Genomic DNA, 56,942 nt, shown 5'->3' with positions numbered 1-56,942 from the left:
CAGAACGACCTGTTCGACGTGGGCGCGGACCTGTCGACGCCGGTGAAGGAGAACCCGGAGTTCCCGCCGCTGCGGGTCGAGCAGTTCTACGTCGACCGGCTGGAGGCGGACTGCGACCGGTTCAACGAGCGGCTGGAGAAGCTGCGCTCCTTCATCCTGCCGGGCGGCACCCCCGGCGCCGCCCTGCTGCACCAGGCGTGCACGGTGGTCCGCCGGGCCGAGCGCTCCACCTGGGCGGCGCTGGAGGCGCACGGCGATGTGATGAACCCGCTGACCGCGACCTACCTCAACCGCCTGTCCGACCTGCTGTTCATCCTGGCCCGGACGGCGAACAACGAGACCGGGGACGTGCTGTGGGTGCCGGGCGGGGAACGCTAGCGCTCCCGCTTGGGAAAGAGCGTGTAGCTCGCGGCGATCACCACGTTGACGGCGATCAGCAGCAGCATCCGCGACTGCCAGGCCCGCAGCGAACCGGTCTCGCCGTGGCCGCCGACGTACCAGACCGCCGCCTGCAGCAGGGCCAGCGCGACCAGCGAGGCGAGGATCCAGCGGCCCGCGACCTTCCACTCGTGGACGGCGCGGGCTCTGCCGTACCTCGGGGGCCGCTCGGGCGGCGGGCCTCCGGCGAAGCGGTGGGCGGCGCGGGCGTCGGCCCACCTGACCGTCGAGTGGCCGAGGCCGACGGTGAAGCCGATGTAGACGGCGGCGAGGCCGTGCCGCCAGTCGGGCTCGGCCCCGTTCCTCAGGTCGACGGCGGTCACCGCGAACAGCACGACCTCCAGCAGCGGCTCGCAGAGCAGCAGCGCGAGCCCGGTGCGTGGCATCCGCAGCGCGTACCGGAACGCCAGCCCGGCGGCCAGCAGTACCCAGAAGGCCGCCTCGCAGGCGACGATCAGTCCCACGACCACGGATCCGCTCCCTTCGTCCGGCCTCCAGCCTCGCGGACCGCGGCGCCCGGATCATCGTCGGCGGCGACGAACCGGGGGTAATCGAAAGTCGCAGTCCGGGACCGTTCCAGGGGAGCAGGCGCGGCGCCCGCGGGCCGTGTTGGATGGGGTCATGCCCCTCGCCCCGCCCCGCCCGCACCGCGACGACTGGCGCATCGCGGTGGGCGGGCTGCTCGGCGGGGTGCTGCTGTGGGCGCTCGGGATGCACCCGCGGGTGGCCTCGGACGGCCTGGTGCTCTGGGGCGCCCCCTGGGCCCCGCTGGCGCCGCTCGCGGTGACGGCCGCCTGTGAGCCGCTGCGCCGCGTCCGGCCCCGTACCGCGCTGCTGATCGGCACGGCCGCGCTGACGCTGGACACGGTGACCGAAGGCAGCATCGTCACCGTCGTGCTCTACACCGACCTGGTGTACGCGGCAGTCCTGTACGGCACACCGGCCTCCGCGCGCCGCATCCCCTGGGTCACCGGCATGCTGACGGTGGTCGGCGGAGTCGTCCCGGCGGCCCTGTGGCGCGACCCGCAGGGCCTGCTGATCGGCGTCGGCGTCGGCGTGGTCGCGTTCGCGCCCGCCTCCACCGGCTGGGTGGTGCGCAACCACCGCGACGCCGCCGAGGCGGCCCGGCTGCGCGCCGAGCAGACCGCGCTGCTGGCCGAGACGGACCGCGCCCAGGCGGTCACTGCGGAACGGGCGCGGGTGGCCCGGGAGTTGCACGACCTGATCGCCAACCACCTGTCCGCGATCGCCATCCACTCCACCGCCGCGCTCTCCCTGGACGACCCGGCGATCTCCAAGGACGCCCTGGCCGTCATCCGGGAGAACAGCGTGGCCGGACTGGAGGAGATGCGGCGGCTGATCGGCATCCTGCGGGCCGGCAGCGGCGCGCCGGGGCCCGCCGCCACCCCGACCCTGGACGGCCTCGCCGCCCTGGTCGAGGGCGCCCGCGCCAACGGCCTGGAGGTGACCCTCGACGCCGGTCACGGCGGGGTGCCCGCGCCGGTGGAACTCGCCGCGTACCGGATCGTGCAGGAGTCGCTGACCAACGCCCTCAAGCACGCGGCGCGGGGGCGGGTGCACGTCGCGCTGCGGCAGCGCGACGGCGCCCTGGACGTCCGGGTGACCAGCCCCTACCGGCCCGGCGACTCGCCCCGGGCACCCGGTTCGGGCGCCGGTCTGGCGGGGATGCGGGAGCGGGCGGCCCTGCTCGGCGGCGTGTTCGCGGCCGGTCCCGACAACGGCGTGTGGACCGTGCGCGCCGCCTTCCCGCTGAACGGAGGAGACCCCGCGTGATCCGAGTGCTGGTCGCCGAGGACCAGGCCGCCGTCCGCGCCGGACTGGTCCTGATCCTCGGCAGCGCGCCCGACATCGAGGTGGCCGGCGAGGCCGCGGACGGCGAGCGGGCGGTGGAACTGGCCCGGGAACTGCGCCCCGACGTGGTCCTGATGGACGTTCAGATGCCGCGCCTGGACGGGGTGACGGCGACCCGCCGGATCACCGCCGAGCGGCTGGCGGACGTGCTGGTGCTGACCACGTTCGATCTGGACGAGTACGTCTTCGGGGCGCTGCGGGCGGGAGCGGCCGGGTTCCTGCTGAAGCACACCGAGGCAGGCGACCTGCTGGCGGCGGTGCGGACGGTGGCGCGCGGGGAGGGGATCGTCGCGCCCGCCGTCACCCGGCGGCTGATCGCGGAGTTCGCCGCGGCCCCGGCGCGGGAGCCGGCGGCCGGCCCGGCGGTGCTGGACGGGCTCACCCGGCGCGAGCGCGAGGTGCTGTCCTGTGTCGGCGAGGGGCTGTCCAACGCGGAGATCGCCCGGCGCCTGGAGATGGCGGAGGGCACGGTGAAGACGCACGTCAGTCGCCTGCTGGCGAAGCTGGAGCTGCGCAGCAGGGTGCAAGCCGCCGTCCTTGCACAGGAGTTGGGGATCTAGCCGCACCGATGGCAAGTGGTCCAGACCTATTGACCACGTGGTCCAGACCTTTCTATCCTCGCGGCACCGTGGGCGTGAAGGCTCAGTCATGCCCGTGACACCCCCAACGAAGAGGGAGGCGCAGCATGCGCTTCAGACACAGAGCCGCGGCAGGGTTCGCGACCCTGTTGCTCCCCCTGGCCGGCCTCGTCGGTCTCGCGAGCCCCGCCCAGGCCGCGGCCAACGCGACGGCGAGCTTCACCAAGAGCAGCGACTGGGGCACCGGCTTCGGCGGTCAGTGGACCGTGAAGAACACCGGTACCAGCGCCATCAGTTCCTGGACCGTCGAGTGGGACTTCCCCTCCGGCACGTCCGTCACCTCCGCGTGGGACGCGGACGTCACGAACTCCGGCAACCACTGGACCGCCAAGAACAAGTCCTACAACGGCAGCATCGCCCCCGGCGCCTCCGTCTCCTTCGGCTTCAACGGCGCGGGCCCCGGCTCCCCGTCCAACTGCAAGCTGAACGGCGACAGCTGCGACGGCACCACGGTCCCCGGTGACGCGGCGCCCTCCGCCCCGGGCACGCCGACCGCCTCCGGCATCACCGACACCTCGGTCAAGCTGAGCTGGAGCGCGGCCACCGACGACAAGGGCGTCAAGAACTACGACGTCCTGCGCGACGGCAAGGTCGTCTCCACGGTGACGGCCACCTCGTACACCGACACCGGGCTGACCGCCGGCACGGACTACTCCTACACCGTGCGGGCCCGCGACACCGCCGACCAGACCGGACCGGTCAGCGGCGCGGTCGCCGTGCACACCACCGGTGGCGGCACCACTCCCCCGCCCACCGGCGACAAGGTCAAGCTCGGCTACTTCACCGAGTGGGGCATCTACGGACGCAACTACAACGTCAAGAACCTGGTGACGTCCGGCTCCGCGTCGAAGATCACGCACATCAACTACGCCTTCGGCAACGTCACCGGCGGCAAGTGCGCGATCGGCGACTCCTACGCCGACTACGACAAGGCGTTCACCGCCGACCAGTCCGTCAGCGGCGTCGCCGACACCTGGGACCAGCCGCTGCGCGGCAACTTCAACCAGCTCCGCCAGCTCAAGGCCAAGTACCCGAACATCAAGGTCCTGTGGTCCTTCGGCGGCTGGACCTGGTCCGGCGGCTTCGCCGACGCCGCGAAGAACCCGGCCGCCTTCGCGCAGTCCTGTTACGACCTGGTCGAGGACCCGCGCTGGGCGGACGTGTTCGACGGCATCGACATCGACTGGGAGTACCCGAACGCCTGCGGGCTGACCTGTGACACCAGCGGGCCGGCGGCCTTCAAGAACCTGATGGCCGCGCTGCGCGCCAAGTTCGGCTCCAACAACCTGGTCACCGCGGCCACCACCGCCGACGGCTCGGCCGGCGGCAAGATCGAGGCCGCCGACTACGCCGGCGCCGCGAGCTCCGTCGACTGGTACAACGTGATGACGTACGACTTCTTCGGCGCGTGGGACGCCAAGGGCCCGACGGCCCCGCACTCCCCGCTCACCTCGTACTCCGGCATCCCGAAGGACGGTTTCACCACCGCCGACGCGATGGCCAAGTTCAAGGCCGCCGGCGTTCCCGCGAAGAAGCTGCTCATCGGCATCGGCTTCTACGGCCGCGGCTGGACCGGCGTCACCCAGGACGCCCCGGGCGGCACGGCCACGGGCCCGGCGACGGGCACCTACGAGCAGGGCATCGAGGACTACAAGGTGCTCAAGACGTCCTGCCCGGCCACCGGCACGGTCGCCGGCACGGCGTACGCGCACTGCGGCAGCAACTGGTGGTCCTACGACACCCCCGCCACCATCGCCGGCAAGATGGCGTGGGCCAAGAACCAGGGCCTCGGCGGCGCGTTCTTCTGGGAGTTCAGCGGTGACACCAGCAACGGCGAGCTGGTGAGCGCCATCAACAGCAACCTGTAAGACCCTCCCGAACGACGTTCACCCTCCACCGGACTTCGTCCGGTGGAGGGTGAACGTCGTCATGCCACGTTGACCCGCTGCCCGGGCGGGGCTGCTTCCAGCCACGCCAGGAATCCGGTCAGCGCGTCTTCGCTCATCGCCAGTTCGAGCCGGGTGCCGCGGTGAGTACAGGCGAGGACCACCGCGTCGGAGAGCAGCGCCAGCTCCTCCTCGCCCTCGGGAAGCCGGCGGCCGGCCACCTCGATGGCCGCGCGCTCCAGCACGCGGCGGGGGCGCAGGGCGTAGGAGAAGACCCGGTACCACTCGATCCGGTCGCCGTTGTAGCGGGCGACGCCGTAGCTCCAGCCCTTGCCGCCGGCGTCCGGTTTCTCGGGCACGTCCCAGCGCAGGGAACAGTCGAAGGTCCCGCCGGAGCGCTGGATCAGCCTGCGGCGCAGCCCGAACAGGAACAGTCCCGCCACCACGAGCGCGACCACGATCCCGCACACAGTCAGAGCGAGGACCATCGGCACCGACCTCCTCGTCTCCCAGACAGTGTCACTGCGCTAACAACTGAGTAATGAAACCGAAAAAACACCCACATCTGCCTCAGCCGCGGTCGGTACCGGATTGCTCCGGACCGACCGCGGCTGAGTGACGTCATCACACCGCGCGCTGGATCAACGCGCCGCCGTCGCCGCCCGCAGACGGACGTCGGCGCGGCGCTGTGCCTCCGCGTCGTCCTCCGCCTTCGCGCGCTCGAGCTCGCGCTCCGTGCGCTGGACATCGATCTCGTCCGACAGTTCGGCGATCTCGGCCAGCAGCGAGAGCTTGTTGTCGGCGAACGAGACGAAACCGCCGTGCACCGCGGCGACGACCGTTCCGCCATCACTCGTACGGATGGTCACCGGGCCCGACTCCAGCACACCGAGCAGCGGCTGGTGACCGGGCATGACGCCGATGTCGCCGGACGTGGTGCGCGCGACGACCAGGGTGGCCTCGCCGGACCAGACCTGGCGGTCGGCGGCGACCAGCTCGACGTGCAGCTCAGCAGCCAAGGTTGGCTCCTCGGGTCACCACCCGGCGGTAGTGCCGGGTGTTGGGGTCAATTCTAGTAGGCGTGACAGAGGGGGCGGGACGCGCCCGCCCCCTCAGACGAGCACGGGGCTCAGGAGACGCCCAGCTCCTTCGCGTTCTTCTTCAGGTCCTCGAGACCACCGCACATGAAGAACGCCTGCTCCGGGAAGTGGTCGAACTCGCCGTCGCAGATCGCGTTGAACGCGGCGATCGTCTCGTCCAGCGGCACGTCCGAACCGTCCACGCCGGTGAACTGCTTGGCGACGTGGGTGTTCTGGGACAGGAAGCGCTCCACGCGACGGGCACGGTGGACGACGAGCTTGTCCTCCTCGCCGAGCTCGTCGATACCGAGGATCGCGATGATGTCCTGGAGGTCCTTGTACTTCTGCAGGATCGTCTTCACGCGCATGGCCGCGTTGTAGTGATCCGCGGCGATGTAGCGCGGGTCCAGGATCCGGGACGTGGAGTCCAGCGGGTCCACGGCCGGGTAGATGCCCTTCTCGGAGATCGGACGGGACAGAACCGTCGTCGCGTCGAGGTGGGCGAACGTGGTCGCCGGGGCCGGGTCGGTCAGGTCGTCGGCGGGGACGTAGATCGCCTGCATCGAGGTGATCGAGTGACCGCGGGTCGAGGTGATGCGCTCCTGGAGGAGGCCCATCTCGTCGGCCAGGTTCGGCTGGTAACCCACCGCGGACGGCATACGGCCGAGCAGGGTGGAGACCTCGGAGCCGGCCTGCGTGAAGCGGAAGATGTTGTCGATGAAGAACAGCACGTCCTGCTTCTGGACGTCACGGAAGTACTCGGCCATGGTGAGGCCGGCCAGCGCGACGCGCAGACGGGTGCCCGGGGGCTCGTCCATCTGACCGAAGACCAGCGCGGTCTTGTCGATGACGCCCGAGTCGGTCATCTCCTCGATGAGGTCGTTGCCCTCACGGGTGCGCTCACCGACACCGGCGAACACGGAGACACCGTCGTGGTTGTTGGCGACACGGTAGATCATCTCCTGGATGAGCACCGTCTTGCCGACGCCGGCGCCGCCGAACAGGCCGATCTTGCCGCCCTTGACGTACGGGGTGAGCAGGTCGATGACCTTGACGCCCGTCTCGAACATCTCGGTCTTCGACTCGAGCTCGTCGAAGTTCGGGGCCTTGCGGTGGATGCCCCAGCGCTCGCCGTCGTACTGCTCGTCGGCGTTCAGCACCTCACCGAGGGTGTTGAACACCTTGCCCTTGGTGAAGTCGCCGACGGGCACCGTGATGGAGTTGCCGGTGTCGGCGACCGGGGCCTGGCGGACCAGACCGTCGGTGGGCTGCATGGAGATGGTGCGGACCACGCCGTCACCCAGGTGCTGGGCGACCTCCAGGGTCAGCGTCTTCTTCTCGCCGGCGTTGGCCGGGTCGGCCACCTCGACGTGAAGGGCGTTGTAGATGTCCGGCATCGCGTCGACGGGGAACTCCACGTCGACGACCGGGCCGATGACCCGGGCGACGCGGCCCGTAGCCGTCGCGGTCTCAACAGTGGTGGTCATTTATCGGTCACTCCCCGCGGTCGCGTCGGCCAGGGCGCTCGCGCCACCGACGATCTCGCTGATTTCCTGGGTGATTTCGGCCTGGCGGGCCGCGTTGGCAAGACGGGAGAGCGTGTTGATCAGCTCGCCCGCGTTGTCGGTGGCCGACTTCATCGCGCGCCGCGTGGCGGCGTGCTTCGAAGCGGCCGACTGGAGCAGCGCGTTGTAGATCCGGCTCTCCACGTAGCGCGGCAGCAGGGCGTCGAGGACGTCCTCCGCCGACGGCTCGAAGTCGTACAGCGGGAGGATCTCGCCCTTGGGGGCGGTCTCCTCCGCGACCTCTTCGAGACGCAGCGGCAGCAGCCTGGTGTCGAGCGCGGTCTGCGTCATCATCGAGACGAACTCGGTGTAGACGATGTGGAGCTCGTCCACGCCGCCGTCCGCCGTCTCCTTCTCGATGGCCTCGATCAGCGGCGCCGCGACCTTCTTGGCGTCCGCGTACGAGGGCTCGTCGGTGAAGCCCGTGAACGACTCCGCGATCTTGCGCTCACGGAAGTTGTAGTGGGCGACACCACGGCGGCCGACGATGTACGTGTCGACCTGCTTGCCCTCGCGCTCCAGGCGCTCGGTCAGCTGCTCCGCCGCCTTGATGGCGTTGGAGTTGAAGGCGCCGGCCAGACCGCGGTCGCTCGTGAGGAGCAGAACCGCGGCACGGACCGGGTTCTCCGCCTCCGTGGTGAGCGGGTGCTTGGTGTTCGAACCCGTACCGACCGCCGTGACCGCGCGCGTCAGCTCGGTCGCGTACGGCGTGGAGGCCGCCACCTTGCGCTGCGCCTTGACGACGCGCGAGGCGGCAATCATCTCCATCGCCTTGGTGATCTTCTTGGTCGCGCTGACGGATCGGATGCGACGCTTGTAGACCCGGAGCTGGGCTCCCATGAGTCAGGTCCCTTCCTTACGTCACTTGGCGGCAGCGGCAGGAGTGTCCTCGCCGAGCAGCTTGCCGTCCGAGGTCTCGAACTGCTTCTTGAACTCCGCGATGGCGTCGTCGATCGCCTGGATCGTGTCGTCCGACATCTTGGCGCCCTCACGGATGGAGGTGAGCAGGCCCGACTCCTTGCGGTGCAGGTAGTCCAGCAGCTCCCGCTCGAAGCGGCGGATGTCGGCGACCGGGACGTCGTCCATACGGCCGTTGGTGCCGGCCCAGATGGAGACGACCTGGTCCTCGGTCGACATCGGCTGGTACTGGTCCTGCTTCAGCAGCTCGACCATGCGCTGACCGCGCTCCAGCTGGGCCTTGGAGGCCGCGTCCAGGTCGGAGCCGAAGGCGGCGAACGCCTCCAGCTCACGGAACTGGGCGAGGTCCACGCGGAGGCGGCCGGAGACCTGGCGCATCGCCTTGTGCTGGGCGGAACCACCGACTCGGGAGACGGAGATACCGACGTTCAGCGCGGGACGCTGACCGGCGTTGAACAGGTCCGACTCCAGGAAGCACTGGCCGTCGGTGATGGAGATGACGTTGGTCGGGATGAACGCCGAGACGTCGTTGGCCTTGGTCTCGACGATCGGCAGACCCGTCATCGAACCGGCGCCCATGTCGTCGGAGAGCTTGGCGCAGCGCTCCAGCAGACGGGAGTGCAGGTAGAAGACGTCACCCGGGTAGGCCTCACGGCCCGGCGGGCGGCGCAGCAGCAGCGACACGGCGCGGTAGGCGTCGGCCTGCTTCGACAGGTCGTCGAAGATGATCAGGACGTGCTTGCCCTCGTACATCCACTGCTGACCGATGGCCGAACCGGTGTACGGCGCCAGGTACTTGAAGCCGGCCGGGTCGGACGCCGGGGCGGCGACGATGGTCGTGTACTCCAGGGCGCCGTTCTCCTCCAGCGCGCGGCGCACGCCGGCGATGGTGGAGCCCTTCTGGCCGATGGCGACGTAGATGCAGCGGACCTGCTTCTTCGGGTCGCCGGTGCGCCAGTTGTCGCGCTGGTTGATGATCGTGTCGACGGCCAGGGCGGTCTTGCCGGTCTGACGGTCACCGATGATCAGCTGACGCTGACCACGGCCGATCGGGGTCATCGCGTCGACGGCCTTGTAGCCGGTCTCCATCGGCTCGTGCACCGACTTGCGCTGCATGACCGTGGGGGCCTGCAGCTCGAGGGCGCGGCGGCCGGACGTCTCGATCTCGCCGAGACCGTCGATCGGGTTGCCGAGCGGGTCGACGACGCGGCCGAGGTAGCCCTCGCCGACCGCGACGGAGAGGACCTCACCGGTGCGGTGCACCGGCTGCCCCTCCTCGATGCCGCTGAACTCACCGAGTACGACGGCGCCGATCTCGCGCTCTTCCAGGTTCAGCGCGAGACCGAGGGAGCCGTCCTCGAACTTCAGCAGCTCGTTCGCCATGGCCGAGGGCAGGCCCTCGATCTTGGCGATACCGTCGCCGGCGACGGTGACCGTACCGACCTCCTCGCGCGAGGCCGCGTCCGGCTTGTACGACTGGACGAAGTTCTCCAGCGCGTCCCGGATCTCCTCCGGCCGGATCGTGAGCTCCGCCATCTGGGTTCCCTGCTCTCCTTGTTGGGCCCGACGTTTCACTGCGGGGGGATGGGGACTCCCCCCTGAACGAGGTGAATCCTCTGCACGGCCCAACCAGGGCCGTAAGCACGTCTTGCGTTTTCTCGATTGCCGGGGTTGCGCTAGCTCGCCATGCGGCGGGCCGCGTCCTCCAGCCGGTCCGCGATGGAGCCGTTGATGACCTCGTCACCGATCTGCACCCGCATCCCGCCGACGACCTCGGGGTCGACGTCCAGGTTGAGGTGCATCCGGCGACCGTAGAGCTTGGTCAGGGCGGCGCCGAGGCGCTGCTTCTGCCCGTCGCTCAGCGGCACCGCCGACGTGACGACGGCGACCATGCGGTCCCGGCGCTCGGCGGCGAGCCTGGACAGGGACTCCAGTCCCGCTTCCAGGCTACGTCCACGCGGCGCGGACACCAGGCGCGCGACCAGACGCTCGGTGGTGGGCTTGGCCCGGCCGCCGAGGAGCCGGTGCAGCAGCTCGACCTTGGCCGAGGCGCTCGCCGCGCGGTCGGTGAGCGCGGCCCGCAGCTCGGTGTTGGAGGAGACGATCCGGCCGAACCGGAACAGCTCGTCCTCGACGTCGTCGAGCGTGCCCGCCTTTTCCGCCGCGGTGAGGTCGGCGACGTTCGCCAGCTCCTCCAGGGCGTCCACCAGGTCGCGCGGCTGCGACCAGCGGGAACGGACCATGCCCGACACCAGGTCGACGGTGGCCGTGCCGACCTGAGCGCCGATCAGCCGCCGGACCAGCTCGGCCTTGGCCTCACCGGGCTGCGCCGGGTCGGTGAGGACCCGACGCAGGCTGGCCTCGCGGTCGAGCAGCGCGGTGACGGCCGCCAGCTCGTCCGCGAGCTTCGTCGCGTCGACGGACGTGGAGTCCGTCAGCGCGTCGAGACGCTCACGTGCGGCTGCGAGGGCCTCGCGGCTCGCTCCGTTCATCGCGTGGCCTCGGCCTTCTCCTCGAGGTCCTCGAGGAAGCGGTCGATCACACGGCTCTGGCGGGCGTAATCCTCGAGGGACTCGCCGACGAGCTTGCCGGCCAGTTCGGTGGCGAGCTTGCCGACGTCCTGGCGGAGGGCGGCCGCGGCGGCCTTGCGGTCGGCCTCGATCTGGGCGTGACCGGCGGCGACGATCTCCTCGCGCTGCCGCTGGCCCTCGGCCCGCATCTCGGCGATGAGCGCGGCACCCTGCTCCTGCGCCTCCTGGCGCAGACGCGCGGCCTCGTGCCGGGCCTCGGCGAGCTGGGCCTTGTACTGCTCAAGGACGCTCTGGGCCTCGACCTTCATGGCGTCGGCCTCTTCGATGCCGCCTTCGATCGCCGCGCGACGCTCCTCCAGAACCTTGTTGATGTTCGGAAGCAGCTTCTTCCAGAAGAAGAAGAACACGATGGCGAAGGCGATGGTGCCGACGAGCAGCTCGGGGCCGGCCGGGATGAGCGGGTTCTGCTCGGTCTCCTCGGCCGCCAGCTGTGCCAGGTTGGCGATCACATCAGTGCCTTTCGTCGATACGTGTCGGTACGGATGTCTTACTTGGTACCGAACACGAACGGCATGACGATGCCGATGAGGGCGAGCGCCTCGCAGAAGGCGAAGCCCAGGATCTGGTTGGCGCGGATCAGGCCGGCCGCCTCGGGCTGACGGGCGAGGGCCTGGGTGCCGTTGCCGAAGATGATGCCGACGCCGATGCCGGGGCCGATGGCGGAGAGGCCGTAACCGACGGAACCGATGGAACCGGAGACAGCGGCGAGGGTCTCAGTGGCAGCCATGGTGAATCTTCCTTCTCTTTACGGACCGGTGGGGGTTGGCCACCGGACGACCGGGGGTGGTGGTGAGGCTCAGTGGTGCTCGGCGAGAGCGCCCTGAATGTAGGAGCAGGCCAGCAGTACGAAGACGTACGCCTGGACGGCCTGCACGAAAAGTTCGAAGCAGATCATGGCCACGGTCATCACGAAGGAGACACCGGCGGCCGGGATCATCCAGCTGTTCAGCAGGTACCAGGAGGCGACGGTGAACATCACCAGCATCAGGTGACCGGCGAACATGTTGGCGAAGAGTCGCACCGCGTGCGTGAACGGGCGGACGAGCAGGTTCGAGAAGAACTCGATGAGCATGACGAGCGGCAGCACCGGGCCGAGCGACTTGTCGTAGCCCGTCACGTTCTTGAAGAAGCCGACGAAGCCGTGGCGCTTGAAGGTCAGTCCGACCCACAGGACCCAGACGAGCAGGGCCAGCACGACGGGGAAGGCGAAGACCGAGGCGACCGGGAACTGGGCCAGCGGGATCACCGACCAGATGTTCATCAGCCAGATGAAGAAGAAGAGGGAGACCATGAGCGGCACCCACTTCTCGCCCTCGCGCTTGCCGAGCGTCTCGTAGACGATGCCGCGGCGCACGAAGTCGTAGCCGGCCTCGCCGACCATCTGCAGCTTGCCGGGGATGACCTTGGCCTTGCCGAAGGCGGCCCAGAAGAACGCGACGACGACGACCGTGGTGAGGAGCGCGAGCAGCATCACCTTGTTGAACTCGAAGCCGCCGATCGTGGCCATCGGCTTGAACAGGAACGAGTGCAGGCCCGGAGCCGGGAAGCCGCACCCGTTGTCGGACATGATCCGGCAACTCCAGTCAAAGGCGAGCTGGGTCTGGTCAGCACTCACCGCGGGCTCCTTCGGCGTGACGCATGGGTACGGCAACCTCGTTGTGTCGGCGCGGCGCAGGGCCGCTGATCGGCACCGGACTGGTCTTACGGATGTGGGGGCGGCTGGGAAGCATCGAGCCTCGCGATCGAGCAGGCGTCAGCTCAAGTGCCCGCGCCCGCGATGCCGCAGTTGGCACCGGACGATAGCAGGAGATCTCACAGGCCTTTATCCCGCCCCTACCCCTCACGACGACGGCCCCGTCTTCTCGTGCTTCTCACTCTTCGCGGAGTCGGGATCGACGTAGAAGATCTTGGCCTTCATGTGTGCTCGAGCCTGCGCGGCCATCCACACGACGGTCGTGACGACGAGCGACACCGCGAAGGCCTTCGCGTTGAAGAGAGAGGTGCCCTTGAAGACGGCGACGAAGATGAGGAGGAGCAGGAGCTGGGCCATGTAGAGCATCAGCCCCATGGCCTGGAACAACTGCGGAAGCGTTTTCGCCGTCCACTGCAGCACGTAGAGGCCGATTCCCATGAACAGGATGGCCAGCACCGTGCCGACGGCCGCGCCGAGCGCACCCTTGCCCCCCGCGACCGCGGCGCTCACGGCGACGGCGATCACGCCGGCGGCCGCTGAGGGCACAGCGATCTGCAGTAGGTTCCGGGCGTCATTGGACGGCATGGCGGCAACTCCGCTTTCACAGGGGGGCAGGTGTCGTCATGGACGAGCGTAGTCCCGGGCTGAGTATTCGAGACCTCACACCGGCGGACCGTCGCACTACGGTCCTTCGGTTCTATCCGGGGTTCTCGTGAACCGTATCACAAACTATTTGATGAGGTCTTTACCTGCCGGGTGTGCTGGCTGTCACACATGAGTGTGACGGCGCGCGTCTGTGCAAAAACCCGGCCCTTTTGTCTGGTATTGGGGAGCTTTGCTCCCCCACGAGATGGCAATGCTCTAGTCAGATTCTTACCTTGTGGCCTTGCCGACACGCGAACGGGTGCCGAGGGCTGTGGCCCCATTGACCCCTGTCGTACCGGCGGTGACGGGCGTCCGTTCCTCGGCCGCCGGCGGCTCCTGGGCCGTCGCCCGGGCGGTCTCCGCGGACGGCGCCGGGTCGTCCGCCGCGCGCCGGCGCCTGCGGTAGCGGGGCGGCACGACGTTCTGCGCCCAGGCGGGCACCCGGGGCCTGAAGCGGGGCAGCAGGAGCAGGACCAGGCCGATGGCGCTCAGGAAGACCACACCGAGCACGATCCACATCGACGCCGAGTTCACCGAGTAGGCGAGCGCCCCGAAGCCGATCAGCGCGGACCAGAAGTACATGATCAGCACGGCCCTGCTGTGCGAGTGGCCGATCTCCAGCAGGCGGTGGTGCAGATGGCCGCGGTCCGCGGCGAACGGCGACTGGCCGCGCCAGGTGCGGCGCACGATGGCCAGCACCAGGTCGGCGGCGGGCACGGCGATGATGGTCAGGGGCAGCAGCAGCGGGATGTAGACGGGCACCGTCTGGTGCACCGCCGCCTTCTCCGAACCCGTGAACAGGGCCAGCGCGTCCGGGTCCACCTGGCCGGTGATGGAGATCGCACCGGCGGCCAGCACCAGCCCGATCAGCATCGAACCGGAGTCGCCCATGAAGATCCGCGCCGGGTGCATGTTGTGCGGCAGGAAGCCCAGGCACATGCCCATCAGAATGGCCGAGAACAGCGTCGCCGGGGCGGCGGCCTCGATGCCGTACGAGTACCAGATCCGGTAGGCGTACAGGAAGAACGCCGCCGCCGCGATGCACACCATGCCGGAGGCCAGGCCGTCGAGGCCGTCCACGAAGTTCACCGCGTTGATCGTGATGACGACCAGCGCCACCGTCAGCAGGGTGCCCTGCCACTGGGTCAGCGCCACGTTGCCGACACCCGGGACGGGCAGCCACAGGATCGTCAGACCCTGCATGACCATGACGCCGGCGGCGATCATCTGGCCGCCGAGCTTGATCAGCGCGTCGATCTCGAACTTGTCGTCGAGGACACCGATCAGCCAGATCAGCGCGGCCCCGGACAGCAGCGCCCGCGGCTCGTTGGACTTGGCGAAGACCTCGTTGAGGTTGGTCAGGTGGTCCGCGACCAGCAGGCCCGCGCACAGCCCGAAGAACATCGCGATCCCGCCGAGCCGCGGAGTGGGTTCCCGGTGCACGTCACGCGCCCGGATCTCCGGCATCGCGCCTGCCACGATCGCGAACTTCCGTACCGGCCCTGTCAGCAGGTAGGTCACCGCGGCCGTGATGCAGAGCGTCAGCAGGTATTCACGCACGGGCTTCCCCACAGGTCTCGCTGGCCATCACAGCCCCACACCCTAGCGACGCAGGCATATGGATGAGGACTTCCGGGTAGCGACGATGGTTGCACGGGTGGCTGTGCGCCACCGCGCGCGGCCGGACGCGCTGACTTTCCGCCTGCCCGTTTCATCCGGGATACGGCGGGAACCGGCCGGTCAGCTCACGCACCTCCGCCCGCGTCGCGGCCGCTTCCGCCCCGTCCCGCAGGACGGCGGCCAGGAGCGCGGCGATCCGGACCATCTCCGGCTCTCCCATGCCCTGCGTGGTCACCGCGGCCGTGCCCAGGCGCAGCCCCCGGCCGTCGCCGTGCGGAAGAACACAGCAGTCCAGCACGATCCCGGCGGCCGCGAGCCGGCCGCGCGCGGTGCGTCCGTCGACGTCGAGCGGGGCCGGATCGGCGACGATCATGTGGGTGTCGGTGCCGCCGGTGATCACGTTGAACCCCTCGGCGGCCAGATGGCCGGCGAGGACCCTGGCGTTGGCGACCACCTGGTGGGCGTAGGCGCCGAAGGCCGGGGCCGCCGCCTCGCCGAAGGCGACCGCCTTGGCGGCGATCGCGTGCATCTGCGCGCCGCCCTGGGTGAAGGGGAAGACGGCCCGGTCGACCCGCTCCGCGAGCTCGGCCCCACACAGGAGCATCCCGCCGCGCGGGCCGCGCAGCACCTTGTGCGTGGTGGCGCACACGATGTCGGCGTACGGCACCGGGCTGGGCGCCGCTCCGCCGGCGACCAGGCCGATCGGGTGCGCCGCGTCGGCGATCAGGTACGCGCCCACCTCGTCGGCGACTTCCCGGAAGAAGGCGTAGTCGAGGTGGCGGGGGTAGGCGATGGAGCCGCAGACGACGGCTTTGGGCCGGTGGCCCAGGGCCAGGTGGCGGACCTGGTCGCGGTCGACCAGCCCGGTCTCGGCGTCGACGCCGTAGCCGACGAAGTCGAACCAGCGGCCGGAGAAGTTCGCGGGCGAGCCGTGGGTGAGGTGGCCGCCGTGGGGCAGCCCCAGGGCGAGGACGGTGTCGCCGGGGCGCAGCAGGGCGGCGTAGGCGGCCAGCACGGCCGAGGAGCCCGAGTGGGGCTGCACGTTGGCGTGCTCGGCGCCGAACAGGGCCATGGCCCGCTCGACGGCCAGCCGTTCGGCGACGTCGACGATCTCGCAGCCGCCGTGGTGCCGGGCGCCCGGGTAGCCCTCGGCGTACTTGTTGGCGAGCGGCGAGCCGAGGGCGGCCAGCACGGCCGGCGAGGTGAAGTTCTCGGCGGCGACGAGCTGGAGCGTCGTCGACTGCCGGTCGAGCTCCGCGGACAGGATGTCGGCGAGCTGGGGGTCCTGTTCCCGCAGGACGTCGGTCTCGAGGGTGCGGGTGACCGACATGGCGGGCTCCGGGCGATCGACGGTGACGTGAGTCCAATGTAGGCCCGGTGTGTCCGATGTGCGTGTGTTGCCCCGCCTGTCGCCCGCGCGGGTCCTCCGGGCGCCGGCCGGGCCGGCCGCGGCGGCGCCCGCTCGCGCGGCGGCGCCCGTCCGCCTCACGCGCGGGCGGGAACCCCCGTCAGAGCGGTCACCACCGGATCCAGCGCCTCGTGTATCTCGTCGCCGATGGAGCGGAAGAACGTCAGCGGCGCCCCGTACGGGTCGTACACCTCGTCCGCCTCCGCGGTCGGCGCCAGCAGCCAGCCGCGCAGCGCGGCCGCGGCGCGCACCAGGGCGCGGGCCCGCACCACCACGCCGTCCTCCAGCGGCGGCAGCGTGGCGGGGTCTATGGCGCGCACCAGGCGGGTGAACTCCTTCAGGGTGAAGGTGCGCAGGCCCGCCGAGTGGCCCATGGAGATGACCTGGGCGCGGTGGTCGCGGGTGGCCGTGAGGACGAGGTCGGCCATGATGACGTGCTCGTCCAGCAGCTCGCGGCCGGTGAAGCCGGAGGCGTCCGCGCCGAACTCGGCCAGCACGGTCTCCGCGTTGGCCTCCATGGGCGCGCCCTCGTGCCCCCAGGTGCCGGCGCTCTCCACGATCAGGCCGCCGCCGAGCACCCCCAGCCGCTCCGACACGAAATGGCGGGTCAGCCGCTCGGTGATGGGCGAGCGGCACACGTTGCCGGTGCTGACGTGGAGAATGCGGAAGCAGTCGCGCGGGAGCCCGACGAACGTCGTCGTGATCTCCGCGGCGCTCTCCCTGCCTATGCCACGCCCCGCGTCAGGGGCCGTCAATTCGCCACCTCGAGGTCGGGTACGACCTTCCGCAGCTCCTCCGGGGAGAGCGCGCCCTCCCGCAGCAGCACCGGGACCTCGCCGGAGACGTCCACGATGGACGACGGCACGTTGCCGGGTGTCGGGCCGCCGTCGAGGTACACGGAGACGGAGTCGCCGAGCATCCGCTGTGCGGCGTCGCAGTCCTCCGGCGCCGGGTGGCCGGTGAGGTTGGCCGAGGTCACGGCCATCGGGCCGACCTCGGTGAGCAGCTCGATGGCGACCGGGTGCAGCGGCATGCGCACGGCGACCGTGCCCCGGGTGTCGCCCAGGTCCCACTGCAGGGACGGCTGGTGCCGGGCGACGAGCGTCAGCGCGCCCGGCCAGAAGGCGTCGACCAGTTCCCAGGCCAGCTCGGAGAAGTCCGTGACGAGGCCGTGCAGGGTGTTCGGGGAGCCGATCAGGACGGGGCTGGGCATGTTGCGGCCCCGGCCCTTGGCGGCCAGCAGATCGGCGACCGCCTCGGCGGAGAACGCGTCGGCGCCGATGCCGTAGACCGTGTCGGTCGGCAGCACCACCAGCTCGCCCCGGCGGACGGCGGACGCGGCCTCGCGCAGACCCGTCACACGGTCGGTCGCGTCGTTGGTGTCGTATCGCCGTGCCATGTCTAGCGAGCCTCCTCGTGCGGGTACTGCGGGCTGGAAGTCGTCGGGGTGCTCACGGCAGCGCCTTGCGGGCGGTCGCGAAGCGGGGGCGGTTGTTGAGGTCCGGGTGGTCGGCCGCGTCGGCCCAGCCCCGCTCCTCGGTGAAGATCCACGGCACCTGGCCGCCCTGGGTGTCGGCGTGCTCGATGACGACGACTCCGCCGGGGCGCAGCAGCCGGTGCGCGGTGCGCTCGATGCCGCGGATCAGGTCGAGGCCGTCCTCGCCGGAGAACAACGCCATCTCCGGGTCGTAGTCACGGGCCTCAGGCGCGACGTACTCCCATTCGGTGAGCGGGATGTACGGCGGGTTGGAGATCACCAGGTCGACCTGGCCGTCGAGGTCCGGGAAGGCGGTCAGGGCGTCGCCCTGGCGCAGGTCGACCCTGGACCCCTCGACGTTCTTGCGGGTCCACTGGAGCGCTTCCTCGCTCAGCTCCACGGCGTGCACGCGCGAGCGCGGCACCTCCTGGGCGAGCGCGAGCGCGATGGCGCCGGAGCCGGTGCACAGGTCGACGATGCACGGCTCGACCACGTCCATGGCGCGCACGGCGTCTATGGCCCAGCCGACCACGGACTCGGTCTCCGGCCGGGGCACGAACACTCCGGGCCCGACCTGGAGCTCCAGGTACCGGAAGTAGGCCCGCCCGGTGATGTGCTGCAGCGGCTCGCGCTGCTCACGCCGGGCGATGACCTCCCAGTAGCGGGCGTCGAAGTCGGAGTCCTCGACGGAGTGCAGCTGGCCCCGCTTCACGCCGTGCACGAACGCGGCGAGCTCCTCCGCGTCGGTGCGCGGCGAGGGCACGCCGGCGTCGGCCAGCCGCTGGGTGGCCTGGGCCACCTCGGCGAGCAGCAGACTGCGGGGGCTCGGGGGTCGCCTCCCAGGTGGTGACTGCACGCAAGTCCTCCGTGTAACTCGTACGTGCCTCTTACGCGGCCGCCAGCTTCGCGGCCGAGTCGGCGTCGACGCAGGCCTGGATCACCGGGTCGAGGTCGCCGTCCAGGACCTGGTCCAGGTTGTAGGCCTTGAAGCCGACCCGGTGGTCCGAGATGCGGTTCTCCGGGAAGTTGTAGGTACGGATCTTCTCGGAGCGGTCCACGGTGCGGACCTGGCTGCGGCGGGCGTCGGCGGCCTCCCGCTCGGCTTCCTCCTGCGCCGCGGCGAGCAGCCTGGAGCGCAGGATACGCAGCGCCTGCTCCTTGTTCTGGAGCTGGCTCTTCTCGTTCTGGCAGGAGGCGACGACTCCGGTGGGCAGGTGCGTGATGCGCACCGCGGAGTCGGTGGTGTTGACCGACTGGCCGCCGGGCCCGGAGGACCGGTAGACGTCGATCCGCAGGTCGTTCGGGTTGATCTCGACGTCGACCTCCTCGGCCTCGGGGGTCACGAGGACACCGGCGGCGGAGGTGTGGATGCGGCCCTGGGACTCGGTGGCCGGCACACGCTGCACGCGGTGCACGCCGCCCTCGTACTTCAGCCGGGCCCACACGCCCTGGCCGGGCTCGATCTGCCCGCGGGCCTTCACCGCGACCTGCACGTCCTTGTAGCCGCCCAGCTCGGACTCGGTGGCGTCGATGATCTCGGTCTTCCAGCCGATCCGCTCCGCGTAGCGCAGGTACATGCGCAGCAGGTCACCGGCGAACAGCGCGGACTCGTCGCCGCCGGCGCCGGCCTTGATCTCGAGGATGACGTCCTTGTCGTCGCTGGGGTCGCGCGGGACGAGCAGCAGGCGCAGCTTCTCGGTGAGCTGCTCGCGCTGCTTCTCCAGCTCCTTGACCTCGGCGGCGAAGTCGGGGTCGTCGGCGGCGAATTCGCGTGCGGTCTCGACGTCGTCGCCGTTCTGCTTCCAGGAGCGGTACGTGGCGACGATCGGGGTGAGCTCGGCGTAGCGCTTGTTCAGCTTGCGCGCGTTCGCCTGGTCGGCGTGGACCGACGGGTCGGCGAGCTTCTTCTCCAGGTCGGCGTGCTCGGCGACGAGTTCATCGACGGCCTCGAACATCTTTCGGCTCCTGATACTGCGGTGAGGACGAGGGCGGGCGACCAAAAACGCCGGTCCCGGGCACGCCCCACGAGAGGGCGCGACCGTGGACCGGCGATATGGGGCTCGCTACTTCTTGGAGCCGGCAGCCTTGCCGAAGCGGGCCTCGAAGCGGGCCACACGGCCACCGGTGTCGAGGATCTTCTGCTTGCCCGTGTAGAACGGGTGGCACTCGGAGCAGACCTCGGCCCGGATGGTGCCGGACTCGATGGTGCTACGGGTGGTGAACGACGCGCCACAGGTGCAGCTGACCTGCGTCTCGACGTACTCGGGGTGGATGTCGCGCTTCAAGGTGTCTCCTAGGTTCCGGGAGGGCGCCGGGTCGCAGCCGCGGGATGCGAAAGCGTGAACCGGAGCCGACGTACCAGTCTGCCAGGACTGGCGCCATCCCCCAAAACCGGGGGGCGCGGCCGTGTATTCCCGGGGCTTTCCCCGGCGGTTTCCCGGGGCCCCCGCGGGTCCGGGAACGGGGGTCCGGTGCGGCGGTCCCGTGCGGCGGTCCGGTGCGGCGGTCCCGGTCCGGGTCAGCCGCTGACGACGCCCGCGGCCCCGCCCGCCGCCGTGTCCTTGGTGGCCGAAGCGGGGATGGGCCTGTCGTTCCTCAGGGCCTGCCAGATCCGCTCGGCCTTGGCCTTCTCCAACAGGACCCGGTTGGGGTCGGCCGGGTCGTACCGGACCGGCATCGTGACCATCCGGAGGTGGGAGGAGCCGATGCCCTTCAGGCCGCCCGCGAAGTCCGCGAGGGCGTTGACCGAGCCGAGGTCGGAGTCGGTGGTGACGGCCTTGGTGGCGGTGTCGGCGAGGTCGTACAGCCGCTGGGGGTCGCTGAACACGCCGACGTGTGCGACCTGGTCGAGCAGTGCCTTGACGAAGGCCTGCTGGAGCTGGATGCGGCCCAGGTCGGAGCCGTCGCCGACGCCGTGCCGGGTGCGGACCAGGGCGAGCGCCCGCTGACCGTCGAGGGTGTGGGTGCCGGCCTTGAGATTCAGGTGGCTCTGCGGGTCGGAGATGGACCTGGTCGTGGTGACCGGTACCCCGCCGAGGTCGTCGATGAGCTTCTGGAAGCCGGCGAAGTCGACCTCCAGGTAGTGGTCCATGCGGATGCCGGTGAGGGACTCGACGGTCTTCACGGCGCAGGCGGCGCCGCCGGTGGAGTAGGCGGAGTTGAACATCACGCCGGTCGCGGCGGGGTGGCTGCCGCCCTTTGCGTCGGTGCAGGCGGGGCGGTCGATGAGGGTGTCACGCGGGACGGAGACCACGCCGGCTCTCCTGTGCCCCTTGTACACGTGGACGATCATCGCGGTGTCGGAGCGGGCGCTGCCGTCGTCCGTGCCGCCGCCCAGCTTCCGGTTCGTGCCCGCGCGGGTGTCCGAGCCGAGGACCAGGATGTTCTCGGAACCGTTGTCGACCTTCGTGGGCCGCCCGTCGCCGAGGGCCTGGTTGATGTCGACGCTCTTCAGGTTGCCGTTGAGCTTGAAGTAGACGTATCCGAACCCGGTACCGGCCAGCACGACCACGCCGGCGGCCGCCCACGCGGTGGCGAGCAGGGCCTTGCGGCGCTTGCCGGGGGCGGCGGCCGTGCGGCGCTTGCCCCCGCCTCGCTGCTGTGGGCCGGTGGTGACCGGCTCCGTTATGCCGGGCTCCGGCGTGCTCTCGGCGGACACGTCACTCCTAGGTCTCGTCCGGTCGGTTACCCCCTGCTTTCAGGGTCAGGCGCGGTCTTCACCACTCCATCGTCGCTCTGCCTGGTCAGACGGAGAAACTCGGGCCAGCGTCGCACGGCGCACGGTGCCCGCCGCGTGCGGCGGCGGGCACCGTGCGTGACGGCGTGACCCGGAGCGGACCACGCTCACCTGCGGTTTCAGCCCCAGATGTCGTACGCCTGGAAGCCGGTGCCGACCGAGATCCTTGTGGCGAAGATCTCGCTCGTGCCCTTTCCGGTGCCCTTGTACAGGTACAGGGTGCCGCCGGGGGTGCGGGCCAGGAAGTCGGCCTTGCCGTCGCCGCTCACGTCGCCGACCGCGTCGAAGGCGTTGTAGCCGGTCCAGCCGCTGCGCACCTTGACCCGGGCGGAGAAGGCGCCGGAGCCGGACTTGCCGGTGCCCTTGTACAGGTACAGGTCGCCGGTGCTCGACTTCCGGGCGAGCAGGTCGGCCTTGCCGTCGCCGTTGAAGTCCCCGTGGCCGCGCACCGAGTTGTACTGGCCCCAGCCGGTGCTCACCTTCACCTTGGCGGCGAAGGTCCCGTTGCCCTTGCCCGCGTACAGCCACATCGTGCCGCCCGAGTCGACGGAGACCACGTCGGGCAGGTAGTCGCCGGTGACGTCGCCCGGGGTGACGATCCGGGCGCGGGTCTTCCAGCCGGTGAAGATCTTCGTGTCGGTCCAGCTCCCCGCGGTGCGGGCGCTGTTGAGGACGAAGTGCTCCCAGTAGACGTCTCCGGTGGAGGCCACCCGGTAGACGACGTCCTGGTAGCCGTCCCGGTTCAGGTCGGTCTGCAGGGCGAGGTTGACCCCGCTCCAGTCGCCCCAGGAGACGCGGGAGCCGAACGAGGTGCCCTTGGAGTCCTTCTCGTAGCCGGTCTTCGTGGACGAGGCGCGCACGAAGATGTCGGCCTTGTTGTCGTGGTAGCTCAGGTTGCTGTCGTCGATCTGCGGATACGCCGAGCCGACGTAGGCGCCGAGCCTGGTGAAGACGCTGTAATAGCCCTTGTCCACGCAGTCCTTGATGCCCCAGGAGACCACTCCGGCGATCCGGCCGCCGACCACGAGCGGGCCGCCGGAGTCACCGTTGCAGGTGGCGCTGGTACCGGTGTCGGTGCCGCTCTGGGTGCCCGCGCAGACCATGTGCCCCGCGACGTAGGCGGTGTCGTAGGCGCCGGCGCAGGTGCTGTCGGAGCGCAGGGTCAGCGTGGTCGTCCGCAGCGTCTGGGAGAGGTCCTGGCCGGTGGAGCTGGTACGGCCCCAGCCGTAGACCCTGGCGGCGGTGCCGGTGGCGTAGGAGGCGGTGTCGCCGGAGGCGACCATGCGGATCGGCGTGGCCTTGACCGGGACGGCCAGGGTGAGCATGCCGAGGTCGCTCTCGTACTTCCCCGTCTCCTTGTCCACCGGGTCGTACCCCGGCTGCCACCACTGGCGCAGCACGCCGGTCGCCTGGCCGCCGTGCAGGTCGGTGGTGCCGGCGTCGTCGGTGGTGGGGAGCTGGTCGGTGCCCGTGACGACGGCGCCGTGGGCGGCCCAGTCGTAGTTCCTGTTGTCCTCCCTGAGGCAGTGGGCGGCGGTCAGGATCTTCGTCGGCGAGACGACCGAGCCGCCGCAGAAGAAGCTGATGTCGTCGGCGGTGTCGGTGGTGTTCCTGTCGTCGAAGTACCAGAGCTGGGCCATCCAGGGCGCCGAGGAGACGGTGGTCTCGGAGCCGCCGATGACCTTCGGCGAGACGGCCGAGGGGCTGCTGGTCCCCGCCGGCTGCGCGGTGCCCCGCTCGGCGCCGGCGGCGCCGGCGATGCGGTCGTCCAGCTGGGCCTGGGAGGGCTGGGTGACGGCGGGGGCGGTGCCGGGCTCGGGCTGCGCGGTGGCGGCGCCGGCGGAGGACGTCAGCAGCGCGGCGGCCACGGCGGCGGCGGCAGCGGCCGCGGCAAGGGGGACGGCAAGACGTATCCGGCGTCTGTGCCGCCCGGACTCGGGCGTGGGCAAGGCGGTTCCCCTTAGGGGAGAGGTGTGGTGAAGGGGGCGCCTGATGCGCTCCCCATCCCCTCTCAGCGCCGAAAGGCCGCCCCCCGTCACCAGGTGACGGGGGGCGGCCTGCGTTTCTTACCCAGTACCTACCGACCGACTAGTCGCCGTTGCCGGGCGTCGGCGTCGTCTTCTGGATCTGCATCAGGAACTCGACGTTCGACTTGGTCTGCTTCATCTTGTCCAGCAGCAGCTCGATCGCCTGCTGCTGGTCGAGCGCGTGCAGCACCCGGCGCAGCTTCCAGACGACGGCGAGCTCCTCGTTGCCGAGCAGGATCTCTTCCTTACGGGTACCGGACGCGTCGACGTCCACCGCCGGGAAGATGCGCTTGTCGGCGAGCTTCCGGTCGAGCTTGAGCTCCATGTTGCCGGTGCCCTTGAACTCCTCGAAGATCACCTCGTCCATGCGGGACCCGGTGTCCACCAGGGCGGTGGCGAGGATGGTGAGCGAGCCGCCGTCCTCGATGTTGCGGGCCGCACCGAAGAACCGCTTCGGCGGGTACAGGGCGGTCGAGTCGACACCACCGGACAGGATGCGGCCGGAAGCCGGGGCGGCGAGGTTGTACGCACGGCCCAGACGCGTGATCGAGTCGAGCAGCACGACCACGTCGTGCCCCAGCTCCACCAGGCGCTTGGCGCGCTCGATCGCCAGCTCGGCGACCGTGGTGTGGTCCTCGGCCGGACGGTCGAAGGTCGAGGAGATGACCTCGCCCTTCACCGACCGCTGCATGTCGGTGACCTCTTCCGGACGCTCGTCGACGAGGACGACCATCAGGTGGCACTCGGGGTTGTTGTGCGTGATCGCGTTGGCGATCGCCTGCATGATCATGGTCTTGCCGGTCTTCGGCGGGGCCACGATCAGACCGCGCTGGCCCTTGCCGATCGGCGACACGAGGTCGATGATGCGGGTCGTCAGCACGCCCGGGTCCGTCTCCAGGCGGAGGCGGTCCTGCGGGTACAGCGGGGTCAGCTTGTTGAACTCCGGGCGGCCGCGGCCGTGTTCGGGCGCCATGCCGTTGACGGAGTCGAGGCGGACCAGCGCGTTGAACTTCTCGCGGCGCTCGCCCTCCTTGGGCTGGCGGACCGCGCCGGTGATGTGGTCGCCCTTGCGCAGGCCGTTCTTGCGGACCTGGGCGAGGGAGACGTACACGTCGTTCGGGCCCGGCAGGTAGCCGGAGGTCCGGATGAAGGCGTAGTTGTCGAGGATGTCCAGGATGCCCGCGACGGGGATCAGGACGTCGTCCTCGGCGAGCTGCGGCTCGGCGACCTCGTCGCGGCCACGGCGGCCACGGCGGTCGCGGTAGCGGCCGCGACGGCCACGGCGGCCGCCCTCGAAGTCGTCGTCGTCCTGCGGGCCGCTGTTGCGGTCCTGGCGGCCGCCCTGCTGCTGACCCTGCTGCTGGCGGTCCTGACGGCCGCCGCCCTGCTGGTCGTCGCCCTTGCCACGGCGGTCGCGGTCACGGCCGCGCTCGCGGCGGTCGCGCCGGCCGCGGCCCTCGCCGTCACCGGCGTCGCCGCGGGCCTCGCCCTGCTGCTGCGCGGGCGCCTCGCCCTTGTCGCCCTTCGCCTCACCGGCGACGGTCTCGGCGGCGGGGCTGCCCGCCTCGGCGGTGGCACGACGGCGGCGGCGCTCGGCCGGGGCGTCGTCTCCCCCGCGCTCGGCCTCGCCCGCGCGGGCTGCGCCGCCCGCCGGCTGGCCGGGGATCTCGATCTGCTGCTGGGCCACGGCCTTCTCGGCGGGGGCCTCGGCCGCGTCGTCCGCCTTCTTCTCGGCGGCGTCCTCACCGGTACGGGCCTTGGAGGTGGCCCGCCGCTTGGGCTTGGTCTCGGTGGCGGCCTCCGCCTTGGGAGCGGCGCCCCCGGCCTGGGCCTCCTTGATGACCTCGATCAGCTGGCTCTTGCGCATGCGCGCGGTGCCCCTGATGCCGAGGCCGGATGCGACCTGCTGCAGCTCGGCCAGCACCATGCCCTCGAGGCCGGTACCGCGGCGCCGCCGGGAGCCCGCACCGCTGGCAGGCGCGGAGGCGTCCGTGGCGGGCGCGGCAGCGGTCTCCTCGACACGTGCGCCCATCAGATCGGTGGTGTCGCTCACGAAGGGTCCTTCCCTGGAGCGGACGTCGGCCTGTCTGGCTCGGCGACCGGTTGTGCTGTCCGGCTACGGTCCTGTCTTCGGTGAACCGTGCCGGGGCGGTGGTCCGCCAAAGCGGCGGAAGAGAATTTCTGGTGATGGCGCTTCCGCGAGCCGTGGCACCCAGTGTCACGTGGCGTGGTAGCACCTGTTCCGGAGCTCCCCCGGAGGGGGTGCCCCCACTGGCGTCCCGCTCAATGTCCGCATACGACGTACTGCCCAGGTACGGCGCACGGAACACGGAGTGGTGTGGGAGGCTCCCGGAAGGATGTCTGTCCCGGACGGGGACACGAAGCACCTCGCCATGGTGGGGTCGGGTGCTGACTTGAGATTAACACTACCGGATCCAACAAACATTCCCCCTCTCCAAATCCGGCAACCGTGTCTCAGGTCGCAAGCGGCAGCACGCTCGCTCCCTGGACATCGAGGTCCAGCCGGTTGGCGGCCCAGCCCTCACCCGCGAGGTGGGACACCTTGTCCGCGCTGTCGGCGTCGGCCAGCGCCATGACGGTGGGTCCGGCGCCGGAGATGACGGCCGGGATCCCGTCGGCGCGCAGCCGCTCCACCAGCGCGGCGCTCTCCGGCATCGCCGGGGCGCGGTACTCCTGGTGCAGACGGTCCACGGTGGCGGGCAGCAGCAGCTCGGGGCGCCTGGTGAGGGCCTCGACGAGCAGGGCGGCACGGCCCGCGTTGACGGCGGCGTCGACGTGCGGCACGGTGCGCGGCAGCAGGCCGCGCGCGGTCTCGGTGAGAACCGGCTTCCCGGGCACGAAAACCACCGGAACGATGGAATCGTCGGGCTCCATCCTGATGGCCCGGGCCGCGCCGGCCTCCATCCAGGAGAGGGTGAAACCGCCGAGCAGACAGGCGGCCACGTTGTCGGGGTGGCCCTCGATCTCGGTGGCCAGCTCGAGCAGCGCCGCGTCGTCGAGCCGGGCCTCGCCGCCTATGGTCACCGCGCGGGCGGCGACGATGCCGGCGCAGATGGCGGCGGAGGAGGAGCCGAGGCCGCGGCCGTGCGGGATGCGGTTGGCGCAGACGATCTCCAGACCGCGGGGCTGTCCGCCCAGCAGGTCGAAGGCGGTGCGCAGGGAGCGGACGAGCAGGTGGCTCTCGTCACGGGGCAGGGTCTCGCCGCCCTCGCCCGCGATGTCGATGTGCAGTCCGGAGTCGGCCACCCGGACGACGACGTCGTCGTACAGCCCCAGCGCGAGGCCCAGGGCGTCGAAGCCCGGACCGAGGTTGGCGCTGGTGGCGGGGACGCGCACCCGGACGGCGGCGGCGCGGAACGCTGGACCGGCCATCGCTCGAAGACTCTCCTTGAGCTGCGTGAGTGTCGAAGGACATCCGATGGGTCGAATGCCGCTCGATCGATTCGATGGACATTCGATGACGTACGAAGACCCGTCGGGTCGCGGAGACGGCGCGGCCCGTGCCCACACGCGGGGGCATATGCGGTAGGCGGGTTCAGTACAGCCTATCGAAGGAAGGTTCCGCGGCGACATAGGGCGCACAGGAGGCGCACGATGCGTGTCGTGGACCTCCCGTGCACCCTGCCACGGGCGCTCCCGCGGGGCCGGGTCCTCCCCGGGCCCGCGGGCTCTCAGGCCAGGCCGAGGCGTTCCGCCGCGGTGGCCGCGTCGACGGGGACGGTGACCGGCTGCGGCGCGCCGGCGACGGCCCAGTCCGGGTCCTTCAGCCCGTTGCCGGTGACGGTGCACACGATGCGCTGGCCCGGGTCCACCTTGCCCTGCTCGGCGGCCTTGAGCAGACCGGCCACCGAAGCGGCGGAGGCGGGCTCCACGAAGACGCCCTCCTGCGCGGCCAACAGCCGGTAGGCGCGCAGGATCTCACGGTCCGTCACCTCGTCGATGGCGCCGCCGGACTCGTCGCGGGCGGCGAGCGCGTAGTCCCAGGAGGCGGGGTTGCCGATGCGGATCGCGGTGGCGATGGTCGACGGGTCCTTGACGACCTCGCCGCGCACGATCGGCGCGCTGCCGGAGGCCTGGAAGCCCCACATGCGCGGGGTGCGGCCGGAGACGCCGTCGGCGGCGTACTCCTTGTAGCCCTTCCAGTAGGCGGTGATGTTGCCCGCGTTGCCGACCGGCAGGACGTGGATGTCGGGGGCGTCGCCGAGCATGTCGACGATCTCGAAGGCGGCCGTCTTCTGGCCCTCGATGCGCACCGGGTTGACCGAATTGACCAGTGCCACGGGGTAGTTGTCGCTCAGCGAGCGGGCGAGCGTGAGGCAGTCGTCGAAGTTGCCGTCGACCTGGAGGATCTTGGCGCCGTGCACCAGGGCCTGGCCCATCTTGCCGAGGGCGATCTTGCCCTGCGGCACGAGCACGGCCGAGACCATCCCGGCCCGCACGCCGTAGGCGGCGGCCGAGGCGGAGGTGTTGCCGGTGGAGGCGCAGATGACGGCCTTCGCCCCCTCCTCCTTGGCCTTGGAGATGGCCATGGTCATGCCGCGGTCCTTGAAGGACCCGGTGGGGTTGGCTCCCTCCACCTTCAGGTGGACCTCACAGCCCGTGCGCTCGGAGAGCACCTGCGCGGGCACGAGGGGCGTGCCGCCCTCGCGGAGCGTCACGACCGGCGTGGTGTCGGATACCGGCAGCCTGTCCCGGTACTCCTCGATGATTCCGCGCCACTGGTGGGTCATTGCTGGTTACTCTCCTTCAACCCGCATGATGCTGGCGACACCCCGCACGGTGTCGAGCTTGCGCAGCGCCTCGACGGTCCCGGTGAGGGAGGCGTCGGACGCGCGGTGGGTGACGACGACGAGGGAGGCCTCGCCGTCCTTGCCCTGCTGGCGAACCGTATCGATCGACACCCCGTGCTCCGCGAACACGGTCGCGACCTGGGCCAGTACACCCGGCTTGTCCGCGACGTCGAGGCTGATGTGGTACCGCGTGACGACCTCGCCCATGGGCGAGACCGGCAGGGCCGCGTACGCGGACTCACCGGGCCCCGTTGCGCCGTTGAGCCTGTTGCGGCATACGGCGACCAGGTCGCCGAGCACGGCGGAGGCGGTCGGGGAACCGCCGGCGCCGGGGCCGTAGAACATGAGCTGCCCGGAGGCGTCGGACTCCACGAAGACGGCGTTGTAGGCGCCGCGCACGGAGGCGAGGGGGTGGTCCAGCGGGATCATCGCGGGGTGCACCCGCGCGGTCACCGAGGCGCCGTCGGCGGCCCGCTCGCAGATGGCGAGCAGCTTGATCGTGCAGCCCATCTCCCTGGCCGAGCGGAAGTCGGAGGCGGTGACCTCGCTCATGCCCTCGCGGTAGACGTCGTCGAGCCGCACCCGCGTGTGGAAGGCGATGCCGGCCAGGATGGCGGCCTTGGCGGCGGCGTCGAACCCCTCGACGTCGGCGGTCGGGTCGGCCTCCGCGTACCCGAGCGCGGTGGCCTCGTCCAGCGCCTCCTGGTACCCGGCGCCGGTGGAGTCCATCTTGTCGAGGATGAAGTTGGTCGTGCCGTTGACGATGCCGAGCACCCGGTTGACCTTGTCGCCGGCGAGGGACTCGCGCAGCGGCCGGATCAGCGGGATGGCGCCGGCGACGGCGGCCTCGTAGTACAGGTCCCGGCCGTGCTGCTCGGCGGCGGCGTGCAGCGCGGCCCCGTCCTGGGCGAGCAGCGCCTTGTTGGCGCTGACCACGGACGCGCCGTGCTCGAAGGCGGTGGTGATGAGGGTCCGCGCGGGCTCGATGCCGCCGATGACCTCGACGACGACGTCGATGTCGCCGCGTTTGACGAGGGCGGTGGCGTCCGTGGTGACCAGCGACGGGTCGATGCCCTCGCGCACCTTGCCGGGCCGGCGCACGGCCACCCCGGCCAGCTCCACCGGGGCACCGATCCTGGCGGCGAGGTCGTCGGCGTGCGTCGTCATGATGCGCGCCACCTCTGAGCCGACCACTCCACAGCCCAGCAGCGCCACCTTCAGCGGACGCGTACGCATCATCCGACCTCGTTTCCTCTCACCGTCTACGGTTGCACCAGTCTCACTCACCGGACGGGAGTTTCTACCCTTCGTCCGGATCGTGAGACATCTATTTCATTTTCCCGGGATGCGGAGACCGAAGATCTTCCGGCCCCTTTTCCCGGGGTTCACCCGGGGGCACGCCGCCCACGGCCACCGCCCTCCCCCTCAGCCGACGTCGAGACGCAGGAGGTCGTCCTCCGTCTCGCGCCGCACGATCACCCGCGCCTCGCCGTCCCGCACCGCGACGACGGGCGGACGGAGCGCGTGGTTGTAGTTGCTGGCCATGGACCGGCAGTAGGCGCCGGTGGCGGGCACCGCCAGCAGGTCGCCCGGGGCCAGGTCGGCGGGCAGGAACGCGTCCTTGACCACGATGTCCCCGCTCTCGCAGTGCTTGCCCACGACCCGGCTCAGCACGGGCTCGGCGTCACTGGCGCGCGAGACGAGCGCGACGCTGTACTCCGCGTCGTACAGCGCGGTCCGGATGTTGTCGGACATCCCGCCGTCCACCGAGACGTATGTCCGCAGCCCCTCGAGCGGCTTGACGGTGCCGACCTCGTACAGCGTGAACGCCGTCGGCCCGACGATCGCGCGACCGGGCTCGACCGAGATGCGCGGCGCGCGCAGCCGGGCGGCCTCGCACTCCCGGCCGACGATCTCGGTCAGCGCCTTGGCGATCTCATGCGGCTCGCGCGGGTCGTCGGCGCTGGTGTACGCGATGCCGAGCCCGCCGCCGAGGTCGACCTCGGGCAGCTCGACCCCGTGCTCGTCCCGGATGTCCTTCAGCAGCCCGACCACGCGGTGGGCGGCGACCTCGAAACCGGACATGTCGAAGATCTGCGAACCGATGTGGCTGTGGATGCCGACCAGCTCCAGCCCGTCGAGCTGGAGCGCCCGCCGCACCGCCTCGGCGGCCTGGCCACCGGCCAGCGGGATGCCGAACTTCTGGTCCTCGTGGGCGGTGGCGATGAACTCGTGGGTGTGCGCCTCGACCCCGACGGTGATCCGGATCTGCACCCGCTGCCGCTTGCCCAGCGACTGCGCGATGTGCGCGACCCGCACGATCTCCTGGAAGGAGTCGAGCACGATCCGCCCGACCCCGGCCTCGACGGCCCGCTCGATCTCCGCGACGGTCTTGTTGTTGCCGTGGAAGGCGATGCGGTCGGCGGGCATCCCGGCGGACAGCGCGGTGGCCAGCTCGCCGCCGGAACACACGTCGAGGTTGAGTCCCTCTTCGTTCAGCCAGCGCACGACGGCCCGGGACAGGAACGCCTTCCCGGCGTAGAACACGTCGGCGTCGGCGCCGAACGCGGTGCGCCAGGCGCGCGCCCGGGCCCGGAAGTCGGCCTCGTCGAGGATGTAGGCGGGGGTGCCGAACTCCTCGGCGAGCCGGGTCGCGGAAATCCCGCCGACGGTCAGGACACCGTCCTCGTCCCGGCTGACGGTCTGCGCCCACACCTTGGGGTCGAGGGCGTTGAGGTCGGCGGGCGGGGCGGCGTAGTGGCCCTCGGTGAGGACGTCGGCGTGACGGGGCCCGGCGGGGTGGGCGGAACGGCTCATGACGTGACTCTCAGACTCTCTGTCTCTCTCCGGGCGTCCTGGGTCGCCTCAGAGGTGTTCGGGTGCGTCGATGCCGAGCAGGGACAGGCCGCCGGCCAGCACCGTCCCGGCGGCTTCGGCGAGGGCGAGCCGGGCGCGGTGGGCGGCCGAGGGTTTCTCCTCGCCGCGCGGCAGCACGGTGGGCAGATGGGGCAGCACGGCATCGGCGACGGTGACGAGATGCCGGGCGAGCCGGTCCGGGGCGCGATGGGTGGCGGCCGCGGTGAGGATGCGGGGGTGGTCGGCGAGGGCGGCGACCACCTCGCGGGCGTCGACGGGTCCGGGCTCGGCGCCGAACCCGAGACGCGCGGCGTTGCGGGTCAGGGCCCGGGTACGGGCGTGCGCGTACCGCACCCGGAACAGCGGATTGCCCTCACGCTGCACCAGGTGGTCGGCGGTGATCCGGGGCCGGTCGTGCGGCGCGGGATGCAGCAGCGCCCACTGGGCGGCGTCGGCCCCGAGCGGCGCGGGATCCTCCGGCGCCGGCACGGGCCGCAGGTTCACCGGCTCCCCGTGCCCGACCTCGGCCCGCCCGCCCTGCGTGGCCACGATCCGTACGACGGCGTCGGCCACCACCTCGGCCCGCACCTCGTACGGCACCCGCAACAGCACCACCTGCCCGGCGAGCGCGTCACCGTGCCCGTAGGCGGGGCCCAGCCGGAGGACCTCGGCGACGAGACCGGCAGCCGTTCCCCCGCTGTCGGCGAGCGTGATGTTGAGGAAGCCCGGCCCCGTGACGACGACGTCATCGATGCCGTCGGCCTCCAGGAGCCGCTTCCGCAGCACCTCGGCGACGTCCGCCGGCCGCCGCCCGGCCGCCCGGGCGAGCTGCAGGGCGACATTGGTGGCGTAGTCCCCGCACCCCCCGGGCCCCGGCTCGGTCACGACGACCCGCTCCGGCAGCACGTCCACACACAGCTCCCCGCCCTCCACGGCAGCACGCACCGAGTGCAACACGGTGCGGGAGAGCTCGACGGGGGTCACGGGACAAGCGTAGGGGAGGTGGGGGGTGGGTATGCGAGGCGGTTTTACGGGGCGAGACGGGAGGGGGGTGGCGGGCTGTGGCTCTTACGGGGGGTGATCGAGCGGGTGGGGGGGTGAGCGGTTGTGGGGGTGGGGGGCTGGGCGGGTGGGGGTGGGGGTGCCGGTGGAGGTGGGGGTGCCGGTCGGGGGGCGGGTGGACTGGCGGCCGAGGGCCAAGGGAGGCGATTGGGTGGCCGGCTGAGCGGTGGCTGGGGCTCGACGTGCTGGGGCCGGGGGCCCTGTCCGCGGTGAGGCGACGGACTAGCCCTCTCGAAGAGACGGACCAGCCGCCTTGAAGCGGCGGAGAAGGGCCGCGGAGAGCTACGGCGAGCCGGGGCGAGCTGGAGCGACCTGAGGCAGCTGCGGCGAGCTGCGGAAACTACGCGAACTCAGGAGAGCCGCCGGCACTAGCGCGGCCGAACTACCCGCCGAAGGAAACCGACCCGGCGACGGGACCACCGGTCACCCCATCCCCACCAAGACCCTTGTCACCCCCACCACCCTCACCGGCACCACCATTTCCCCCACTGCCGCTGTCGCCGTCGCTGTCCCCCTCTTCCTCCCCATCGCCCTCCCCGTGCCCGCTGGGACCGGGCTTCCGCTCGATCAACTGCTTGACGAGCCGGACGAGCTCAGCGGGCTCGAAGGGCTTGGCGAGGAATGCGTCGACACCGACGTCGAGCCCGCTTTCCACCTCGACCTGCGTACAGGCACTGATGATGGCGAGCGGAAGTTCCCGCGTACGAGGGTCGGCCCGGAGCCGGGCGGCGGTCCTGAGCCCGTCCAGCCGGGGCATGACGACATCGAGCGTCACGACGTCGGGCCGCACCCGATGCACGACATCCAGACACTCGGCACCATCGGCCGCGGTCACGACCTCAAGCCCCTCAAGCTCGAGGTTGACCCTGATCAGCTGCCGGATGACCTTGTTGTCGTCCACAACAAGCACCCGACCCGAAGCGCCTGGCACAACTCGAGAGTAGGTCGGCACCAGCCACCGCGTCCGGCTTTTCCCCACTTCCACCCCGTCCGGGGGACCCGGGCCGTCGCGTACCCCGGCCCAACCGGTCATTTCCCGTGACCCACCCTGTCATTTCCCCTGGCCCAACCCGCCACTCCTCTCGGCCCAGTACCTCGCCCTACCCGGCCGAGCCACTCACTCCTCCCGAGGCCAAGTCCTGTGCCACCTCTCGCCCCAGACCTTCCACCCTGGCCCCCGCCTCAGGCTCCCTGGCCGCCCGACTCCCACCCACCTGGGTCGCACCCCTCGCACCCCTCCCAACAGCTCACCCTCGACCCACCCCCGGAAACCCGTTTCTGATCACCCCGGAAGACCTGCTAGGGTTCTATCCGTCGCCGCAAGCGAACAGCTCAGCGCCGACACGCCCCCGTAGCTCAGGGGATAGAGCAACGGCCTCCGGAGCCGTGTGCGCAGGTTCGAATCCTGCCGGGGGCACCCAACATGAGGTGCCCAAAGACCCCGTCACCAGCGGAAACGCTGAGGCCGGGGTCTTCGCGTATGTGCAGGCATGTGCGGCCCGGAGCGGGCGTATGCCGGGGTCTGTGGACGAGGCGTGGACGGGATCTTGACGCGTCTGCCCAGGTCAGCCCCGACAAACGGAAGGCCCCCGGACAAGTCCAGGGGCCTGACGATCGGTTCATCGGCGGTGCCCCCTGTAGCCGATCTCGGTCGGCCGACCGTCGCGGTAGAGCACAGTGCAGGGGCCGCACCTTGAGGGCAAAAAACAGTCCCCAGTAGTACTGCGCGTGTCCTGAAACTTCAGTCGTCACTGCTGCTTCGGTATCGCGCCGGCTTGCTGGGGGCCTGAACCATATCCTGTCCAAGTCACTAGCCGGCTAGACGTCCTCGTCGACTTTGCAACTCTTTCGGTGTTATGGGCTACTAACCACGATGCTCACTGGGCGCCATAAGTCAATAGCCTTTCGGTAAGTTTCGGGGAAATCTCTCGCGATCACCTTGGACTGCGACACCCGGCTCGTCCGCAGGTCGACGGGGAGCCGGTCGCGGCCGAGCAATTACCCAGGTCAGCCCATCCAACTGACGAAGGGGTCGTGCGCATGCTCATCGCCGCGTCAGGCCAGGTCGGCCACCACTGCAACCTCAGTGGCGACCGGTGTGTCCTAGCTCGTAACGGCTAGGAGGCGCAGATGAGCGAGCGCAGGTCCGTGCAGAACGACGGCGAGGGAACGTACCGCTTCCTCAGTGGGTGGGGCTCGCTGACAGGCGTCGTGGCCTTCGTGGTGTGGCTCGCATTCGACCCGTTCGAGCTGACCTCGAGCCAGGTTTTCGGCGGTGTGGCGGCGCTGTCCGCGGCGGGCGCTGTCGCGAGCTTGCTATTACGGCGGTGGGGCTGGGCTCGTCGTTGGGCCGGCCGAATTCCTCCGCCGGGCCGCCTCGCGACGGGGTTGATCTCCAGACCTGGTGTGCCATCGGCGCTGCGGGATCCCCGCTGGGCCAGAGCCCGATCGACTGCCATGGGTTTCCTGATGTTCGGCACCATAGCCGGATTCATGGGATGGAAAGCCGCCCAGGAGGACCAAATACTGCAGAACCTCCGGGAGCACGGGCGCAGGACCGAAGCGGTCGTAGTCGCCATTGCCGGCCGGTCGGAGGAAGGCTGGGCGAACTCCTTGACCGTGCGCTTCACTACACCGTCCAGCACGGTGCAAGCGGATATCGATGTCGGCGACGGCTCGGGGAACGACGCGAAGCCCGGAGGCGACGTACCCATCGTCTACAACCCGTCGAACCCCACGGAGGTCCGCCACGCTGACCGCCTGGACGGATCCGATGCCGACGGAATTCGGCAGGGTTCCGTGGTGGTCGGACTGCTCGCGGCAGGTTTTCTGGTGGGGACCGTCCGAGAGGTAGTGCGCGTCAAGGAGCAGACGGAAGCAGGCAAGACCCCGGACACCCCCCGCCCCGGAGCCTGAACACCACGACTCGTACTCGCGAAGCAGGTCCTCCATCCGTCGGTTGGCGACGTACTGCCGTCCGTCGAGGCGCTTCGCGTAGCGGGTCAGCTCTTTCGGGTCGCAGTTGGCAGGACCTGCCTCCAAGCCTGGCGATGGCGAGCAACGCTGTATACCTGTTCCACCCGCTCGGCCGTCAGTACCCCTGAAAGCGGCGCCAGTGCCGCCACCTCACGCTCCCTGTACACGCGCACGCTGAGCTGCGTGGCGACCACGTTCAAATCGGTCACACCAACAAAGACGAGCACCGGTTCCACCGGTACAGGAAAGCCGCAATAGTGCTCAAGCACGCGGGCTACCCGCTTGGCCTCAGCCCGGCTCTTGCGCGCATAGGGCGCTGGCTTTCCGTGATCGACCTTCACAGAGTCGTCGCCGACCCATACGGCCCTTTTGTGGTGGTGTTTCGTATTGATGCTGAACACGCCACCGGGCCCGATCAGCAAGTGGTCCACGTCCACCTTGTCGGCCAAGAGGATGGAATGCAGGACGCGCCAGCCGTGCCGCTCCAAGCGGTTCAGCTCGGCTCCCACGCGCTGCTCCCCCGCTAGGCCCTTCCGCCAGGAGTCCCACTCGGCGGGGCGCCGCAGGAGCTGTGAGACCACTCGCTTGATCAGGCCTGGCCCGGATTTGTCGAGCAGAGACTGGCCGGGACGGTTGGCGGACAGGTCGTCGGCCGCCGTCAGGGGCGGCAGCAGCGGGGGCGCCTCAGCCTCGGGCATCCTGTGCATCTTCTGCGGCAGGACCGGTTCGCGGTTGTTCCGTAAGTGATCTTTCAGCACGGTGATCACGTCGTCGCGATACTCGGCGACCAGGATCGTGATGTCCCCCGTCCTCACATCCGCCCAGCCGACCGCCGTGCCGTCAGGCAGGTTCGCGTACAGGCGATCATGTCCGTACCGCTTCCAGCGCGTGACCTTCAGCTCCACGAGTTCCCCCTCGTCCGCTCTCGGCTCGAAGCGTCGCAGCAGGTGGGGCTCATGACGAGAGAGGCCCCGGACAAGTTGCCTGGGGCCTCGGTGGGGTGCAGCGTGTCTCACTCGTACTCGCGGAGCAGGTCCTCGATACGCCGGTTGGCGACGTCCTGCCGTCCGTCGAGGCACTTCGCGTAGCGGGTCAGCAGGACCTCGACGCTATTGCCGGCGCGCTCGGCCACTTCGGTCGGGTCGACCCCCGCGTTGAGCCACGTCGACAGCGCCGAGTGCCGCAGGTCGTACGGGCGGCTCGCGAGTGGCGAGGCCGCGGCGGACGGTGGGAGCGCGATGAGACGGGCCTCCTGCCACACGCGGTAGTACGTCGAGGACGGAACGACCGAACCCTTCTCGCTAAAGAAGAGCCTTCCATCGTCTGCCGTGCCGAACGTCGCCAGGTGCTCGCGGAATGCGGCGACGAGGTGGGGCGGGATCGGCACCCGCCTGACGTCCTCGACCGGCCGGTTCTTCAGACCGCGGTCGTCATGGGTCTCCCCCGAATCGGTCCACTGCTTGCCGACCGACGGACGGGTCCGGTGGAGCAGCGCCGATCCCCACCCCTGCTCGGGGAGGCTCAAGTCCGTCTCGACGAGGCCGATCGCTTCAGCCGGCCGGAGACCTCCGAAGTACATCGCAGCGAAGAGACCCACCAGGCGCCGACCACGGGCCCGCCGGTAGCCGCCCACGTAGGAGACGGCGGCCAGGAGATTCCGAGCCTGCTCGGGGTTCGCGACAACGCGAGGGTCAACCTGGTTCGAGACCTTCGGCTTCTGCCAGCGAACCGCCGTGATCGGATTCTCGCGCAGCTCCCCCAGGTCGACCGCGTAGTTCGCAGCGTTGACGAGAGTCCGCCGCTTCCGCCGCACGGTCTCGGCAGCTGCCGCGGTGCCGTCGAGCTTCAGCTTCAGCCCGTCGAGCACCGCACGGGCCGTTGCCGGTTCGGCGAGATCCGCAAGCGGCCGACAGGCCTTCGCCACCCAGTGCAGAACGTTTCGGACGTTATCTGGAACCTCCCGGTCTTTGGGCCCTGGCAGCACGAAGGCCCAGTTGCGTAAGGCCTTACGGATCTCATCGTCGGACGGCCGCCCTGGCCGCTCCAGGAGAAGTTCCATGGTCACGCTCGTAAGAGATTCGTTGATGCCGTCCCGCGTATTGGGCGCAGCATGGGGCCATTTCATCGCGAGGTACCTGAGGGCGAAGTCGTACCAGGACAACGGCGACTTCTTCTGTTCCATCGAGGCCGGAAGGCCAGTCTCCGTGTCGAATTCTTCGCCACCCCGCATGGCACTCATCAGCTTCGCTCGGTAGTGATCAGCGAGCGCCTTGGTACGGAACGAGTCCGAGAAGACGTTGCCCGCGACAGACCAGCGCACTCCGTACGAGGGCGTCTTGGTGTCCCGCTTACGTACGCCCCAGACCTTGACGTCGAGAGACTTCACGCCGCCTCCTCCAACTGCCGGAGCCATGAGGCGAAGTCACTACGCCAGACCCGAAGCTCGCCGTTGGGGAGCTTGAACGCGGCCGGTCCCTGTCCCAACTCACGCCAGCGGTAGAACGTCCGGCGGGAAACACCGCCCAGCTCATTCAGGACTTGGCGAACGGTCATCAGCTCGTCGCGGCGGCTGTCCATGTCGGCTCTCCTTCCGTTCCGGGAGCGGGTTCGAGGGATGCAGCAAGCCAGGCTTCGGCGCGGGACAGGCCAGTGCCGGCGAAGACCCAGTGAGCGAGGACGAGCGTGGTCTCGCCGTCCTGCGGGACGGGCGGAGCCGCTTGAGCCCGGCGCCAGTCGGCACGGGCGTCACGGAGCGCGCCCAGGGTGGTCGAGTAACGGCGTGACTTGGTGGAGAAGTGGCCGCGGAAGCCGAGCATGTGTGCCCAGGCCCGGAGGCGGAGGTCAGCCAGCTCAGGGCGTGCGCCCAGGGCCCAGGCAGTGCGGATCATGCGCCGTGCGTGTTCCGTGATCCGGGCTTGGGCTAGCTCGGCGAGGAACTTGAGGGGGCGGTCCAGGGTGCCTGTGGCAGTTTCGGCGCCCTTGGTGGCGTACTTGGCGATATACGCCGCTACAGCTCGCTCGGTCAGCTCCTGGCCGCCGTCGAAGTCAGCGGAGCGGATGGTGCGGACGTCGAGCTGACGACCGAACCCGAAGGCGTGGGCCCGTTCGCCGATCACCGGTCCATCGACTCGGGCCGTGGTGGCAGCAGCCCGGACGGCGTCGGTCAGCAGCTCGGCTGTGGCCCAGGCGGGAGGCGGAGATTCACCACCCTCCGGGCCGTCGATGCGGATCACGGCGTGGAAGTGGACGGCACCCCGCTTCTGGTATTCGGCCACCTTCGCGAAAGAGACCCGGGCGTGGTCTCGGAACGCCCGCTGAGTGAGGCCGGCCCGCTTGGCGACCTCGCGGCGGAGGTAGATCGAGAACCGCCGCCAGAGCGCCCCTGCGTGCGCGTTCCACAGCACGGCCGCTTCGTAGTCGTAGGTCTCCAGGTCGAGGGGCGTCCCCAGGACTGCGTCACCTTCCTCGTGCTGGACGCCGCAACGGCAGTTCCGACCGTCAGAGCGCCGGTTGTGGACCGCGCCGAAGCCGGGAGCGGTGAAGGTGGCGAAGACGCGCGGGTGTGTGGCGACCCGTTCCGGGGTGCCCTTGCCGCCGCGGAGTCCGGCGTTGATCAGGTGGTAGGTGTCGCGGCGGTAGGTCTCGGCGCAGGCCGCGCATCGGGTGGCGCGGCGGTTGTTGCAGCGGACGAGCAGTTGGCCGGCAGGAAGGTTCGACGAGTCCAGGTGGTGCAGGACGCGGCCGATTTCGCCGGTCGTCTGGTCCACCGCATGTTCGGTGCGGTGTCCGTCGAGGCGTACCGGGCGGGTACAGCCGCCCAGTCCGGACAGTTGGCGGGCCAGTTCGGGCATGGTGCCGAGGGAGGCCAGCATGGAGAGTTCCGCCAGCGGCGGAGTCTGCCGGGAGATGATGGGAGTTCCTTTCGGCTGTTCCGACGGTTGGGAGGGACGGCCCCGGGGCGGCGGGATGCTTGGCGGCTTGTTGCCGCCCCGGCGGCCGGTCAGCGCTTGTTGGCGCTGCTGATGAGGGAGCGCAGGACCACGGCGGTGATGGCCACGGACACGGCCGAGACGGCGACTGCCGCCAGGAGTGCGGTGAGCACGATTCCGACGACGACCACGGCGGCGACCGCGCCGACACCGACGCTCACGAACGGGGTGGCCGAGCGGCCGGCCGAGGAGGGCGGAACCTGCGTCGGCTGTGGCGCGACGGCGGTCGTCGGCAGGGTCGGAATGTCGGGCAGCTTGGGGCGGAGCACGGCGTACCTCCTTGTCAGTGGTGGGTGCCGTCGACGACGCCGACCCCGGAACGGGTGCCGGACTCGATGGCGGGTGCGAGGAAGGTGTGCGAGAGCCAGAAGCCGAACAGCGCGATCACGACGGCGACCCAGAGCCGAACGCCGAGAAACTTGATCGCGGCCCAGGTGATGACGCCCAGGACGAAGACGAGCGGCAGTGAGACGGTCACGGGAGCTCCCTCAGCGGACGGCGCAGCGGTGGGTCCGGGCGGCCAGCTCGGCGGCGGCACGGCTGTCGTAGTCCGTGGCGAAGCCGCAGCGAGGAGCCGTGCAGGCTGCGGTGTGCTTCTCGCGGCCTCGGCCGTCGTAGTAGGTGGCAACCTGGACAGGCCCTATGCGAGTGACGTTGCGGAAGCGGCGATTGGCACTCATCAGCGGGTCTCCTTCGGGTCAACGCCGGTGAAGTCGGTGGCGTGCTCGGCCAGCCAGCGCAAGATCTCGTCGCCCTCGTAGCTGTCGGCGGCGAGGATCACGGGTTCGGCGATGAGCACGGCTTCGGTGAGGCGGTTCTGTCGGGTCAGCTCGGCGGCGCGTTGCAGCGCGCGGAGCGTGGACGGGCGCACGGTGGAGAGTCCTCCGGGTCAGGTGAGTTGGGTGGCGATGGCTTCGGCCAGCGGCAGCGGAACGCCGAGCCGGGCTCGAAGGGTTGAGATGTCGATCGGCGATCCGGTCCGGGTGCGGTGTTCGTCGGCGACCTTGCGCGCGAGTGTGATGAGCGCCGGCGGAACCGCAGAAGCGGAGGGCGGAATCGGTTCGGACTCTGCAGCGGGCAATTGAGGGGCAGAGGCGGAAGGTTCTGGTGCCATGGGTTCCGGGGCCGACTCGCGCCCCTCCGCCTGGGTGACGGAGGTTGCACCGTGAGCGAGCAGCGTTCCGCCAAGGAAGGCGACCGCGGGCCATCCGGCTACGAGGATGCGCAGCCAGGCCGGTACGGCGCCCAGGTCGAGCAGCCCGGCCGTGGAGACATTGGCGCCGAGCGAGGCGGTCAGGGCTACGAGGAACCAGCACCAGCCGGCCGCTTTCGCCCCACCGCACCGGAGCCGCCGCCAGGCAGCCACGAGAAGCAGGTCGACGGAGACCGGGTAAGCCCATGCCTTCCATCCGTGCTGTCCGGCGGCCGAGGCCAGATCGTGCAGGTGGGCAAAGGACAGCGCGGCGGCGATTACCGCTTGGACGAGTACGGCGTCGAGACGGATGGGCAGGGCACGCACGGCGCGACTCCTTCCGGTTCCAGGCATGGAGGGGGTAGGGACTTGGCACGGAACGGCCGTGCCAGCCGTGGGAGTGAGTGCGGTTACTCGGTGACCGGGCGAGCTGTGGCCATGGAGCCAGGCGCCACATCCGGCAGCGACGGGACGTAGGGCCGGAAGGGACTGAGCGCCGGGACGTCGGGCGCAAGATGAGCCGTCGCACGACAGGTGGCCGCAGCGTCGGCTAGGGAGAGGTAGGGAGTACGGATGCGGGACCAGCCGCCGGAGGTGTCGCCGACGACAGCCAGGCCGGGCAGCTCGGGGGCGATGGCGCACGACGCTTGGACGGCCTCAGGGGCGATGTCACCGAGCGCCATCTTCGCCGACGCTTCGTCGTTCACGCGGTGACAGACACGACCGGTGAGCTGCGCTCGAAGCATGGTCGCGCCCTTGCCGAGTTCGGCGCCGAAGCGCTGCCCGCAGACCTCGAGGTAGATCCCAGCGGCCCGGCCGAGTTGGGCGAGCCGGATGAGCTGGGTGACCATCTCGTCCCGCCGTTCCTCCTCCTTCCGCGTGGCGACCATGAAGAGCTCGGCAACCTCGTCGATGAAGAGAACAAGCGGAGCGGGGCGTTCGTCCTCCGGAAGTCCCCAGATGTCCGAGGTGATCAGTTCTTCAGCGGTGCCGGGCGCGATGCCCTGTCGCGTCTTGATCAGGTCGTATCGGTCCTCCATTTCCTTGACGAGCACGGGGAGCAGCTCAGCCGCTTGATCCGGGTCGGTTGCCAGGGCGGAGAGCCGTGACGCGAAGGGAGCCAGCTCAACCCCCCGCTTGCAGTCGATGCCGACCAGGACGACCGGTTGGGCAGCCAGCCCGGTCACCAGGTTCCGCAGGTACATGGACTTGCCCGAGAGCGTGGCACCGAGCACAAGCTCATGCGGAACGGTCCGGTAGTCCCGCACGAAGGCGGTCGCGTCTTCCCGTAACGCCACGGGCACCTGAAGCGGGCGACTGTCGGAGCGACGAGGCATCCTGACCTTCTGCAGGACGTCGAAGCCGACGAGCCGCAACTCGACGACACCTGGTTTCACGTCCCGCACATGAACTGCGTGGACGCCCCAGGCATGCCGAAGTCGTTCGGCCGAAGCCGCCACGTCCGCCGGCTCCTGTCCAGGAACCAGCCGGAGCCGCATGCGCAGACCAGTCGACGTAGGCCGGATGATCCCCCGACGAGGAGGCACCGGCCGCACCTCACGGCGGGTGGTCGCCCGGACAGCCAGAGCCCGCCACCGGGACGGCTCCACGGTGAGGCCGCAGGCATCCATTGTCGAGGAGTACGAGGCCAGCAGCCGGGCCACCGAGAGCGGCAGCCCGACCGTGGACCAGTACACCGCCGGGTAGGCGTGCCGGGCGTAGGCGGCGCCGCCTATCACGGCGAGCGGACCGCCCAGCTCCGCCAACGTCACCAGGTCCGTCACAGCGATCAGCCTGCCTGGGCCATCGGGAAGGCACCCGAAGCGATAGCGGTCGCCCGGTAGGCGATCCCGTGTCGCTCCTGGCCGTTGAAGACGCTCTGCCACGGCCGCGCCACCAGGCCCGGGAGCGAGACCGGAGCACCTACCGTCAGGCCCTCGGTCACTCCGCTTTCCGGAACGGTGACCTGGATCAGCGACGACTCGCCTTCGTCGATGTAGACGACGCCGACGGTCATCAGCGCCTCGCCGGTCCGCGCATCCTTGGCGATCTCCCCGGTCTGCCGGTCGCGCACCTTCGGCGCCGGGGCCTCAGTAAGCAAGATCGTGGCGGCGGAGGCGTCAATGCGGATCACACGCACAGGGATTCTCCCTCTGAGAGTCGATCAACCTGTCGGCCTGACAGGTTGACTTAGCAAGTTCGAAGTTAGAGTTGCCAGGTTGACTTGTCAAGTTGCTACCGACAGAGGTTCGCCCGAAGGGCGGCATCAGCTCAGGCGGTAGGTGTCTTCGAGTTCGTGCTGGTCAGCCGGGAGGAGCACGTCGGAGACCTGCAGGGAACGACCGGAGGCGTCGCAGGCGATAACCAGGACGCTCAGAACAGGGACACCGTCCGGCAGCCCCAGTAGTTCGGCCTCACGCTCTTCGGGCAGCCGAGCCGACACCCGCTCGACCACGTGATCAAAACGGATCTTTTTACGTGCCTCGAGGAGCTCACGGGTACTTCCACTCAAGGGCTTGTCGGAACCCAGTTCAGTACCTTCAGCCAAGCCGGCGGGAAAGTACGAGGAGACCAACTCCACCGCCTCGCCGCCCTCTTCGACCAGGAAGCGGCGCACGAGCACGTCGGTTCCCCTCGGGAGGCCAAGCGCAGAAGCGACCCGAGCCGGGACAGCCACGTGTCCGACTTCGATCAGCCGGCCCGCATCCTGCGACTCATCGCGTTCGAGCGCCTCGCGCCCCCGCCGGTCTTTGTGCTCGACGACCTCCGGACGACCGCGGACGATCGTGCCGTACCCCTGCCGGGACTCGAGCCAACCGTCCCGCTTCAGCAGTTCCAGCGCCCGGACGACGGTCGGGCGAGACATCCCGAAGGCCTGCACCAGTTGGTTCTCACTCGGCACACGAGTACCCGGCGCGTAGGTGCCGTCCTCGATACGGCGCTGAAGCGTCTGCGCGAGGCGCACGTACTTCGGTGGCTCCACTTCATACGCCATGAACGCCGCCTGTCGGGATTGGCCAAGTCAACTGGTCAACCAGACTAGCGACACTTGCACACCGACAGTAGGAGGGGTGGGCTATCCCATCACGCCGGCCAGGCATCGGCCACCACGAAGGAGACGACAGTTCCACCGAAGTGGCTGGGCCCCGAGTGCCAGGAGTCGGCGATGGAGTCGACCAGAACCAGCCCCCGCCCGTGTGCGTCGTTCGCCTCAGGGTGCCGCAGCCGCACGTTCGCCGGGAAGCCCGGGTTGTGCACCTCGACGCGGAGCGAGGTCCCCTCACGGAACCACTCGACTCGTACCAGCCAGGGGTCATCCGACGTGCCGTAGCTGATGGCGTTGGTCACCAGCTCAGAGATCATCAGCGCACAGTCGTCGACCGAGCAGCTCGGGTTGTGAGGAGCGATGAACTTCCGGAACCAGCGCCGGGCCCGCGGCACGGACTCCGGAACGGGATGCAAGGTCATCGCTCCGAGTCGCGGTGAGTCCTGGCACGGGTATCGGTCGATCGTGTACGCCATGGGTGCTCACTCCTTGCCGCTGCCGTCGCAGTCGAGGCAGCGCCGCTTCGACGTGGCACGGCTGCGGTCGTTGGCCGTGGAGAGCGCCAGCTCCGTCCGAGAGCCGACGCGCTTCCACCCACGCCCCCGACACCCCCGGCAAGCTAACCGCGCACCCTGCGCCGGCCGACGACTCGTCACGTCGCGCCCCCTTCTCCTCAAGTGGCCTTAGCCACTTTCTGGATAGTGGCATTGGCCACTTGCCGAGTGCAAGCGGTTCGCCGTAACTGGCGAGTCGTCAGGTGAGCGGGTATCCCTGTTCGAACGCCCAGCGGTGCGGCGGGTAGGTGGCTTCGGCGAACTCCAAGGGCCGGTCCTGGAGGTCAAAGACGACGTGATGGACGATGAGGACCGCAGATCCCGGCTCCAGCCGCAGATCGTCCGCCTCCTCGCCTGTCGCAGCCCGAGCGCACATGCGGTCCTCGGCGTAGCTGCCTTGACGCCCTGTCATCCTCTCGACGTACATGAGCGTCCCTTCCTGGATCCGCTCCGGATCCGTGAGCTTGGGCGCTCGCTGTCCGACCTCCGGAGCGAACCAGGAGGTAGACAGCGTGATCGGACCGTCCTGGTTGTTCGTCACGCGACGGCGGTGCACGGCTCGACGATCCTTCACCAGACCCAGTGCCTCGGCCACGTAGTCCGGCGCCTCCAGCCAGCCGGCCGAAGTAATCACCGCGTACTCCCCCGGCGTATAGATCTTCCCAGTCTGCCGCGCCCGCCCGTACAACTCCCTTGCGCGTCGGTTCACTTCGAGACTGCGCACATAGGTCCCCGAGCCTTGACGCTTCTCGACCAGGCCCTGATGACTCAACGCCTCCAGTGACCGCGCCGCCGTCGGGCGGGACACCTTCCAGTCAACAGCGAGCTGCCGTTCCGAGGGCACCTCGTCCCCCGGGCGCAGGTCGCCCCGGAGGATCTGATCACGGATGTAGTGGGCGATCTGAAGGTACTTCGGTTGCGCCTCCTCGATCTGAGGCATCTTCCCCTCCTAGTCCAAGTGGCTATGGCCTTTAGCCACTATAGAGTGAGTGGCCAACCTGTGAACCCGTAGTCTGAACGCATGACGAGGTTGATCGTCGCAGCAGGAGGAGGGGGCGACGCAGTCGCCGCCGCAATGCTTCACGCCGCTCTCTACGGCGGGGAGGACCAGGCGGTGATCCTCACGTACGCATGGGACCGCCTCCTGATCGACCCGCTACCGGGCCCGCGGCGGCCCGACGACTTCACCGGCCTGCAACGTCTCACCCCGGCCGTCTGGGCAGTACCGGCAGAGGCCCGCCCCGTCGCGCCCGCAGGCTCCACGCTCCCCCGACTCGCATCGGAGCTCCCGCACACCTTGGCGCTACTCGACCCGTCCGGGGGCGCCGAAGGCCTCACCCATCAGCTCGAAGACCTGGTGAGCCACATGGAGCCCGAGTCGATCGACCTCCTGGACGTCGGTGGGGACATCCTCGCGCGGGGCGACGAGCCGACGCTCAGGAGCCCACTAGCTGACGCACTCACGCTTGCCGCATGCTGCCAGGTGAACGCACCGGTGCGACTCCTGGTCGCAGGTCCGGGACTGGACGGCGAGCTCAAGCCGGAAGACATGGGGGACGTGCTGGGCGCCGTCGCCCATACCTTCACCGCAAGTGACGCGGGCTCGATCAGCGCCGTCTTGGAGTGGCACCCGTCCGAAGCGACAGCCCTCCTTGCGGCAGCGGCCCGAGGCGTACGAGGCACATGCGAGATCCGAGACGCAGGACTCCCCGTACCGCTCACGGATGAGAGCCCGCGGGTGCACGAGGTCGACCTGGACGACGCCATCAGCCGCAACGAGCTGGCCCGAGCCATCATGGCAACAGCGCACTTGGATGAGGCCGAAGCCCATAGCCGCGAGATCTGTGGCTCCTCGGAAATCGACTACGAGCGCAACAAGGCCCTATGGCTCGGCGACCGGGAGCTGGCCAAGCTGGACCCAGCGGCCATCTGGCCGCAGCTCGAGGAGTTCGAGCGCGAAGCCCGGGCCCACGGCATCAGCCACACAACGTTCCGCCGCATCACTGAGGCACTGGATCTCAGCGGCGCTCAGCGCGACGACTTGCGGCGGCTGCTCATCGATAGTCGGCCGGAGCAGTACGACGCGCCCTTGTGGCGCATCCCAGACGGCACCTGAGTAACAACTTTCTTCACGGGTTCAAGGCGGCTCGCTCCGCTCACCGCGCGCGGCCCGGCCCCCGGCCGGACCTGCGCTCCTGTCTTCGCCCCGCTCCAGCCCGGCCGGCGTCCGTGCCGCGCTCACAGCGATCAGTCGCCTGACATGAAAGAAGGGGTACATCGTGGCTGGGGCGGTCGGCTCCACGGCTTTAGGCAGCCACCATGGGGCGAGCCTCGAAGATTATGGCCCCAACGTCGTGCTTTATCGGGCAGGTCCACAGACTGCCCGACGCGCCGAAAGCTTACGGGGCCATAATCACTCGCCCCATGGCAGCTCCAGCCCAAAGCCGCTACACCGACCGCGATCGCAAGCTCAGCACGCACGAGGTGAAAGAGCAGCTTCCGGGCAAGCCCGGACTCGCTTCGGAGGCGAAGGCGGGCTAGCCGCCTCCTGGGCGGCCCCGCCATGCATCCGCCGCCCGGTCGCCGTGGCCGCGGCAGCCTCGCGAGCCTGAGCCGATGAAGCAGAAACTCGGCGAGTCCTGGCCCCCTGCGACTCTCCCACATAGAGGCACGAGGCGGGATGGTAGCAATCGAGCAGTGAGCCGGCAGCCCATATCGAGCGAGCACCGATCACCGTGAAATGCTTTTACCTGCCGGTCACGGCTCGCCTGATAGCTTGCAGATAACTTGAGAGCTGCTCGGCTGCGGGTATTTCCTGCTCAGCGAGCAGGTCACGTACCAGCGCGGCATCTGCGGCGGACAGTTCCAACAGAGGCCGTCGGATACGAACGCCCCAGGCCCTTTTATCAGGGAACGCCCCAAGGCGGTCGACCAACGGGGCCAGTCCCACGCCCGTGCGGTACGGGGTTAGGGTTCGCACATCAATGTCACAGCCAGACGTAAAAACACGGCCTGCAAGTTTCACTGGCTTGTTCAAGACCCTTACTGGTGAAGTCACGTACGCACGGCCGATGATCCGCCCTTGGTCCTTCTTCGGATCATGCCAACACCCACGTGTTGTGTAGATCAGCAGTTCGTCCCCGGGCTCCAACCGTTGCACTTCGGTCTGCCGACGCGCGGGGAAGGCCATCCGCTGTTGGTCCAGGACCCATGCGACGGCTTCGCGCTCGCCGAGGACAAGCAGGTAGACACGCATGCCGCCGATTCTATGGACAACCGGTGAGAGGGAGGCGGCGCCGCAAACGCGTCCAAGCCCAGCGAGTCGGCTTGCCTGTGGCGGCTCGCAGGCTCGCCCTCGCCTGCCAGCGCATCGATGTACCTGGAGCCCTCCTGCCTGATGAATGACTCATCATCATCCACCCACGCCGGTTGAACGGACGAGCAGGCCCCTCCCTGGCGACGAGCCCTGTTCAACGCCCTATGCGGCGCCGTTGTACACCGCTTCGACAACGACGGCCTCGACCTCCAGCCAAGGGCGCCACCGACCACACCTGACAGCACCAACCGCTGGCGAAGCCGAGACTTAGCCCTGAGCCCTCCGCCGCCTTCGTACGGCATCCCCTGGTTTCCGGGTCAACCAGAAGTTCGTGATCAGGTCATGGATCATGGACTTGAGCAGTAGAGTTGTGGAGCTTTTGGTCAGAATCATTCGGCGTCCAACTGGTGCGCCATGGACTGCAATGGGGTGCGGAGCGAGTTGGCTACGGCTACCACGACGGTGCACGATGTACTCAAAGCGATCCGTAACGGATCCACAGGGAACAGGGATCGTGGCACCCGCTTCGAAGAGCTGATGGTCCAGTACCTAAGCACAGATCCGCAGTGGACCGAGCAGTTCACCCGGGTGTGGATGTGGGCCGATTGGCCAGGCACGGAACAGGACAAACGGGACACCGGCATTGACCTGGTGGCACAGGACCGGGAAACCGGTGGCTTCTGCGCGATTCAGTGCAAGTTCTATGAGCCGCATCATACGGTCCGCAAGGAGGACATTGACTCCTTCTTCACAGCCTCAGGCAAGGGCGCCTTCACGCGTCGGATGATCATCTCCACGACAGACAGGTGGAGCGTCCACGCGGAAGAGGCGCTGGACGACCAGCAGGTACCCGTTACCCGCATAGGACTGGCTGACATCGCGAACAGCGCTGTCGAGTGGCACTTGCCCGCAGAGGGCATCGACCATGAAGTCCAGATGACCTTGCGGGACAAGAAGAGTCCGCGCCCCCACCAGACGGCGGCGATCGACGACGTCTTCGCCGGCTTCGCCGAGCATGACCGCGGAAAACTGATCATGGCCTGCGGCACAGGCAAGACCTTCACCAGCCTGAAGATCGCCGAGCGGCTTCAGCAAGAGCGGTCCGAAGCCGGCCAGGGTGAACACACCACTGTTTTGTTCCTAGTGCCCTCGATTGCCCTACTCTCACAGTCTCTGCGTGAGTGGTCGTTCGAGGCTGAGGTCTCACTGCGTGCCTTCGCGGTCTGCTCCGACGCCCAGGTCGGCAAGCAGAAGGCCCAGGGTGACGACAAGGACATGTCGACCCACGACCTAGCTTTGCCGGCGACTACTAGCCCCGACCGGCTAATGACGCAAATGGCGAGCATGGAGGCTGTTCCGGGCCTGACAGTAGTTTTCTCAACCTATCAGTCGATCGCGACAATCTCCGCCGCTCAGAAGTCGGGCATGCCGCGGTTCGATCTAATCCTTTGCGATGAGGCCCACCGCACTACCGGCGTGACCCTGTCCGGTCACGATGAGTCAGCGTTCGTTCGCGTCCACGACGACAACTTCATCGGCGCTGACCGCCGCCTGTACATGACCGCTACCCCCCGCGTGTACAGCGACGACACGAAGCAGGAAGCCAAGGGCGCCGCCGCGGCCATCGCCTCGATGGACGACGAGAGGAAGTACGGTCCGGAGTTTCACCGCCTCGGCTTCGGCAAAGCCGTGGAGCAAGGCCTACTCACCGACTACAAGGTGCTCATCCTAACCATCGATGAAGGCGTGGTCGCCAAGACCCTCCAGGAAGGTTTCGCTGGTGGTGACTCCGAGCTGCGACTCGATGATGCAGCGAAAATCATCGGCTGCTGGAATGCGCTAGCCAAGCGCACCGGCACCTTCGCCGACGGCTCCGGCTTCGGTAAGGACGAAGCACCGATGAAGCGGGCAGTGGCTTTCTCCCGCTCTATCGCCGACTCCAGGGCCATTACTGATCGGTTCAATGACGTCATCGACGCGTATGACGGAGCCGAAGACGATGTTCTGCATTGCGGAGTTGAGCATGTCGACGGCACATTTAACACTCTGCGGCGTAACCAACTCCTTGACTGGCTAAAGCAGGACCCCGGCCCAAACAACGCCCGCATTCTGTCCAATGCGCGCTGCCTATCCGAAGGCGTGGATGTACCAAGCCTGGATGCGGTATTGTTCCTCAACCCACGGAACTCCGTCGTTGACGTTGTGCAGTCTGTTGGCCGAGTTATGCGCGTGGCTCCGGGTAAGAACTACGGCTACATCATCCTGCCCGTGGCTGTTCCCGCTGGTGTCTCCCCGGAAAAGGCCCTCTCGGATAATCAGCGCTTTAAGACCGTTTGGCAAGTCCTCCAGGCGCTGCGTGCCCACGACGACCGTTTTAACGCAACCGTCAACCAAATCGAACTGAACAAGAAGAAGCCCGACATCATCGGCCACGGCCACATCGGTGCCGAGCCGGAGGCGGTCGGAGATAAGGATGGGTCCAGCACCGCGGATAGCGCCGAGGCCGCTAAGGCTAAGGAGGCTCAGACTGCCCAGCATGTGCAGGACGTTTTGTTCTCGGTGAGTGACTGGCGTGAGGCAATCTATGCCCGGATTGTCGACAAGGTCGGCGAGCGCCACTACTGGGAGGACTGGGCTAAGGACATCGCCCAGATCGCCGACCGTCACGTCACCCGCATCCGGGCTGCTCTCACAATCCCCGAAAAGAGGGTGTCTTTCGAAGAGTTTGTCGGTGAACTGCGCACCACCATAAACCCTGGCGTCACTGAGGCGGACGCTATTGATATGCTCGCGCAACACATCGTCACTAAGCCGGTATTTGATGCCCTATTCAAAGACTATGCGTTCGCCGAGAACAACCCGGTGTCGAAGGCCATGCAGCGCATACTTGACGTTCTGGATAATCAAGGCCTAGACAGCGAAAGCAAGACGCTGGCCGATTTCTATCATTCAGTTCGCGTCCGAGCCGAAGGAATCGACAATCACGAAGGCCGTCAGCGCGTGATTGTCGAGTTGTACGACAAGTTCTTCAAGACTGCCCTCCCTAAGACCGCTGACGCTCTCGGCATCGTATATACCCCGATTGAAGTCGTCGATTTCATCATCCGGGCTACCGAGCAAGCCATGCTTACTCACCTTGGTCGCTCATTGAGTGACGAGGGTGTCCACATCATTGACCCATTCGTGGGTACTGGAACCTTCCCCGTCCGCCTTCTACAGTCCGGCTTGATTAAGCCAAGAGACCTGCTTCGCAAATACAGCAATGAGTTGCACGCTAATGAGATCGTACTGCTCGCGTACTACATCGCGGCTGTAAACATCGAAGCGGCATTCATGGAACTAGCCGGCCAGGAGGCGGAGTACCAACCTTTCGAGGGCATCGTCTTGGCAGACACCTTCCAGCTCGCCGAAGGACGGGCGGCTCAGTTGGAAGGCATGGACGTGCTGGCCAGCAACAGTGAGCGAGCTAAGAGGCAAAAGGCCCAGCCGGTCATGGTGGTCGTCGGAAACCCGCCCTACTCAGTGGGGCAAGACAGCCAGAACGACGACAACCAGAACCTCAAATACGAGACGCTGGACGAGCGTATCAGGGAAACATACGCAGCGCTTTCAACCGCGAGCACTGTCCGTACGCTTTACGACTCCTATATTCGCGCCATAAGGTGGGCCTCTGACCGCCTGCAAGGGGAAGGGGTCGTCGCTTATGTTTCCAACGGTGGTTACATCGACGGGAATACCTACGACGGCCTACGCAGGGCACTGTGTGAGGAATTCTCCGCAATCTACTGCTACAACCTACGAGGCAATGCTCGCACCGCCGGGGAACAACGAAAGAAGGAGGCAGGTAACGTCTTCGAGTCAGGCAGTCGCAACACCGTTGCCATCCTGATTCTAGTTAAATCCGACCAGGACGCCGATGGAAGTACAGACTGTAAGCTGCATTACCGAGACATCGGCGATTACTTGAATCGCGAAAGTAAGCTGCGAATCCTCGGTAGTCAAGGTCTGGACGACGTGCAGTGGGAGCAGCTCCAGCCCAACCTGGACGGTGACTGGATCAACCAGCGCGACGAGCGGTTTGCCGAGTTCCAGGCCCTTATCGACGCCGAAAAAACTGCACGATCGGATGCCATATTTGCTTTGCACTCCCTGGGGCTTGGCACGAACCGAGACGCCTGGGTCTACAACTATTCGAAGCAACGCCTTAAGGAGAACGTCGAGTCCACAATCGACTTCTACAATACGCAGGTCGGAGATTTCACTGATTACTGTACGTCCAAAGGGATCATTGCACCTAAGGTCTCTGATGTCGAGAAATTCATCGACCGCAACCCTCGCAAGATCAGCTGGTCCTCAAGCCTGATTCCAAAGGTGGCCCGGAGCAAAAAAATCACCTTCGACTCCGAGAAAGTGACCACTGGCACCTATCGACCGTTCAGTCGTCAGGCCGTCTACTTCGACCAGGACCTGAATCACAGGCGGGGCAAGCTGCCCAAAATGTTTCCTGCTCCAGGACTGTCTAACTGGGGCTTCTACGTTACAAGCCCGGGATCGGATAAACCATTCTCGGTTCTCGCGGTTGACTCACTTCCTGACCTCGCCTACTGGGGTTCGAGTGGTGGCCAGTTCTTTCCCCGGTATACGTATCAGGAAATGACAGTCGAGGGCGGCTTTGACTTCGACGAGAGCGAGGACACCCTAGAACGCGTCGACAACATTACCGACGCCACTCTTCGTAAATACCGGGACTCCTACGCTGATCCAGCCATCACCAAGGCAGACATCTTCTACTACGTCTACGGCCTACTACACTCCCCCAAATACCGTGATCAGTTCGCTGCTGATTTGAAGAAGTCTCTGCCTCGAATCCCCCAAGTCCGCGACTTCCGCGGGTTCGCCGAAGCCGGCCGCAAACTAGTCGACCTCCACATCAACTATGAGCGAGCAGAGCCGTGGAAGGGGATCGTCGAGCAGGTAGTCGGAGACGCCTTGGCAACTCCGCCGCGTGAGTTGTACCGCGTTGCCAAGATGAGGATTCCTAAGACGAAGGGCGCCGCGGATCGTTCGAGGATCATCTACAACAGCCGCATCACCCTCACCAACGTCCCCGAGGAGGCCTACCGCTACCAGCTTGGTGCCCGCTCCGCGATCGAGTGGATCATCGACCGTTATCAAGTGACGGTCGACACGAAGGGAAAGAGTGAAATCACCAACGATCCCAACGACTGGTCCGATGACCCGCGTTACATCATCGATCTACTCAAGCGGATCGTCACAGTCAGCCTGGAGACGATGAAGATCGTCGATTGTCTTCCTGATCTTGCCTTCTTGGAGTAGCAGGCCAGCCATTCATGGCGGGTGCTTCTGTCCATGAATGGCTGGGCCCCGGACCTGCTGTTTTGACAGGAAGGAATGCAGCCTCCGGAACTGCGTTCGTTTGTCAGTGCTGCCAGGTACGGGCAAAACTTCGGTCAGTGACTGGCATCCGTACACGGCTCCCCAGACATTGGCTACGGCGGGCTGTGACGTAAGTGTCACAGCCCGCCGTACTGTGACTAGGTCCTCCCAAAGGCTGCTACCTAACGAAGAGGACGTGCCAGCCGGCGAGGACGATGGCAGTCGTCCAAACCAGGTAGGCAAGGTGAACGGTCCGGCGCTCGTCAGCAATGGCGAACCGGACCGTTCGACCCACTTGCCTGAATAGCTCTCTCATCATTGCAATCGCTCCGCTTCGACAAATTCCGAGACATGAAGCCCTCAACCTTCCCTTGCTCAGAACACAAAAAAGCCCGACTTCAATTTCCAGAAACAAAACTGGAAAGTGAAATCAGGCTTTACATTTTCGACAATCTTCAATTAGCAATCTACATGCTCTGAATATTCTCTCGCAAATATGCGCGTCTATCATGACCGCAGACCGCACGCACGAGGACCGAGCTCTTTGGCGATTCTATCATGAGGTGATGACCTGTCAACCAGCCCATAGGGCGGCCCCGTTCTGACGGTCTGCCTCATCCTCTCCGCCTCTGCATCCACCTGAGGTTGGCTCAGGGTTACTGGTCCTTGCTGGGACATACCTTGTGGTCAGGATCCCACCAGATCGGATAGAAGATCCGGGGACTGTCACTAGAGAGGACTCCCCAGAGGCGCTCCATGTTGCCGGTGCGGAAGCGGAACAGCTCATCGAAGTCGTCGAGCTGCAATTCAACCAGTCGATTCTGGGCTTCCTTGCACAGGTGGTCGCGGGGGATCGACTTGTGCTTGGGCCCCCGGCGCCGGCCGCCGGTCTGCTGCTGTCGTATCTCTCGCCAGGTGAGACGTTCCATCTCCGACAGAAAGTCCACGATCTTCAGCAGCGTCTGATCAGTGATCTTCCATGACCAAGAGCCATCGTGCTGGCGGTCCAACAGGGAAGTCCGCCACACCGGATGTTGTTCGTCCATTTCGCCGGGCACGGCGACGCCCCGGAGGCGGCTGGGGACGCGCTCTGGGGCGGAGGGCACAGCAGCCATAGGGACCCGCTTGTGAGCAGGTCTCTTGTTGTTCCCTCCCACACGCCCCCCTGATGTGGCCTATCAGACGCTCTCTGTATCGTTTCGGCTGGCCAGAGAAGCATAGAAGGACTGCATCGACTCGGGCGTGATCTCCGCTTCGCTGCGTTCAGTCGGCGGGACGCCGTCGCGAGCGTCGATCCACGGGCGCTCACTGTGCGTGAGGTCGCTAAGCTGCTGGGCAGTGAGCTTGGCGTAAGCGTCGATCACTGCGTCAATCGTGGCCTTCTGGTCAGCGCTGAGCTGAGTGGGATCGCCTGACGGCCAGTTGTGGATCGTGAACTGGCCTCGGTGCTGCGCATACAGAGCCCGCACCACCGGCCCATTCGCCCAAGCCTCGATGCGTTCATCGAAGAGAGGCTGCTCGTCCCAGACGAGGGACCAAGCCTGGGAGTAGTAGCACAGCTTCTGCAGCTTCATCGCGGACAGCGGACCAGTCTTCGTCAGGATGTATGCCGCTACGTCGTGTGCGTTCCCCATGGTGCCCCCTTTCGTCTCGTCCCTTCCACGTTAGACCAAGCGCTTATCTAACGCGTTGGCGGGTGGCGTGGCGGGCGAGACTCTCCCCCAGACAGTCTCAGCGTATCGACCCGCACCGTCGCTGGTAAGTGGACGGGTGAAGCTGTGGACACAATGCGACCACTCGAACATACGACCGGACAGATGGCCGGTGTAACCATCGATCAGCGGTCTGACATGGGGGTTTCGTGAGGGGCTGACCAAGAGTCCAAAGCGATCGAGCGCTCAGAGGAGGCGGCTTCGGGTCTGAGGCGCCCGGGGTCGTCCCGATCTCACCGGCAGTGCGCTCGGTTACTGCCGGCCCCCGTAGCGCACGGGTCAGCCGTGGACTCCCTGTGGACGGATTGTGCGCCGTCGACTGTCCACGAGCCTATGACCTGTGCGTACACCGGAGTCACAAGCGCCCTCCGGAGCCGTGTGCGCAGGCTCCTGCTCAAAGGGGGCCCAGCATGAGCGGCCAGAGATCCCATCACCAGCGGACCGGCTGAGGCCGTGCGGGCGGGTGCTGACCCCAGCGGCCGTGTGTCGGTGTAGCCACACCCTTCCAGCGCTACGGCCTTTGCAGGCCAAGCCCACTCCTGTAGCCAGTCGCCGCGCCGTCTTCTGCCTCGACTCACGCTGGTGTCGGGACGGGGCAGGCGGGCTCGCACTCGCACCACCAGCCGGCCCACCTACCTGAGACGGCGACTACCGGTAGAAGACGGCCACGCCACCGTGGTGCGAGCAGGCTCCTTGATGGTGAGCGGCGTATGAGTACGTGCCGTCGTTGCACAGGGCCGTCGCGCCGCCGCCGGCGGAGCTGGAGCCGCCTGACGAACTGGAGCCGCCGCTGGACGACGATCCGCCGGACGTCGAACTGCCGCCCGTTCCCGACCCTGCGGCAGCGGCGTGCGCGGTGACGGTCACCTTCACCTTGACCTTGACCGTCTTCGTCACTGTCGGCGCGGGCTTCGGCTTCGCGGTCTCAGTCGCGGTGGCTGTCGCGGTGACCGTGGCCGTGGCCGTCGGCCGGACCTTGTCGTTGGCCACCGCCTTCGTTGCGTCCGGGTTCTGGCCGTCGGCGCCGGCGCTGCCTACACCGATGATGAACGCGAGGCCCAAGGCGGGCAGCACGAATCGCTTGCGCGCCCACTTGGGTGCAGGACGAACGACCGGCGGTCCGGGCGGAGGCTGAAACGGCGGCGGTTGAGGCTGGTAATAGCTCACGAGACCCCCCTGGCTAAGTACGTGAGGGGTGAAACTACCTGCGCCGACACATCAAATGTGAGGAGTCAGTGAAGAAAGTGACTTAGTTGTGACGTCGCAGTCCCAGTTGTCTTCGCAGGGGCGCCACTCCCGCCCGCTCAAGCCGTCACCCCGCCACGCCGCCATCCCGTCACGCCGTCACCTTCGGCCTGGTGACCACCGGGTAAGTGGCCGGGAGGAGGGAGGCTCGCAGGTAAGCGCTCATCCATCGCGGATCCAGGCATCTTGCTCGGCCTCCGCCCGGAGCGTTACGACTCCACTGATACTGAGACGCCGGCCTCCAGCCCGCTTTCCGCTGTCCGGACCGCCGCCTCAGGCCGCTGGCCGGGGATATGGTCGACCAACCACGGGCTTGCCCATCGCTGCGGCGATGTGTTCCTGCAGTACCTTCCGACGTTCCTCGAAGAAGGCGTCGAAGTCGTCGGCCCGCATCAGCCCGGGTCCACGAGGTGTCCTGACGCGCTGCTCGACGCCCTTCGGGCTCCCCCCAACACACAGTCCGCTGCCGCGGAGATGCCAGAAGGGGTACGCCGGTGTGGCCTTCGCGTTCGGAAGACCGAACTCAAGGAGCAGCGGGCCCACTTCGTCCCGGAACTGGGACCACGGGGTCATGCGGGGCCGCTCGCCGGCTTCGCGGGAAATCGCCCACAGCAGGCTCAACGGCTGGTGACGGCTGGGTGCCGGGGCCCCGGGGCCACGGGAGACCTTGAGCTTCCGTAGGCGGCCCAGCAGGGCCGCACGGTTCCAGGGGGTCTCCCCGGTCTCCACCACGAAGCCGAGGTCACGCAGTCGGCGCGCCACCGTGGCCGCGCCGCCGCTGAAGTCACCCGGGCTGAGGAAGTCGCCGGTGGCGTGCCCGTGGGCGACACCGGCGATGGCCTTCGAGTCGTAGCGAAGCCCACCCAGGACCAGCTCGTACGATGTGGCCCGCCCGAAGCCGTACGTCTGGAGGAAGTTGTCGCGGCCCATACGGCGGAACTCCTCGGTCGCCGCGATGACGTCCTCGTACTTGATGTCCCCCAGCCCCATGCGGCAAAGGTTAGTCGGACAGTAGGACGATCCTCACGGCAAGCTCAGCAGCGTTTTCCGACCCTCCCTGAACCCCCTCCCGCGCGCTCGAAGGCCCCGCACCGGTAGCTTCCGTTCTAGTGGTCGTCGCAACACCCCAGTTCAGGGGATGCGATGGACTTCGAGATCCGGAAGAGCCGCAAGGAGCAAGGGCCCCGCAAGCT

The 56,942-nt window shown here is 68.3% G+C and carries 53 protein-coding genes and 1 tRNA gene (1 of these 54 running past the window's edge); 8 read left to right on the top strand and 46 right to left on the bottom strand.

Annotated features, from left to right (window positions below; translation table 11 throughout):
- A protein-coding gene (locus tag ACFQ9Z_RS21035; RefSeq protein WP_383020231.1) for a cob(I)yrinic acid a,c-diamide adenosyltransferase crosses the window boundary here: on the top strand, nt 1–378 show its 3' portion. 195 nt of this gene lie to the left of the window's left edge; only the last 378 of its 573 coding nucleotides appear in the window; its start codon lies beyond the left edge, outside the window; it ends in the stop codon at nt 376–378.
- On the opposite strand, the gene ACFQ9Z_RS21030 is transcribed toward ACFQ9Z_RS21035, so the two are convergent.
- Nucleotides 375–908 (bottom strand): hypothetical protein, encoded by a 534-nt coding sequence (locus ACFQ9Z_RS21030; protein WP_383020228.1) that lies wholly within the window; start codon nt 906–908, stop codon nt 375–377. The genes ACFQ9Z_RS21035 and ACFQ9Z_RS21030 overlap by 4 nt on opposite strands.
- Nucleotides 909–1,059: 151 nt before the next feature.
- Between ACFQ9Z_RS21030 and ACFQ9Z_RS21025 the strand changes: the two genes are divergently transcribed.
- The 3 genes from ACFQ9Z_RS21025 to ACFQ9Z_RS21015 all read left to right on the top strand — a co-directional run bounded on the left by ACFQ9Z_RS21025 (nt 1,060) and on the right by ACFQ9Z_RS21015 (nt 4,816).
- Nucleotides 1,060–2,232 (top strand): sensor histidine kinase, encoded by a 1,173-nt coding sequence (locus tag ACFQ9Z_RS21025; RefSeq protein ID WP_383020224.1) that lies wholly within the window; start codon nt 1,060–1,062, stop codon nt 2,230–2,232.
- Nucleotides 2,229–2,870 (top strand): response regulator, encoded by a 642-nt coding sequence (locus tag ACFQ9Z_RS21020; RefSeq protein ID WP_383020219.1) that lies wholly within the window; start codon nt 2,229–2,231, stop codon nt 2,868–2,870. The genes ACFQ9Z_RS21025 and ACFQ9Z_RS21020 overlap by 4 nt, the downstream gene beginning before the upstream one ends.
- A 125-nt stretch (nt 2,871–2,995) precedes the next feature.
- Nucleotides 2,996–4,816 carry a glycosyl hydrolase family 18 protein gene (locus ACFQ9Z_RS21015; RefSeq protein WP_383020215.1) on the top strand — a complete coding sequence of 607 codons (1,821 nt, stop codon included), beginning with the start codon at nt 2,996–2,998 and terminating at the stop codon, nt 4,814–4,816.
- Nucleotides 4,817–4,875: 59 nt separating this feature from the next.
- Here ACFQ9Z_RS21015 and ACFQ9Z_RS21010 read toward each other — a convergent pair whose 3' ends face one another.
- From ACFQ9Z_RS21010 to ACFQ9Z_RS20885, 26 genes are all read right to left on the bottom strand, one after another.
- Nucleotides 4,876–5,322: a DUF2550 domain-containing protein gene (locus ACFQ9Z_RS21010; protein ID WP_383020212.1), complete on the bottom strand. Its 447-nt coding sequence runs from the start codon at nt 5,320–5,322 to the stop codon at nt 4,876–4,878.
- Nucleotides 5,323–5,475: 153 nt separating this feature from the next.
- The gene (locus tag ACFQ9Z_RS21005; RefSeq protein ID WP_143626875.1) at nt 5,476–5,853 is read right to left on the bottom strand and encodes a F0F1 ATP synthase subunit epsilon; all 378 of its coding nucleotides are present in this window, start codon (nt 5,851–5,853) and stop codon (nt 5,476–5,478) included.
- A 110-nt stretch (nt 5,854–5,963) separates the two neighbouring features.
- Nucleotides 5,964–7,400 (bottom strand): F0F1 ATP synthase subunit beta, encoded by a 1,437-nt coding sequence (atpD, locus tag ACFQ9Z_RS21000; RefSeq protein WP_383020208.1) that lies wholly within the window; start codon nt 7,398–7,400, stop codon nt 5,964–5,966.
- On the bottom strand, nt 7,401–8,318 hold the full coding sequence (locus tag ACFQ9Z_RS20995; protein ID WP_383020203.1) for a F0F1 ATP synthase subunit gamma: 918 nt from the start codon (nt 8,316–8,318) through the stop codon (nt 7,401–7,403).
- A gap of 21 nt (nt 8,319–8,339) precedes the next feature.
- Nucleotides 8,340–9,932, bottom strand: coding sequence for a F0F1 ATP synthase subunit alpha (gene atpA / locus ACFQ9Z_RS20990; RefSeq protein ID WP_383020199.1), 1,593 nt, complete (start codon nt 9,930–9,932; stop codon nt 8,340–8,342).
- A gap of 140 nt (nt 9,933–10,072) precedes the next feature.
- Complete coding sequence (locus ACFQ9Z_RS20985) at nt 10,073–10,888, bottom strand: F0F1 ATP synthase subunit delta (RefSeq protein ID WP_383020196.1); 816 nt, start codon at nt 10,886–10,888, stop codon at nt 10,073–10,075.
- Nucleotides 10,885–11,436, bottom strand: coding sequence for a F0F1 ATP synthase subunit B (locus tag ACFQ9Z_RS20980; RefSeq protein WP_383020192.1), 552 nt, complete (start codon nt 11,434–11,436; stop codon nt 10,885–10,887). Before ACFQ9Z_RS20980 ends, ACFQ9Z_RS20985 begins: the two co-directional genes overlap by 4 nt.
- 38 nt (nt 11,437–11,474) lie before the next feature.
- Nucleotides 11,475–11,714 carry an ATP synthase subunit C gene (locus tag ACFQ9Z_RS20975; protein WP_053670587.1) on the bottom strand — a complete coding sequence of 80 codons (240 nt, stop codon included), beginning with the start codon at nt 11,712–11,714 and terminating at the stop codon, nt 11,475–11,477.
- 69 nt (nt 11,715–11,783) lie between these two features.
- On the bottom strand, nt 11,784–12,554 hold the full coding sequence (gene atpB / locus ACFQ9Z_RS20970) for a F0F1 ATP synthase subunit A (protein ID WP_383021349.1): 771 nt from the start codon (nt 12,552–12,554) through the stop codon (nt 11,784–11,786).
- Nucleotides 12,555–12,827: 273 nt separating this feature from the next.
- Complete coding sequence (locus ACFQ9Z_RS20965) at nt 12,828–13,265, bottom strand: hypothetical protein (protein WP_383020188.1); 438 nt, start codon at nt 13,263–13,265, stop codon at nt 12,828–12,830.
- Between the two features lie 288 nt (nt 13,266–13,553).
- Complete coding sequence (locus tag ACFQ9Z_RS20960) at nt 13,554–14,885, bottom strand: MraY family glycosyltransferase (protein WP_383020185.1); 1,332 nt, start codon at nt 14,883–14,885, stop codon at nt 13,554–13,556.
- A 151-nt stretch (nt 14,886–15,036) separates the two neighbouring features.
- On the bottom strand, nt 15,037–16,275 hold the full coding sequence (gene glyA, locus ACFQ9Z_RS20955) for a serine hydroxymethyltransferase (protein WP_383020182.1): 1,239 nt from the start codon (nt 16,273–16,275) through the stop codon (nt 15,037–15,039).
- 155 nt (nt 16,276–16,430) lie between these two features.
- Complete coding sequence (locus ACFQ9Z_RS20950; RefSeq protein ID WP_383020177.1) at nt 16,431–17,108, bottom strand: protein-tyrosine-phosphatase; 678 nt, start codon at nt 17,106–17,108, stop codon at nt 16,431–16,433.
- Nucleotides 17,105–17,752 carry an L-threonylcarbamoyladenylate synthase gene (locus ACFQ9Z_RS20945; RefSeq protein ID WP_383020173.1) on the bottom strand — a complete coding sequence of 216 codons (648 nt, stop codon included), beginning with the start codon at nt 17,750–17,752 and terminating at the stop codon, nt 17,105–17,107. Before ACFQ9Z_RS20945 ends, ACFQ9Z_RS20950 begins: the two co-directional genes overlap by 4 nt.
- 52 nt (nt 17,753–17,804) lie before the next feature.
- A complete protein-coding gene (gene prmC / locus ACFQ9Z_RS20940; protein WP_383021345.1) occupies nt 17,805–18,644 on the bottom strand; it encodes a peptide chain release factor N(5)-glutamine methyltransferase in 840 nt (279 codons plus the stop codon).
- A gap of 73 nt (nt 18,645–18,717) precedes the next feature.
- Nucleotides 18,718–19,785, bottom strand: a complete 1,068-nt coding sequence (gene prfA, locus ACFQ9Z_RS20935) for a peptide chain release factor 1 (protein ID WP_383020169.1) — start codon at nt 19,783–19,785, stop codon at nt 18,718–18,720.
- Between the two features lie 108 nt (nt 19,786–19,893).
- Entirely contained in the window at nt 19,894–20,115 is a 222-nt protein-coding gene (gene rpmE / locus ACFQ9Z_RS20930) for a 50S ribosomal protein L31 (protein ID WP_015657814.1), read from the bottom strand.
- Between the two features lie 233 nt (nt 20,116–20,348).
- Nucleotides 20,349–21,488 (bottom strand): LCP family protein, encoded by a 1,140-nt coding sequence (locus ACFQ9Z_RS20925; RefSeq protein WP_383020164.1) that lies wholly within the window; start codon nt 21,486–21,488, stop codon nt 20,349–20,351.
- Between the two features lie 197 nt (nt 21,489–21,685).
- Complete coding sequence (locus ACFQ9Z_RS20920; RefSeq protein ID WP_383020161.1) at nt 21,686–23,515, bottom strand: trypsin-like serine protease; 1,830 nt, start codon at nt 23,513–23,515, stop codon at nt 21,686–21,688.
- A 139-nt stretch (nt 23,516–23,654) separates the two neighbouring features.
- Nucleotides 23,655–25,646 carry a transcription termination factor Rho gene (gene rho, locus ACFQ9Z_RS20915; protein ID WP_383020158.1) on the bottom strand — a complete coding sequence of 664 codons (1,992 nt, stop codon included), beginning with the start codon at nt 25,644–25,646 and terminating at the stop codon, nt 23,655–23,657.
- A gap of 422 nt (nt 25,647–26,068) precedes the next feature.
- A complete protein-coding gene (gene thrB, locus ACFQ9Z_RS20910) occupies nt 26,069–26,986 on the bottom strand; it encodes a homoserine kinase (protein ID WP_383020153.1) in 918 nt (305 codons plus the stop codon).
- Between the two features lie 299 nt (nt 26,987–27,285).
- The gene (thrC, locus tag ACFQ9Z_RS20905) at nt 27,286–28,344 is read right to left on the bottom strand and encodes a threonine synthase (protein WP_383020149.1); all 1,059 of its coding nucleotides are present in this window, start codon (nt 28,342–28,344) and stop codon (nt 27,286–27,288) included.
- Between the two features lie 6 nt (nt 28,345–28,350).
- Entirely contained in the window at nt 28,351–29,640 is a 1,290-nt protein-coding gene (locus ACFQ9Z_RS20900) for a homoserine dehydrogenase (RefSeq protein WP_383021340.1), read from the bottom strand.
- Nucleotides 29,641–29,829: 189 nt separating this feature from the next.
- Nucleotides 29,830–31,221: a diaminopimelate decarboxylase gene (lysA, locus tag ACFQ9Z_RS20895; RefSeq protein WP_383020145.1), complete on the bottom strand. Its 1,392-nt coding sequence runs from the start codon at nt 31,219–31,221 to the stop codon at nt 29,830–29,832.
- A gap of 48 nt (nt 31,222–31,269) precedes the next feature.
- Complete coding sequence (nrtL, locus tag ACFQ9Z_RS20890; RefSeq protein ID WP_383020142.1) at nt 31,270–32,244, bottom strand: ArgS-related anticodon-binding protein NrtL; 975 nt, start codon at nt 32,242–32,244, stop codon at nt 31,270–31,272.
- A gap of 460 nt (nt 32,245–32,704) precedes the next feature.
- A complete protein-coding gene (locus tag ACFQ9Z_RS20885; RefSeq protein ID WP_383020138.1) occupies nt 32,705–33,355 on the bottom strand; it encodes a response regulator in 651 nt (216 codons plus the stop codon).
- Between the two features lie 312 nt (nt 33,356–33,667).
- Here ACFQ9Z_RS20885 and ACFQ9Z_RS20880 point away from each other — a divergent pair.
- Both ACFQ9Z_RS20880 and ACFQ9Z_RS20875 read left to right on the top strand, forming a co-directional pair.
- Nucleotides 33,668–33,739 (top strand) — tRNA-Arg (locus ACFQ9Z_RS20880).
- A 713-nt stretch (nt 33,740–34,452) separates the two neighbouring features.
- Entirely contained in the window at nt 34,453–35,238 is a 786-nt protein-coding gene (locus ACFQ9Z_RS20875; protein ID WP_383020134.1) for a DUF3592 domain-containing protein, read from the top strand.
- An 86-nt stretch (nt 35,239–35,324) separates the two neighbouring features.
- Here the strand turns inward: ACFQ9Z_RS20875 and ACFQ9Z_RS20870 are convergent, their stop codons facing one another.
- The 14 genes from ACFQ9Z_RS20870 to ACFQ9Z_RS20805 all read right to left on the bottom strand — a co-directional run bounded on the left by ACFQ9Z_RS20870 (nt 35,325) and on the right by ACFQ9Z_RS20805 (nt 45,019).
- Nucleotides 35,325–36,203: a nuclease-related domain-containing protein gene (locus tag ACFQ9Z_RS20870; RefSeq protein WP_383020129.1), complete on the bottom strand. Its 879-nt coding sequence runs from the start codon at nt 36,201–36,203 to the stop codon at nt 35,325–35,327.
- A 107-nt stretch (nt 36,204–36,310) separates the two neighbouring features.
- Entirely contained in the window at nt 36,311–37,684 is a 1,374-nt protein-coding gene (locus ACFQ9Z_RS20865; RefSeq protein WP_383020124.1) for a tyrosine-type recombinase/integrase, read from the bottom strand.
- Entirely contained in the window at nt 37,681–37,875 is a 195-nt protein-coding gene (locus tag ACFQ9Z_RS20860; protein WP_355984844.1) for a helix-turn-helix domain-containing protein, read from the bottom strand. The genes ACFQ9Z_RS20865 and ACFQ9Z_RS20860 overlap by 4 nt, the downstream gene beginning before the upstream one ends.
- On the bottom strand, nt 37,851–39,170 hold the full coding sequence (locus ACFQ9Z_RS20855) for a replication initiator (protein ID WP_383020119.1): 1,320 nt from the start codon (nt 39,168–39,170) through the stop codon (nt 37,851–37,853). The genes ACFQ9Z_RS20860 and ACFQ9Z_RS20855 overlap by 25 nt, the downstream gene beginning before the upstream one ends.
- A gap of 128 nt (nt 39,171–39,298) precedes the next feature.
- Complete coding sequence (locus ACFQ9Z_RS20850) at nt 39,299–39,556, bottom strand: SpdD protein (RefSeq protein ID WP_383020116.1); 258 nt, start codon at nt 39,554–39,556, stop codon at nt 39,299–39,301.
- 14 nt (nt 39,557–39,570) lie between these two features.
- Entirely contained in the window at nt 39,571–39,765 is a 195-nt protein-coding gene (locus tag ACFQ9Z_RS20845) for a hypothetical protein (protein ID WP_123436664.1), read from the bottom strand.
- 10 nt (nt 39,766–39,775) lie between these two features.
- Nucleotides 39,776–39,967, bottom strand: a complete 192-nt coding sequence (locus tag ACFQ9Z_RS20840) for a mobile element transfer protein (RefSeq protein WP_123436665.1) — start codon at nt 39,965–39,967, stop codon at nt 39,776–39,778.
- Complete coding sequence (locus tag ACFQ9Z_RS20835; RefSeq protein WP_123436666.1) at nt 39,967–40,158, bottom strand: hypothetical protein; 192 nt, start codon at nt 40,156–40,158, stop codon at nt 39,967–39,969. The genes ACFQ9Z_RS20840 and ACFQ9Z_RS20835 overlap by 1 nt, the downstream gene beginning before the upstream one ends.
- An 18-nt stretch (nt 40,159–40,176) precedes the next feature.
- Nucleotides 40,177–40,806: a DUF2637 domain-containing protein gene (locus ACFQ9Z_RS20830; RefSeq protein ID WP_383020107.1), complete on the bottom strand. Its 630-nt coding sequence runs from the start codon at nt 40,804–40,806 to the stop codon at nt 40,177–40,179.
- 83 nt (nt 40,807–40,889) lie between these two features.
- Nucleotides 40,890–42,263, bottom strand: a complete 1,374-nt coding sequence (locus ACFQ9Z_RS20825) for an FtsK/SpoIIIE domain-containing protein (RefSeq protein WP_383021335.1) — start codon at nt 42,261–42,263, stop codon at nt 40,890–40,892.
- 5 nt (nt 42,264–42,268) lie between these two features.
- A complete protein-coding gene (locus ACFQ9Z_RS20820) occupies nt 42,269–42,619 on the bottom strand; it encodes a hypothetical protein (protein WP_383020104.1) in 351 nt (116 codons plus the stop codon).
- Between the two features lie 126 nt (nt 42,620–42,745).
- A complete protein-coding gene (locus ACFQ9Z_RS20815; RefSeq protein WP_383020101.1) occupies nt 42,746–43,474 on the bottom strand; it encodes a GntR family transcriptional regulator in 729 nt (242 codons plus the stop codon).
- 89 nt (nt 43,475–43,563) lie between these two features.
- Complete coding sequence (locus tag ACFQ9Z_RS20810; protein ID WP_351662859.1) at nt 43,564–44,001, bottom strand: ATP-binding protein; 438 nt, start codon at nt 43,999–44,001, stop codon at nt 43,564–43,566.
- 277 nt (nt 44,002–44,278) lie between these two features.
- Nucleotides 44,279–45,019, bottom strand: a complete 741-nt coding sequence (locus tag ACFQ9Z_RS20805; protein ID WP_123436672.1) for a GntR family transcriptional regulator — start codon at nt 45,017–45,019, stop codon at nt 44,279–44,281.
- An 81-nt stretch (nt 45,020–45,100) separates the two neighbouring features.
- Between ACFQ9Z_RS20805 and ACFQ9Z_RS20800 the strand changes: the two genes are divergently transcribed.
- Entirely contained in the window at nt 45,101–46,195 is a 1,095-nt protein-coding gene (locus ACFQ9Z_RS20800; RefSeq protein ID WP_383020094.1) for a DUF1152 domain-containing protein, read from the top strand.
- A gap of 630 nt (nt 46,196–46,825) precedes the next feature.
- On the opposite strand, the gene ACFQ9Z_RS20795 is transcribed toward ACFQ9Z_RS20800, so the two are convergent.
- Nucleotides 46,826–47,335 (bottom strand): hypothetical protein, encoded by a 510-nt coding sequence (locus ACFQ9Z_RS20795; RefSeq protein ID WP_383020090.1) that lies wholly within the window; start codon nt 47,333–47,335, stop codon nt 46,826–46,828.
- Between the two features lie 522 nt (nt 47,336–47,857).
- Here ACFQ9Z_RS20795 and ACFQ9Z_RS20790 point away from each other — a divergent pair.
- Entirely contained in the window at nt 47,858–52,732 is a 4,875-nt protein-coding gene (locus ACFQ9Z_RS20790; protein ID WP_383020087.1) for a DEAD/DEAH box helicase, read from the top strand.
- Between the two features lie 716 nt (nt 52,733–53,448).
- On the opposite strand, the gene ACFQ9Z_RS20785 is transcribed toward ACFQ9Z_RS20790, so the two are convergent.
- The 4 genes from ACFQ9Z_RS20785 to ACFQ9Z_RS20770 form a co-directional block, all read right to left on the bottom strand.
- Complete coding sequence (locus tag ACFQ9Z_RS20785) at nt 53,449–53,907, bottom strand: hypothetical protein (RefSeq protein ID WP_383020084.1); 459 nt, start codon at nt 53,905–53,907, stop codon at nt 53,449–53,451.
- 63 nt (nt 53,908–53,970) lie between these two features.
- The gene (locus ACFQ9Z_RS20780) at nt 53,971–54,366 is read right to left on the bottom strand and encodes a Panacea domain-containing protein (protein WP_383020081.1); all 396 of its coding nucleotides are present in this window, start codon (nt 54,364–54,366) and stop codon (nt 53,971–53,973) included.
- Between the two features lie 786 nt (nt 54,367–55,152).
- Complete coding sequence (locus tag ACFQ9Z_RS20775; protein WP_383020078.1) at nt 55,153–55,671, bottom strand: DUF3761 domain-containing protein; 519 nt, start codon at nt 55,669–55,671, stop codon at nt 55,153–55,155.
- Nucleotides 55,672–56,022: 351 nt separating this feature from the next.
- Nucleotides 56,023–56,739, bottom strand: coding sequence for a hypothetical protein (locus ACFQ9Z_RS20770; RefSeq protein ID WP_383020074.1), 717 nt, complete (start codon nt 56,737–56,739; stop codon nt 56,023–56,025).
- Nucleotides 56,740–56,942 lie beyond the last annotated feature (203 nt).

The sequence above is a fragment of the Streptomyces sp. NPDC056580 genome, assembly GCF_042793175.1.
GTDB lineage: Bacteria > Actinomycetota > Actinomycetes > Streptomycetales > Streptomycetaceae > Streptomyces.
Note: the sequence above shows the minus strand (reverse complement) of the source record. Positions and strands in the feature narration are given on the sequence as shown.

What these genes read in the sequence shown, in the direction of transcription:
- ACFQ9Z_RS20900 (WP_383021340.1), bottom strand. Translation starts at nt 29,640, where the DNA reads ATGCGTACGCGTCCGCTGAAGGTGGCGCTGCTGGGCTGTGGAGTGGTC.
- ACFQ9Z_RS20875 (WP_383020134.1), top strand. Translation starts at nt 34,453, where the DNA reads ATGAGCGAGCGCAGGTCCGTGCAGAACGACGGCGAGGGAACGTACCGC.
- ACFQ9Z_RS20795 (WP_383020090.1), bottom strand. Translation starts at nt 47,335, where the DNA reads ATGCGTGTCTACCTGCTTGTCCTCGGCGAGCGCGAAGCCGTCGCATGG.
- glyA (WP_383020182.1), bottom strand. Translation starts at nt 16,275, where the DNA reads ATGTCGGTCACCCGCACCCTCGAGACCGACGTCCTGCGGGAACAGGAC.
- ACFQ9Z_RS20785 (WP_383020084.1), bottom strand. Translation starts at nt 53,907, where the DNA reads ATGGCTGCTGTGCCCTCCGCCCCAGAGCGCGTCCCCAGCCGCCTCCGG.
- atpD (WP_383020208.1), bottom strand. Translation starts at nt 7,400, where the DNA reads ATGACCACCACTGTTGAGACCGCGACGGCTACGGGCCGCGTCGCCCGG.
- ACFQ9Z_RS20860 (WP_355984844.1), bottom strand. Translation starts at nt 37,875, where the DNA reads ATGGACAGCCGCCGCGACGAGCTGATGACCGTTCGCCAAGTCCTGAAT.
- ACFQ9Z_RS20770 (WP_383020074.1), bottom strand. Translation starts at nt 56,739, where the DNA reads ATGGGGCTGGGGGACATCAAGTACGAGGACGTCATCGCGGCGACCGAG.
- lysA (WP_383020145.1), bottom strand. Translation starts at nt 31,221, where the DNA reads ATGAGCCGTTCCGCCCACCCCGCCGGGCCCCGTCACGCCGACGTCCTC.
- ACFQ9Z_RS20800 (WP_383020094.1), top strand. Translation starts at nt 45,101, where the DNA reads ATGACGAGGTTGATCGTCGCAGCAGGAGGAGGGGGCGACGCAGTCGCC.
- ACFQ9Z_RS20985 (WP_383020196.1), bottom strand. Translation starts at nt 10,888, where the DNA reads ATGAACGGAGCGAGCCGCGAGGCCCTCGCAGCCGCACGTGAGCGTCTC.
- ACFQ9Z_RS20815 (WP_383020101.1), bottom strand. Translation starts at nt 43,474, where the DNA reads ATGGCGTATGAAGTGGAGCCACCGAAGTACGTGCGCCTCGCGCAGACG.
- ACFQ9Z_RS20995 (WP_383020203.1), bottom strand. Translation starts at nt 8,318, where the DNA reads ATGGGAGCCCAGCTCCGGGTCTACAAGCGTCGCATCCGATCCGTCAGC.
- thrC (WP_383020149.1), bottom strand. Translation starts at nt 28,344, where the DNA reads ATGACCCACCAGTGGCGCGGAATCATCGAGGAGTACCGGGACAGGCTG.
- ACFQ9Z_RS20805 (WP_123436672.1), bottom strand. Translation starts at nt 45,019, where the DNA reads ATGCCTCAGATCGAGGAGGCGCAACCGAAGTACCTTCAGATCGCCCAC.
- ACFQ9Z_RS20840 (WP_123436665.1), bottom strand. Translation starts at nt 39,967, where the DNA reads ATGAGTGCCAATCGCCGCTTCCGCAACGTCACTCGCATAGGGCCTGTC.
- ACFQ9Z_RS21025 (WP_383020224.1), top strand. Translation starts at nt 1,060, where the DNA reads ATGCCCCTCGCCCCGCCCCGCCCGCACCGCGACGACTGGCGCATCGCG.
- ACFQ9Z_RS20975 (WP_053670587.1), bottom strand. Translation starts at nt 11,714, where the DNA reads ATGGCTGCCACTGAGACCCTCGCCGCTGTCTCCGGTTCCATCGGTTCC.
- thrB (WP_383020153.1), bottom strand. Translation starts at nt 26,986, where the DNA reads ATGGCCGGTCCAGCGTTCCGCGCCGCCGCCGTCCGGGTGCGCGTCCCC.
- ACFQ9Z_RS21015 (WP_383020215.1), top strand. Translation starts at nt 2,996, where the DNA reads ATGCGCTTCAGACACAGAGCCGCGGCAGGGTTCGCGACCCTGTTGCTC.
- ACFQ9Z_RS20965 (WP_383020188.1), bottom strand. Translation starts at nt 13,265, where the DNA reads ATGCCGTCCAATGACGCCCGGAACCTACTGCAGATCGCTGTGCCCTCA.
- atpB (WP_383021349.1), bottom strand. Translation starts at nt 12,554, where the DNA reads ATGTCCGACAACGGGTGCGGCTTCCCGGCTCCGGGCCTGCACTCGTTC.
- ACFQ9Z_RS20780 (WP_383020081.1), bottom strand. Translation starts at nt 54,366, where the DNA reads ATGAAGCTGCAGAAGCTGTGCTACTACTCCCAGGCTTGGTCCCTCGTC.
- ACFQ9Z_RS20945 (WP_383020173.1), bottom strand. Translation starts at nt 17,752, where the DNA reads ATGGCACGGCGATACGACACCAACGACGCGACCGACCGTGTGACGGGT.
- ACFQ9Z_RS21010 (WP_383020212.1), bottom strand. Translation starts at nt 5,322, where the DNA reads ATGGTCCTCGCTCTGACTGTGTGCGGGATCGTGGTCGCGCTCGTGGTG.
- atpA (WP_383020199.1), bottom strand. Translation starts at nt 9,932, where the DNA reads ATGGCGGAGCTCACGATCCGGCCGGAGGAGATCCGGGACGCGCTGGAG.
- ACFQ9Z_RS20855 (WP_383020119.1), bottom strand. Translation starts at nt 39,170, where the DNA reads ATGCTGGCCTCCCTCGGCACCATGCCCGAACTGGCCCGCCAACTGTCC.
- ACFQ9Z_RS20885 (WP_383020138.1), bottom strand. Translation starts at nt 33,355, where the DNA reads ATGACCGGTTGGGCCGGGGTACGCGACGGCCCGGGTCCCCCGGACGGG.
- prfA (WP_383020169.1), bottom strand. Translation starts at nt 19,785, where the DNA reads ATGTTCGAGGCCGTCGATGAACTCGTCGCCGAGCACGCCGACCTGGAG.
- ACFQ9Z_RS20810 (WP_351662859.1), bottom strand. Translation starts at nt 44,001, where the DNA reads ATGGCGTACACGATCGACCGATACCCGTGCCAGGACTCACCGCGACTC.